Below are 55,594 nucleotides of genomic sequence, written 5' to 3'. Positions count from 1 at the left end.
AGGTATCTTTAAAGAGCTATTAGCGCATGAAGTCGTTGTATATGCACTAGGTGGTTTATTTATCGCAATGGGTATTTTTACTCCGCTACCGTTTTTACCATTCGCACTCGTTGGTGGAACGATTATCTTCTTAGGCATTCGTAATAAAAATCGAATAAAGAAAGAAAAAGAAGACGAGCTTCAAAAAGAATTAGAAATGATTCAAGGCGAAGATGAGCAACTGCAACAAGTGGAAGATTCATTCGGAGTATTTACGGATAAATATCCGATTATTGTAGAACTCGGTTTAGATTTAGCAGCACTTGTAAAGCAGAAAATTAACGGGGAAACAGCTCGTGATAAAGTTGTTCTTATGCGGAAGTCGATTATTACTGACCTTGGTATTAACGTTCCTGGAATTAACTTTAAAGATAATACGAGCTTTAGACCACGTGGTCGTTACATTATTCGTATTAAAGGTGCGAAGGCGGCTGAAGGTGTTTTAAAATCAGGTTATTTATTAGCACTAAAAACACCGAACGTAATGGCTGATTTAGATGCAGAACCAGCGAAAGATCCAATTTTCGGCGAAGATGGATATTGGATTTTAGAGCATATGGTGCAAGATGCACAAATGAAAGGCTATCAAGTGTTAGAGCCACTTAGCATATTAATTACACATTTAGATGTTGTCGTAAGGCGTAATCTGCATGAATTAATTCAGCGCCAACATGTAAAAGACTTAATTAACTCGCTTGAAAATGACAATGGCGTTCTATTAGAAGAGATTAAGAAGAAAGAAATTGATTTATCACTCGTTCAAAATGTTATTAAACAACTTCTAAAAGAAGGTATTTCTATTCGTGATTTACCAACAATTATTGAAGGTATTATTGACGGAAAAGAAGTGTATCAAAATCACGTTGATGGTGTGACATCATTTGTTCGTGAATGTATTTCAAAAGTTATTTGTGAAAATGCGAAAAATCCGGACGGAAAAATTTATGCAGCGCTCTTCTCTGATTCAATTGAGTTAGATGCGGATGTTGTGAATAATTCATATCAAGGTTACTTGTTAAACTGGGATTTAGATTTAGAAACACGTGTCGTTGAGCAAGTGCAGCGCGTCTTTAAGCAAGCACGTTTAATGGGAAGAGAACCAGTGTTATTAACACGTAGAAAAGATTTTAGATTTGCAATTGTAAGACTGCTAGAACGTTATCAAGTAGAAGCACAAGTACTTTGTATTAGCGAATTAGCACCAGAAATTGTTGTGGATCAAATTGCCTATATTGAATAGTAGGGGGTGAAGTAATGGAAAGTACAGAAAAGAAAGAAGCGTTAATGCGAATAAAAGCAGCTTCGAAAAATGAATTGTATCGAAAGTTATTTGACCAATATGGTACAGATTATTATTACGTTGTCGATGAAAGTGTAAAACGAAATATACCGTTTTTCTGGAAAAAGGATTATGAAATGTTAGTTGCTTTTCCAGAAGAAAAACAGGAAGAAGTGAATGAAGGTACAGCTCAATTTCATGAACAGTTAATGGATGTTGTGAATGATCCTTCAGAACAAATTGTGAAGGCGAATGGAATTCAATCAGTACTGCACAATTTAGAAAACGTAACGACTTCTATGTCATACGCGGCAATGCAAACAGGAAATAGTGAAGAATGGGCAAGAAAAAAAGAAAAACTATTAAAGCTGTTTGAAAAAGGAATTGTCGTGGTGAAACAGACGAAAGAAACGGAAGTACCGAAAAAGAAAAAAGTTGTGAAACAAGTCGTTCCGGTAAAGAAAGAAGAAGTAGTTCCAAAGAAAGAAAGTCAAGAATCTGTACCGTTTATTATTCAAAAGGTAATTCGGATGCTAGAACAAAACGATGTGGAACAATATTTCATTTATGCATATGCTGAAAAGTTAAAAATAAAGTTTGAAAATGCAACGATGATTACGGAAGAAGAAGTTATTAGGTACATATTGGAAGATATGAAATCTCATTTCAATACGGAAAACGTCTTTGAAAAAGAAGTACAAACAATTGCATTAATCGGTCCAACTGGTGTTGGTAAAACGACGACGCTTGCGAAAATGGCATGGCAATTTCACGGTAAGAACAAAACAGTTGGTTTTATAACGACAGATCATTCGCGCATAGGGACAGTGCAGCAATTGCAAGATAACGTAAAGACAATTGGATCGGAAGTAATTGCTGTGCGTGATGAAGCTGCAATGACAAGAGCGCTTACGTATTTTAAAGAAGAAGCGCGCGTCGATTATATTTTAATTGATACAGCCGGAAAAAATTATCGTACGACAGAAACAGTAGAAGAAATGATTGAAACGATGGGACAAGTAGAGCCAGATTATATTTGTTTAACGTTATCAGCTTCGATGAAAAGTAAAGATATGATTGAAATCATTACAAACTTTAAAGATATTCATATAGATGGTATTGTGTTTACAAAATTTGATGAAACAGCAAGTAGTGGTGAATTGTTGAAAATTCCAGCAGTATCATCAGCTCCTATTGTATTAATGACAGATGGCCAAGACATAAGGAAAAATATACATATCGCTACAGCTGAACATTTAGCGAAACAAATGTTACAAACATCGTAGAAAAGAGGTGAAGAATAAGGCGCTTGCCTTATTCAAACGAATATGAACGGTCTTTATATAGGTTCTATGGGTATGATGAACTACATGCAGCGAATTAATGTTCATTCGAATAACGTTGCAAATGCTCAAACGACAGGATTTAAAGCAGAAAATATGACGTCTAAAGTATTTGATGTACAAGACACATATCGCCGCGGAGATGGGGCGGTAACAAATATCGGTTCGGTCGATTATGCTGTAGTACCAGCTGCAACACATGTGAATTTAGTACAAGGAAATATACAAATGACAAATAGCGCTACAGATTTCTTTTTAGATGACGGCGCAGCCGGCACAACATCATTTTTCGTTACTTCTAAAAATGATGAAACGTTTTTAACGAGAGATGGTAGTTTCACATTAAATAGTGATCGTTATTTACAAACATCTTCAGGTGCTTTCGTAATGGGAGAGAATAATGAGCGTATTCGTATTCCGGAAGGAGCAAAGGTTGCTGTACAAGCAGACGGTACATTATATGATGAAGTAACACAAAATAATATTGCTCGTTTGCAAACAAAAACAGTAGATGCAGAAACGAATGCTCGTCTCGTACAACGTGAAAATAAAAGCTTTACACTAGCAGAAGGAAACATTGCTAATTTACCGAATGGAACAGGAATAGTAAAAAATCATATGCTAGAAAATTCAAATGTAGATATGACGAAAGAGATGGCCGATCTTATGACAGATCAAAAGATGATTCAAGCATCACAGCGCGTTATGACGTCATTTGATAAAATTTATGAAAAAGAAGCGAATGAAATATTGAGATAAAGGACTTCCAAAAGTGGGAGTCTTTTTTGTTATTGCTTTTATTACAGTTACATCATAAAATGATAATGATTATCAATATCATTTTATCTATTTTCATAAGAATAGAATTTCATAATGACAGCAACATTTGTTTAACTAAGTGAATTAAAAACAAGGGGATGGTGTATATATGTCTACAAATAATCAACTTTGCATTGGATTATGTTTAATTTCTAGAAAGAAAGAACAAGAGAATGAGTTTAATTCCGGAATTGATGAACAAGTAGAGTTGGCACTACAGGCAGAAAAGGCTAAGTTAGATTTTGTTTTTAAAGCCGATTATTTAGTGGCGCACCCAGATTTAATTGCTCGTAATAAAGGGAGTGTCATTTTAGACCCGACGTTACTGTTTACTGCTATTGCTTATGCGACAGAAAAAATTGGAGTCGTTACAACTGCTTCAACTTCGTTTTATCCACCATATATATTAGCAAGGCAATTACAATCGTTACACTGGATTAGTAACGGCCGAGTAGGGTGGAATATTGTTACATCCATTGACGGTGCTGAAAACTTTGGTGAGGAAGGGATGCCATCATCTGAGGAACGATACGCGAAAGCGGCAGAATGTACAGAGTTAGTAAGAAAACTTTGGAGGAGTCACCCTAATGAAGTATTGAAAGTAGATAATCCTGATGTTATTAGAGAGATGGTAAAGCCTATTGAGCATAATGGTGAGTACTTTAAGGTAAAAGGTCCACTTAATATTCCGCAGCATATACCAGGAGAAATGCCATTATTTCAAGCCGGTGCTTCAGAGTCTGGTCGGAATTTTGCTGCTTCTGTTGCTGATGCAATTTTTGCCGCAACGCCAGATGTAGAGTCAGGAATTGAACTTCGTCAAGATTTAAGAAGAAGAGCAGAACAGCATGACCGTAGCCAAGATGCTATACGTGTATTACCTGGATTATATTTCTTTATAGGTGATACATATGAAGAAGCGTTAGAAATGCATAGGCAAGCTCATCAACATCTTACAAAAGAGAAGAGATATGCGTTACTTGAAATGGTTCTCGGATTAGATGCGAGAGGGATTCCGCTAGAAAGTAAAATTACGGAAGAGATGCTGCCAAGTCGGGATCAAACTGTACGTAGTAAAACTCATGCCGAGTTATTACGGAACTTCATTATTAAAAATGAACCAACAGTTGAACAAATACTAGAACGACCAGAAGTTGTTGGATCGGCTCATTGGGTTGCGGTTGGTACACCACAAGACGTTGCGAAGCAAATTATGGATAGGTTTGAGGCAGGGGCGTTAGATGGATTTATTGCTATTCCAGGAGGACCTCCAAAGTCACTAGATCTATTCTTTAGTGAAGTCATCCCTTTATTTGTGAAGGCGGGTGTATTTAGGGAAGAGTATACAGGTTCTACTTTACGGGAGCATTTGGCGGGGAACATATTAAATACTTTACAGTTAAAATAATAGCATGTAGAAAAAAGCCTTATTGTAAAAGGCTTTTTTTATTTAAAATTAAAAATTCTGAAATATAAGTTGACTGTATGAATGTTATTTTTTATATTAGTAGGTATAACTATAACTACTAAAGAGGTGAGAGTATGACAACGGCATTATATTTAGAAGATGCATACAAAACGAGTTGCGAAACAGAAGTGATAAAAGTAGAAGGGAATAAAGTATTTCTAAAAGAAACAGTTTTTTATCCAACTGGTGGAGGGCAGGAATGTGATACGGGTGTCATTGTACAAGATGGGTCTGTATTTGAAGTTGAAAAAGTAAAGAGGGAGCAGGGAGAAATAGTTCACTATATAAAAGATGAAGCTCAAGTAAAATTAGGTCCAGTTAAATTAGAGATTAATTGGGAAAGACGTCATAATTTAATGCGTCATCACTCGTTACTGCATCTTATCGGAGCTGTTGTTTATGAAAAGTATGGAGCACTATGCACCGGAAACCAAATTTATCCTGATAAAGCACGTATCGATTTTAATGAGTTACAAGAGTTATCGAGCGTGGAAGTAGAAGAAATTGTTGAGGAAGTGAATAAACTTATTGAGCAAAATAAAGAAATTTCCACTCGCTATATGAGCCGCGAAGAAGCAGAAAATGCTGTAGGAATGATTAAAACAGCAATAAATCTCCTGCCAACTACTATCCAAGAAATCCGCATTGTTACAATTGAAAATTTAGACGAACAAGCTTGTGGAGGCACACATGTGAAAAATACGAGTGAAATAGGAACACTTGTTATTGATAAAGTAAAAAGTAAAGGGAAGCAAAATCGTCGTTTTGAAGTAAGGGCGATTTAGATTGTGAGGGGTTACCGATGGATGAAATTATAAAGGAATTACAAAAGTTAGGATTTTCCCAGTATGAATGTAAAGCGTATATTGGATTATTAAAACACTCCCCAGTAACAGGCTATGAAGTGAGTAAACAAACAGGAGTACCTCGTTCTATGATTTACGAGGTACTCGGTAAGTTAATGGATAAAGGAGCGGTGCATATTGTACCTTCTGAACCAGTTAAATATGTACCAGTACCAGCTACCGAATTAATGAATCGAATGCGAAAAGACTTTGAAAAGTCCTTTGAATTTTTAGATGAGAAATTAAATTGTTTAGAACAAGAGCGACAAATAGATGTAATTTCGCATATTCGCTCAAATGATCGTGTTTTAAAAGAAATATGCAATATAATTAATAGGGCAAAGGAAGAATTATGGATTTCTGTATGGGAAGAACAAGTGCATGAAATTGAGCCATACATTCATCAAAAGGAAGAGGAAGGCGTACATATATTTTCAATCTTATTTGGAGCTCCAGAAACAAAAATAGGAGCCACGTTTCATCATAATTATATGACGCCCCATGTTGTTGAAAAGAGAATGGGTGGTCATTTAACTGTTATTGCTCGTGATGGAGAGGAAGTATTAATTGCGAACTTCTCAAATGATAGCACTTCATGGGCCGTTACAACGTATGACCCAGCGCTAGTTCTCGTTGCGACAGAGTATGTGCGGCACGATATTATGGTTGAAGAAATCACAAAGGAATTTGGAGCTGATAAGTTAGATACGTTATGGCGTGAAAATATAGATTTAGTTCATGTCGTAACAGGAAAACGAACTTTAGAAGGAATGGAGGATGATAGAGATGAGTAAAGCTGAGGCACATGTAGCTTTGCAGAGCGATGATACATTTCAGCAAGGAGTAAAAGATTGTTTACCAACTGTATTTGGTTATTTGAGCATCGGTATAGCAGCTGGTGTAATTGCAAAAACAGCAGGTTTTTCTATCATTGAAATTGCATTTATGTCCACTTTAATATATGCAGGTTCTGCCCAATTTATATTAGCTGGTATGTATGCAGCCGGTGCTCCTGCTTCCGCAATTATTTTCACTGTATTTTTTGTTAATTTACGCCATTTATTAATGAGCGCAGCGCTTGCACCGTACTTTACGAAAATTCCTCTATTTAAAAACTTAATCATCGGTTCTCAAATTACAGATGAAACTTTCGGCGTTGCAGTGCAGCATGCTGCGCAAAAAGGATATTTAGGTGAAAGATGGATGATAGGGCTTAATGTAACAGCGTATTTAAATTGGATTCTTGCTACTATCATTGGCGGGCTATTTGGTGAGTGGATACCAGATCCACATACATACGGCATGGATTATGCATTACCAGCGATGTTTATCGGATTATTTGTTCTTCAGCTCATAAGTAGTAAACCGAAACTAGCAATTCATTTAAGTGTTGCAATTGTAGCGATTATTATCGCATACGTTTCACACCTATTTATGCCAGATAGTATAGCGGTTATTATCGCAACCTTACTAGCTGCGACGATTGGAGTGTTGATTGAAAAATGGAAATGAGATTAGATGTATTATTACTTTTACTAGCAGCAGGAGCTGTTACACTCGTGCCACGTATTTTACCTCTACTTGTATTTAGCAAACTACAAATTCCTGACTGGGGTTTAAAATGGTTAAATTACATACCAATTGCGATATTAGCAGCGCTTTTAGCACAAGTTTTATTTATGCATGAAACGATGCAGTGGGATTATCTTATTGCAGCAATTCCAACATTTCTTGTAGCGATATATACTCGTAGTTTATTAGGTACAGTATTAACGGGAGTGATTGTGATTATTTTGTTACGTTTCCTTTTCTAAAAAGGATTACGCTCATATCATAGCGAAAAGTGTAATAACATGAAAAATATAGGGGTGGTGTTATGATACTTTTAACGATAGGAGCAATTTTGTTAACGTTATTTATTTTCTTTATTATCGGCTTTATTACGTTTATGATGTTTGTTGATAAGGCGACACCTCAAATATATTATACACCTTGTGAATCAGTGACAGTGAAAACTAAAGGTAAACATAGAAGGAAGAAAAGTTGAAAGTTGGCTTTTCTTCCTTCTTCTATTACATCCCCGAAAGAACTAACAACAATAACCCAAATAAAAAACTAGTCAAGGAAAGAAAACAGATACATATTGAGAATACACGATTATTCCCCATTCGCGCCAGAAAGTTATAAAACCTAAAATACAAAGGAAAAACCAAATGGGTAGGAATAGGAACTCACTAACTTTCGCGGGGAGTAGCGAATAAAAAGTTGTTACATATAAGATCCAATTAGTAAAAAATAAAATGCAAACGATAATAGATTGTAAGTAGAGGCGGTTGAAAAATCTCCTTTATAAGATTGTTTTTATCACGCATTAACAGCCCGATTGGTGAGGGGGAATAATCAGTGGAGTATTAACCCACCCCACTGATTGAAGTTTCACTTTACAAGAAATGAATCTATTAAATTGTATGCTTGTTTTGTAGAGTGCTCGTTATATTTTTCAGTGTACGGATTTAGAAATCCATGTTCACCGTGTAGTTGTTTTATTTCTAATAAAGGATTCTTTTGTTGCTGCAATGTGTGAATTAAAGAGGATACTGAAAAACTAGATTCTTTTTCAGGGAAAATAAGTAAGGTAGCACATGTTGGTTTTATATGAATATAGTCACGTATACGAGAACCGTAACATCCGATAATAAAATCAATTTTCGGATTGTTACTACATAGCCAGGAGATGGTAGCTCCAACACTAAAGCCGATAAGTCCAATATGTGTATAACTACTAGAAAGATGAGAAATGAATTCTTCAATTTGCTTTTTTCCATAATCAAATCCAATATGATTTACAAAATGTTCATATGCTTTTTCTTCATCACTATAATGAAATGCATGTTGTAATTGTAGAAGATTAGGACAGAATACGTCTATATGAGATGAAGTAAAGTGCTGGGTAACGTGATGCATATGGTCGTTCACACCATATATTTCATGAACAATAACGAGAGCTACTTTTTTCTTCATAGTTATAAATCGCCTCTATGAAACTTAAATTCTTTCTCAACAAGGCAAATACGCAGGTGGAAGTTTTCATACCAGTGCTCACGACCTCTTTTTTTCGCTTCTTTATGTAAGGTGTTCTTTTTCCAATTTTCAATTGCATCAAGTGATTCCCAATAAGAAATTGTTATTCCGAGCCCAGAATTACCTCGTGCACTTTCTACACCTAAAAATCCAGGTTGTTGCTTTGCGAGTTTTTCCATTTCTTCGGCAACGGTATTATAGTCAGTTGTATCATTTGATAAATTAGAAGTGAATATAACTGCATAATAAGGCTTGTTTTTTTCTAAATTAGATGCCATTATTTTTCCCCCTTAATGTATAGTACGAATAATTAATCCATAGTTTGTATTTTAGCAGGTCATAAAAAGAAAAGAAGTAGAAAATTCTTATTTTTTCAGCTCATGTAAAATAAAAGATTGAAGAAATTTATAATAAGTAATCTGAAATAAGAAAAATGCCACTTCAAAAGAGAAGTGGCATTTCTTATATTTCCTCTAAGCTATTAACTGGAACAGTTAATTCGCGTCCTGGGTTTTTTACTTCATATATGCGGGCGGTTTCATTGCTTTCATCGACGTGTTGAATCATAACAGGCATGCCTTGAAAACTGACATTGGCTTGTTCCGCTGACACAGAAAGCTCTATTGCACGTTGTATATTCATTTATATTCCTCCCATCATTATTATCTTTGCTAAAAAAGAGGAATAATATACCATTTAGAGACATTCTTAAAGTTTTTGTATTATTTGTAATGTTTCTTTAATAAATGAAGAAAAGATGGAATCAGGATAACCATCTATCGTTTGAACTGCTTCTTTTGCTTCTTTCAGAGCAGCTGGTTTATCTTGAAGTTCTATATGACACAGGGCACGATATGAGCCAGCTGTTAATAACCATGACTGATCAAGTGGATGACTCATATAATCTGGAATATTAGCACGTTTTAATGTTTCCAAAGCTTCCTCGTAACGTTTTAAACCATACAGAGATTTTCCTTTTTCAAGATAATACAATCCATCTTCTTGAAAAATCGGTACATCTTTTAGTTTTTCTCGGAATTGTTCTAAATGTTCTAATGCAATTGTATATTCATTTGTAACGGTATTGTAGTAATAAGCTTTTAATATATCTATATTTGCAGCGGATAAAGTATCTTCTGTAAAAATGGCAAATTGCTCCGATTTTTTTATGTAATATAAATATCGTTCTTTATCGGTTGTAATGATTTTTTGATAAGATAAAATACGGTAAAATTCATCTGTTTTATAATACACTTGATGTTTTTTTGAAAATGCAAGTGCATCTAAAATGATTTTTTCACATTTTTCATAATTACCATATGCGAGTAAAATAATTGCTTCTTTTAAATATAATTGTATATGTGTAATAAGATCCATTTCTAAATTCTTCGTTTTATATTCATCGCGAATTTTGGTAATCAACTGTAAACATTCTTTATATTTTTTCCGTTTGTAGAGCATATAGTAAAACAGTAATTTCGTTTCGGTACTTTCACGATACAAAGTATATTTTTCAAATATAGAAACAGCTGTTTCAACGTAATATTCAATATTATAATCGTTCATAATGGCCGCTCCAGTTATGAATTGTTTATATAAACGTGCTGTGTTTAAAGTAAGGGATAGTTCTTTTTGAACGATAGGTAGTAAAGTCTTGTATACTTCATCGCATTTATTTGATTTTATTAATGGCTCCATTTTTTGAATGAGTTCCACAATTTCTTCTTCATCTTCTTCTAATAAAAAGCTAGTTTCACATTCAAGTTTTTCCGCAATATATTGTAATGTTTTCATAGAAGGGGTAGCTTTTCCATTTTCAATTTGACTAAGCATACTTTTTGTCAGTTCCGAACCTGCCAGTGCTGTTTGCGTAAGCTTTTTATCTTTTCGTAATGCTTTAATTTTTTCACCGAGAGTTGCCATATTATTGCTCCTTTATATTTAAAAAGTTTAATTGTATTTAACTTTTTGTTGTGAAAATTGGAAAGTTGATTATATAATAAGTTTAACACAATTTAACTTTTAAGGGGAGAGAGTCAAAAATGGGAGATATAAGTATAGGACAACATGATTCAAGAATGAAGATTGCAACTAGAAATATCATTTTAATGATGATTGGAAAAATGACGTCTTTATTAGGCGCAGGTATTTATACGTTCGCAATGGGGTTATATGTATTAAAGACTACTGGTTCAGGGATGGGGTTTGCAATTACGCTCGTTTGCGGATCACTTCCAAGGATGATCTGTGGCCCAATTGCTGGTGCTGTAGCAGACCGTGTGAATCGAAAATGGCTTGTCATTGGTACTGATTTATTAAGTAGTTTAACGATGCTTAGTATGTTTATTCTTGCTACTATATTTGGGCCATCACTTCTTTTTATTTATATTTCAGCAGCATTATTATCAATTTGTGCAAGTTTTTATTCTGTTGCATTAACTTCGTCTATTCCGAGTTTAGTAGATGAAGGACGTATTCAAAAAGCGAGTGCTTTAAATCAAACGGCAGCTTCTTTATCAAATATTTTAGGACCGATTATTGGCGGAGTTGTATATGGTTTCTTTTCAATTAAATCGTTTTTCCTATTAAATAGCATTACGTTCTTTTTAGCGGTTATTTTGCAATTATTTATCGTATTTGATTTATATAAAAAAGAAGTGGCTGAAAGTACAGAGCATTTCTTGACGAGTATAAAAGAAGGTTTTTTATATGTAAAAAGACAACGTGAAATATATGGTTTAATGAAAATAGCATTGTGGGTAAACTTTTTTGCGTGTGGTCTAACAGTTGCACTTCCGTACATTATCGTCCATACATTGCATTTATCTTCAAAGCAACTCGGTACTGTAGAGGGAATGTTAGCAGTCGGGATGCTAATGGGAGCGATTGCTTTATCAGTGCGTAAAGAAGTGAATAATCCATTTCGTTCTATTTATACTGGATTGTTTTTGTTTGCAGGTTTAAGTTTATGTACAGTCTTTCCGTTGTTAGTTGTCATTCCAAAAGTAGCAAGTTTTATTTACTATATTGCTTTTATGATGTTAACTGGTATAGCAATTATGATTGTAAACATTCCAATGCAAGTACATATGCAAAAAACGACAGATCCGAGCTACCTAGGGCGTGTGTTTGGCCTACTTGAAACAATTGCGACTGCAATCGCGCCGCTTGGTATGATTGTATATGGACTACTATTAGATATGTTGCCAACTAGCATTGTTATGATGACAATAGGTGGAGGGTTATTGTTAGTTGTATTAGTTGGAGTAAAGCAACATATGGCGAAAAAACAAGTAGATGTGTCCGCTTAAAAATAAGAAAATAATAAAAATTTGACTTATCATTATAAAAATGACTAAATTAGTATTTTAGTTTTTGAAACTCTTTTTCATGTATGTTAAAGTAAAGTGAGCTTGCAAAGAAAAGGAGACAACAGCATGAAAAAATTAAGTTTTGTTATGCTTTTTCTATTAGTCGTAATGGCTGGATGTAGCAATTATGACACATATATTGAAACAGGTATGCAATCATTGAAAGATGAAAAGTATAGTGATGCAACAATGTGGTTCGAAAAAGCAGAAAAAGAGAAAGCAGGAAATGAAGCGAAATCATATAAAGAAGTTGCTGAGAGAATGGATCACGGAGCAACAGCATTAAAAGACGGTAAGTATTTAGAAGCGAAAGACATTGCAAATGAAGTGTTACAAAAGAAAAAAGATGATGAACTTGAAAAAGCTGTAACATCAAATGCAGAGAATATGCTTCAAAAAGCAAAAGATGTGGAAGAGAAAGTAAATGAAAGAGTGGCAAAGCGTAGAAAGGTAGAAGAAGAAGGAATCGATAAAATTATTAAAGCTGTCGATAGTATAGATGAAGTGAAAGAAAAAGAGAAGAAAGTATCAGAAGCATTAGATAAGGCTGAAGAGGCGCAAGCAAAAATTGAGGCAAAGAAAAATAAATAGATTTATAGTTTGAAAGGCTGTCGTGCATAATGACAGCCTTTTAATTTTTTGTTGCAAATGAAGTGATGCTCTGTAGTAAAAAAGAAATGATTTTAGAATTCCATCTGTCCTCATGATGAATCGTATAAATGTTACGCTGAAATTCAAATTCAGGGATTGGTATATAGCATAGCTCATTTCGTTGTATTTCTTGCTCGATAGCAAGTTTAGAAATAAAGGCAATTCCATTACCATATTTTAAAATTTGTTTCATCGTTTCTAATGAGTCTAATTCAATTTCAGATTGGAATGTAATGTTGTGCGCCAATGTCCATTGTGTAAGTAAATCTCTCGTTGTAGATGGATTACGATGCAATAGTATGCGTTCCTTTTCGATATTTTGTAACGATACATTGTCTTTCTTTGAAAAATAATGTTCTTTGGAAAAGGCAAGAACAAGTGTATCGGGCATTATATTCGTTTGTTTTAAAAGTGGTTCATCAAATGGAGCAGCGGAAATTATCCCAAGATCGATTTCGTGATTTTGTAGCATCATTCGAATTTCAGGGGCTGTTTTCACTAGTAGCGTTATTTTTATATTGGGAAATTCACATTGAAATTGATGAACGACTTCTGGCAAAAGATAAGTCGCTGGTACATAACTAGCGCCGATTGTTATAGCACCTTTATGAAAATCTTTAAACTCTTGCGTGACACGTCTAGCTTCTTTCATAAGTGCATCTATTTTACAAGCATAATGGTGCAAAGCCTCACCAGCCTCTGTTAAGAAATACCTTCCAGAACGTAATTCGAATAGAGATACACCGAGTTCTTCTTCTAAGCTTTTTATATGAAATGTAATAGTTGGTTGTTTAACGCCAAGTTTTTCTGCAACGATTGTAAGCTTTTTGTATTTCTTAATAAGTACTATAATTTCTAATTTTAAGAGATTCATTATGAATTGCCGCCTTTTTTATTTTAACTATAGAAAAAATCTATAGAAATAAATAGTTTATTAGAAGTTTTTTAATTTAATCTTTACAGTACATTAACATTCAGTATAAATCTTCCATATAGAATGAAAGCAGGTTAAGAATGAGGGGAGAGAGGTGAAGCAATGGATATTACAATTAGTGGATTAGAAAAGACATTTGGAAAAATACAGGCGTTAAAGCCGTTGCAGATTGTAATGAAACAAGGGGAATTCACTACACTTTTAGGACCTTCGGGATGTGGGAAAACGACTTTACTTAGAATGATAGCAGGGCTTGAAGAACCGGATAAGGGAGAAATATATTTTGGAGACCAGTGCATGTATTCTGCTGCAAAAAAGATAAAGACATCTCCTCATGAACGGAATATCGGTATGGTATTTCAAGATTTTGCTTTATGGCCGCACATGACTGTTTTTGAAAATGTTGCATTTGGTTTAAGAGCTACAAAGCAAACGAATCAATTGCGAGAAAAAGTAGAAGATGCGATAAAGCGAGTTCGCCTGCAAGGTATGGAGAAAAGGTATCCACACGAACTTTCTGGTGGACAGCAACAACGTGTCGCATTCGCTAGAGCAATTGTAACAAAACCTCATTTTATTTTGTTTGATGAACCGCTAAGTGCACTCGATGCAATTTTGCGAGAAGAAATGAGAATAGAGCTTATGGATATCGTTCATTCCATTGATTTAACTGCACTGTATGTCACTCACGACCAAACAGAAGCAATGTCAATGTCAGACCAAATTATTGTCATGAAACAAGGAGAAGTATTACAAAAAGGAACACCGGAAGATATTTATGTGAAACCGTCTCATGAATTTGTCGCCAAATTTGTTGGTAAGGCGAATTGGCTTGTAGAGGGTAAAAAAATGGTTCGTCCAGAGCATGTGAGCTGGACGAAAAATGAAGTGTGCGAAATGTATACAGGTGAAATTAAGCACGTTACATATGTAGGAGAACGGTATGAAATAAAAGTAAACATGGGGGCACTCGGAATATGGACAGCTTATCACAATAGTAAATTAAGCATCGGTAAACCAGTATCGTTATATGTACCAAAAAAATGTATTCATCATATAGGGGGAGAATCGTATGAAGAAATTCAGTTTGCTTAAGTCTTTATTTGTATGTACTTTATTATTTTCGGCTGTAGTAACAGGGTGTAGTTCAAAGACAGGCAATGCAGATGCAAAAAGTAAAAATACGACTGAAAAGAAAATTGTTGTATATAGTGCAGGGCCAAAGGGGTTAGGAGAAAAAATTCAAAAAGACTTTGAAAAGAAAACTGGTATAAAGGTGGAAATGTTTCAAGGGACAACTGGTAAAATTTTAGCGAGAATGGAAGCTGAAAAGAAAAATCCAGTCGTTGATGTAGTCGTACTTGCATCATTACCAGCGATGGAAGGATTAAAGAAAGAGGGTCAAACGTTAGCTTATAAAGAGGCGAAACAAGCTGATAAGCTGCGTTCTGAATGGTCAGATGATAAAGGGCATTATTTCGGGTATAGTGCTTCAGCATTAGGGATTGTGTACAATACAAAAAATGTGAAGACAGCGCCTGAAGATTGGAGCGATATAACGAAAGGAGAATGGAAAGGGAAAGTGAATCTTCCAGATCCAGCACTTTCAGGTTCAGCTTTAGACTTTGTAACAGGATACGTGAAAAAGAATGGACAAGATGGATGGAATTTATTTGAGCAGCTTAAGAAAAATGAAGTTACAGTAGCAGGAGCAAATCAGGAAGCGTTAGATCCAGTTGTAACAGGTGCGAAAGATATGGTAATTGCGGGTGTTGATTATATGACGTATAGCGCAAAAGCAAAGGGGGAACCTGTTGATATTGTATATCCAAAAAGCGGAACAGTTATTAGCCCACGTGCAGCGGGGATTATGAAGGATAGTAAAAATGTTGAAGGTGCAAAAGAGTTTATTGATTATTTATTATCCGATGATGTACAAAAACAAGTTGCTAAAGCGTATTTATTGCCTGGTAGAACAGATATAAAAGCTGAAAATAGACCAAATGTAGAAGAGATTCCAGTATTAAATATTGATTGGAAAACAGTTGAGAAAGAGCAAGATGAAATAGGAAAACAATTTAAGAAAGTATTTCAATAAGATGGTGATTCCATGGTAAATCGATTCGTATCAGTAAGACAAGTTGGAATGACGGTAGCGTTATTGCTTGTGGCGATGTTAATCGTCATTCCCCTTTTTCTTATTTTATTTTCTAGTATATATGAAAATAGCAGTTGGAACTTTTTAAAGCCTTTTGAAGTGATGCAGAGTGGTGGATTAGCTGGGATTTTTCTGAATTCGCTGCTTCTAGGTGTACTCGTTGTAATAGGAGCTACAATATTTGCATTTCCATTGGCGTTTATTATGAGCAAAACAGATGTAGGAAAGTATAGTAAGTTAGATATTGTTTTTATGATTCCATTTATGACACCGCCGTATATTGGATCAATGGGCTGGATTTTGTTCATGCAACCTAACGGCTATTTTGAACAATTTTTTCCGATGCTAAAGACAGTTTCATCATCGTTTTTTAGTTTAGGAGGTATGGTCTTAATTATGAGTCTGCATTTATTCCCATTCCTTTATTTCATGCTGAAAAACACGTTACTTCAGATTGGGAGTAGTAAAGAAGAAGCTGCAGCAGTTCATGGCGGAAGTTTTTTCTATCGTTTAAGAAAAATAATATTGCCGTTATTAGTATCAAGTTATGTAATGGGTGCTTTACTCATTTTCGTAAAGACGATTGCTGAATTTGGAACACCGGCTACATTCGGACGTAGAATAGGATTCCACGTGTTAACATCAGAAATCCATAAATTTATTTCGAGTTGGCCAATTGATTTTAGTAGTGCAACAGCATTATCTTCTTTATTACTTAGTGCTTGTATGCTTATTTGGTATATGCAAAATGTATTGAATCGAAAGTATTCATATGCAATGGTTAGTGGAAAAGGTGTGAAATCTAAAAGATATACTTTGTCTATATTTACGCGCGTTGTAGCATGGATGTATGTAATTGGTTTATTAATAGTATCAATTGGAATTCCATACTTTTCTATACTTATTGCTTCTTTGTCAAAATTAAGAGGCGGCGGTTTACATGTAAATAACTTTACAACAAGCCATTATGAGGCATTGTTTACAATAGGATCTCCGGGATTAGAGGCTTTATGGAATAGTTTTCTTTTTTCACTCGTAACAGCGATTATCGCGGTAATGATTGGAGTCTTTTTGGCACTTATGATTCGAAAGGGGAAAAAAACCTCTGAAAAATGGCTTGATATGTGCGGTATGTTACCGAATATGGTACCAGGAATCGTTATGGTTGTAGGTCTTATTCTATTTTGGAATTCACCATATATGCCTATGTCAATTTACAATACACCAATCATGGTTATCGTAACGTATGTTGTTCTGTTTTTACCTTACACGGTGCAATATGTAAAATCATCACTCGGACAAATTGATGATTCTCTCATGCAGGCAGGAAGTGTTTTTTCTGGAAATTATATTTATATTTTTAGAAAAATAAGAATGCCTCTTATTATCCCAGGCATTCTTGCTGGATGGGCGATGACATTTACAATTTCGATAAGAGAGTTAGTAGCATCGCTTCTCGTATTACCTCCATCAGTAGAAACGTCAGCAACGTTTATTTTTGCTCAATTTGAACAGGGTGAAGTATCTATAGGCATGGCGATGGCCGTTGTTTCTGTTGGACTTACAACAATGTGCTTATTACTGCTGCAACATATGGAGCAAAAACGAAAAGGGGTAGCATGATGAGAGTAGAAGTATGGGGAGGAGCTGGAGAGTACGGTCGCTCCTGCTATTTTGTAAAAAATAAAGAGACGAAAATAGTATTTGATTGTGGTATTAATCGATCTTATGAGGATAGTTATCCAAAAATAGAGAGAGAAGCTGTTCCATTTCTAGATGCGGTATTTTTATCACATATTCATGAAGATCATACGATGGGTTTACCTTTATTAGCGAAGTATGGCTATAAGAAAAAAATTTGGACGACTCGTTATACGAAGGAGCAACTGCCGTTATATTATGAAAAATGGAGAAACTATAATGTGATGCAAGGGTGGGATTTACCTTATAGCGACCAACACATAAAAGATTTAAATTATGTATGTATTGATGAGATTAGCAATCCAAATGAATGGGTACAAATTACTCCTACATTGCGGTTTCAATGGGGATATAGTGGGCATGTATTGGGAGCTGTTTGGTTTTTAGTTGATATGTATAATACATACGTATTTTATTCAGGCGACTATTCAGCAGAGTCTAATATACTACGAGCTAATTTACCTGAGAAATTGGGCCACAATATAAAAGTCGCAATTGTGGATGCCGCTTATCACACAGATGATGTTTCGCAAAATGAACGTGTAAACGAACTATGTGCAGAAATTGAACGAGTTATGCAAAATAAAGGAATAGCATTATTACCGCTGCCACAACTTGGTAGGGCGCAAGATATAGTATTGTATTTATATGAACGATATAAAGAATTTCCTCTTATAGTAGATAAAGAAATCTTGGCTGGATTTGAAGAGATGTTCGCATATAAAGATTGGATAAAAAATAATAAAGAACTTAAATGGGTTATGAAGAGTCTAAAAAGAAACATAATAGTGATGGATAATGACATTAGTCTGCAAAATAGTTACGGAATAGTTGTAATGAGTGATGCGAATATGCAAACGAGACGAGCACAGTTATACTATGAACAGCTTCGGAATGAAAAGCGGAATGCCGTTATTTTTACTGGGCACATTGCGAAAGGGAGTTTTGCAGAAAGAGTTATGAAAGAACCTGTAAGGAGTACATGTAGGGTGAAGCGAGTTCCGTATAAAGTTCACCAAAGTATAAGAGACGTTAAAGAGATGTTAAATACATTATTACCAGAACATACGGTGCTAGTACACGCTTTGAAAGAGGATACAGATCGATTACAACAAAAGCTAAGTACAGCAGGATATGAAAATGTATATTCACTTGCAATGGAACGTATAGAAGTCAGTTAAAATGTAAAGGGGATAGGTATATGAAAAAAGTATTTGTATTCGTAAGCATTTTCTTTTGTTGTTTCCTTTATAACGTTAAGGAAGGGGTTACTGCTAGTCCAATGAAACCTAGTTTTGAAGTAAAGTTATTATTAAAGCCAGAACAAGTATTAGGTGATAACAAAGAGATGAAGCAAGAGGTGCTAGAAAATTTCCAGGCTGGTACAAAATATGAAAGAATACAAGTGCAATTTTTAGATACTGCGAATAAAAGTTTAAGTGATGAAGGTTGGTTTGCTAGAATTCGAAAGAAAGAATTTAGTAAAGATTTTGAACTAACATATAAAAAAAGATATCCTATTCAAAATGGTGTAATTCAAGATGCACTAGAAGTAGCTAAAAAAGAAGGATTCGATAGTAATACGGATAGTTATGAGGCGGAAATAGATTGGGGATTTGAGAAGAAAACATTAAGCATTTCAAATAAGAAAAGTTACAGTGCTAAAGGATATGGGATACTTGATTTACCAAATGAACAAGCTGCTCAAAACATGTTAATAGAAAAATTACCAGGGAAAATGAACAAATGGTTGTATACAAATTGGGGAGAAGAGATGTTAAAGAATTCCCGTATTTACGGTCCTGTATTAATGAAGCGATATACAGGAGAGTTTGAAAACATAAAAGCAAATATTGAAATTTGGCCATTAAGTAATACTGGGAAATTAGAAGATGACTTCGTAATAGAAGTGTCATTTAAAACAAATGAAGAAAGTATTGCGACAAAACAAAGGGAATTATTAATGGCGAGTTTAGAGAAAAAAGGCTGGTTGTTACCGAAAGATAGTTTGAAGACAGAGCTTATTTTTCAGTAAATAGTAAAAAGGAATCCATATGCCATGGATTCCTTTTTATATATGAGTATTAAGCTAAGTCAGCTGACACGCACATATCACTATTTTGAAGATTTTTAGAGCGTAAACTATAAGCAACTACCTTCTTTTTATATTGTTTTACAACATCAACATGCTCTTCATGACTGTAAATATAAAATGTGAAATCTTTTTTACCACGTTTTGCATGGATAATTAAAGGAGTGCCTTCATTATGGGGTGGTGCATAATAGCGATCTAAAAATAAACCTTCGTTAAAATCATGAATAATTTTTGATTTCTGTTCGCCTTCTACGTTATTTCCATGAATTGTAATAGTCACATTCTCTTCTTCAAGTTTTGGATGTGTTTCGTACTTGCTAATAATGGATTCAATAACAGTGTTAGGAAGGCTAGAAACGATAATTTTAAATGCTCCAAATACAACTAACATTACAATAAACCAAGTCGTCATAGTAATCATCCCCTTTATTCTATTTAATAATATAACTCATATGGTAATAGTACATATGGTGAAGTTTTGTATAATTTGTGAAAAATATGCCATTTTTACGAACGAAATATTAGAAAAATCAATTTTGTTACAAAAAGTTGAAATTGAAGTATTTTAAAAGAAAAAGGTTTATAATAAAAATATAACTAATAACCACATTACTAATTATAAGGAAGTGTAACTATGAGTACTGTAGCAATCGTATATGGTATTATTCTTTCCACAATTATTGTTTTGTTTTTCGTTGGGGTTTCACGTTATATTCATAAATGGAAAGAAGGCGTTGCGAAATTAAATCACATTGAAGAAGAACTTAGTGATTTAATGTTACATCATGGTAAATAAAAAGATAATTTTTTAACGAAACAATGTGAAGAATATCACAAAACATGCTCTCATCATGAAAGCATGTTTTTTTGTTGTTTAAGAAAAGAAGTGTTTTGTATAAATAATCTAATTATTACTTAAAAAGGGAAATTTATTTAGTATAATATATAATATGTTTATTTTAGGGGGAGTATCATGAGGGGATTAAAAGTTGTTGGAATTATAGCTGGAATTACTATAGTAGGCTGTATAGCTTTCTTTTCAGTGAAGGAATATGTCAATTCCAAAGAAGACTCTAATTATGTGCTAAATTACATAAAAGAACATAAGGATGATAAAACAACTTCTTTAATTGTTAAAAGAAATGGTGAAACATTGACATCAATAAATGAAAAAGAAAAACTACCGCTAGCAAGTATGTCGAAAATCGTTATAGCAATTGAATATGCTAAGCAAGTAGCTGAAGGGAAAATAAGAAAAGACGAGCAAATTTCATTGAAAGAATTAGAAAAATACTATGTGAAAAATACTGATGGTGGTGCACACCCTGCATGGCTAGATGATGTAAAAGTTAAAGAGTTAGTGAAGGGTGGTCAAACTTCTTTAGAAGAAGTAGTGAAAGGAATGATCCATTATAGTTCGAATGCGAATACATCATATTTATTGGACAAGCTTGGAGCAGCGCGGATAAATGAAAGTTTGAAAGAGTTAGGCTTAAATAGTCACGATGAATTTTATCCAACGTATACAGGGGCATTATATATGAGGGGCTATGTTGAAAAAGAACTGCATATTCCTCAAAATAAAGCATTGGACAAGCTACGTAATATGTCTAATGATGAATATGTTAAGCATGTATGGCAAATACATGAATGGATGAAAGACGAGAAAGAATGGACAAAACGCGAGATATCGTTAAAAGCCGATATGGACTTTCAGCGTATTTGGTCAGATCGGTTTATAGGTGCAAATGCGAAGGATTACATGAGTTTACTGGAAAAGATAAATAGCAGAAATTATTTTACACCACAAATGCAAGGTGAGATTGAGAATATATTTAAAGGAACCGTAGGAGAGGGTATGTTCGAATTTGCTGGACAGAAAGGTGGTTCTACGGCATTTGTATTAACAAATAGTTTCTATGGTACTGATAAAAAAGGGAATAAGATTGAGATTGTCTTTATGATGAACAATTTGAGTGAAAAAGCATTTGAAAAACTTCTAAGTAATATGGATTACTTTATTCGAGATATTGCCATAAGTGAGGAATTCAGAAATAAATTATAATGAAATAATTTTATTATGTAAACAAAAGAGCGCTTATGCAAAGTGCTCTTTTTTAATACAGGATTTTCCAATATTGTTATTGAATATAAATTGAAAATAAGAAAGGAGGTTGAAAAATGACAACAATCTATTTCGTTCGCCATGCCCATTCTACATATACAAAAGAAGAACGGGAGCGACCTTTATCTGAAAAAGGGTACTTAGATGCAGAGAATGTAACACGCTTATTAAAAGATAAACATATTGAGGTTGTGATTTCTAGCCCGGATAAAAGAGCAATCCAAACTGTACAAGGAATTGCGCATACATATAAATTATCAATACAAACAGAAGAAGATTTGCGTGAAAGATTATTGAGCACAGAGCCGGTATCAAATTTTAATGATGCTATGCAGAATGTGTGGGAAGATTGGAGTTTTGCATACGAAGGCGGAGAATCGAATGATGTCGCACAAAGGCGCGCTGTAATATGTATGCAAAATATATTAAAACAATATGAAGGTAAGAATATTGTAATAGGTACGCATGGAAATATTATGGTATTACTCATGAATTATTTTAATTCGAAATATGATTTTGAGTTTTGGAAAACACTTCATATGCCTGATGTGTATAAATTAAATTTTGATAAAAATCGTTTCATTTCTGCTGAAAGAATAGAGAAAACAGGTCATCAGTTAAATATTTTGTAAAAGTTTATCAAAAAAAGAGGAAAGAGAGAAGTTATTGTAGAAGTATGACTTTGTAACATAAAAAATATATGTTAAAGGAGGCTGTTTACATGTTTGAGAAAGAGAAAGAAGGGCTTATTGAAGTTCAAAATGTATATGAAATTGCACCAGAAGATGGAACAATTATTGGTATGGCAACGGAAGAAGAAATGGAAATTGCTGCTGAACTAGAGTTACAGTACTATGCCCATTCTCGTTTGTTAGAAGCAAATATTCAGTTAGACGGTTCCTCCTACAAAGAGTTACTTCAGGAGTTCCAGGAGTACGAAAGAAAATCAATGAGCTTTTGGCGAGCGATACATAAACGTTTAGCTGTGCCATGGGCGTGGGTACTACGTATTGATGTTGCGAATGGCCCTATATATGTAAGTAATGGAAGTTCATATTACGAAGAAATCGATGATGAAGAAGATTATGAATAGATAAGTAAGGAAGCAGCTTTAGTTGCTTCCTTTTTTTATTTGTAAGAAATGAATCGCCTCAATAATAATATCTGGTCGATCATTTTCTATACCGTGACTAGCATGTTCGGCAAGAATATATTGGTTGTTAGTTGAGAGGTGTAATTGTTCGTGAATTAGTTCTTGCCACATTGCTTCAAGTTGTGTTGCTTCCTCTTTTGGCATGCCGCCATTAGTCAATTGAGTAATAGAATATTGAGGATTTCTACCGATAACGATTAATGGTATTTCTAATGTTTTACATAGCTCTTTTAGTGAGAGAGCACAGTTTTTCCACTCCGATAGTTCAGAAGCTGTCGCTTTATATAATGAAGACGAGGTAGAGAATTCAATTTGCTGTTTTGATTGATCGGTGAGCATAGGTTTTAGTTCATTATAAAGTGTGTCTACATCCATTTTGGAATATATATTATATTTTTGAAACCAAACATCATCAGAATCAGTTTGATCAGAAATTGGTAAATGAAGTTCATCTAAACGGTGTAAGTTCATCGAAGTAGAATCAACTAAAATAAGTGCTTGCAGCTTATCTTCATGTAACATTGCAAAATGTTGTGCACATAATCCTCCATAGGAATGACCGATTAGAATAAATGGCTCTTGAATAGCTAGTTTGTTTAGTAACATATGTAGCTCTTTTGTAACTTGCCTTATTGTACGTGGCTGATTGCCTAAATCACTTTTCCCGTAACCTGGGCGATGGTATGAAACGACTGTAAAGTGCTCTGAAAGCTTTTCTATAATAGGAAACCAATCATAAAATGAGCAACTCATTCCGGTTTGAATGACTACAGTTTGTTTACCAATTCCTTTTATATGTACTTCTATATTTTGCCCCATTATTTCTACAAATTTATGAATGTTAATTCCTCCTAAGCTTGAAATAATTTTTGACAAGCAAAAACGATACACCACACACCTATACCGAGTAGGACAGATGTACTAAGTGTAAATGAATTTTTTAAACCAATATAGACGATAAATAATAGTAGTGCTGATGCGGGGAATCCATATAATACCCCTAAAGCAAATTGACTCAATTCTTGCTTATTCCCGCCTTCGAATGAAAGCCAAAAGAGACTAAGTAAACTCACGAGAGGAAGGGCAGCAATAAAGCCACCTATCGTACTGTAATGTTTAGCGACTTCAGTGATAATGCCGATAATAAGTGCCGAAACGATTACTTTAACGAGGAAATGCATATTTTGCCTCCTTCGCTAATAACGAAAATGCTTTTTCAATTAATTGTTGTTCTTCTTTTGATAACTGTGATTCTAATATTTTTATCTTTTCTTTATCTAGTAAAGTATGTTTTTCTAATCCTTCAATTCCTTCAATTGTTAAAGTAAGGTTTACCACTCTTTCATCTTTTTTATTTCTCTCTTTAACGATGAAACCCTTTTGAATAAGGCGCTTTATGTGTTCAGACGCTGTGTTATGAGAAAGACTAAGCTCAGTAGCGACTTTTCCAATTGTTATATCTTTCTCACGAGAAACGATTTGTAAAATACGAATTGCTTGGTGGGAAAGGTTGTCCTCGTATTCGTATCGTAAGTGATAATAAATGCTCTCCCAATGTTGATTAATGTTGTTCATAATAATAAATCCCCTTTTTTATATCGTATAGTAAGATATATTCGTTGTTTTAGAAATAAAATCCTTTTATTTGGATAAAAAATGTTGAAAAAGTTTATTTTTATTGAAATATAAGGTAATCTATGTGTAAAGGTATACATTTAGCAAGAGAGAGGATGATAGCTGTGAATACATTCAAATGGATTAGTCATGAACAGATGTATGTAGATGAAATACATGTTGAAAAATGTGGTCCTCTTTCAGTCGGCGTATATGGGGGAAATCAAGAGAGTGATGCATATGAACGAGGAGATGCGGTGCTTGCTTGGTGGGATCCTGAATTACAATTTGAATTTGTTATGATTTTTGATACACATCACAAAACAAAAAATATAGATTATATAATAGAAGCGATTTCGGAAAGAAAAGAAAAACTAAAAGATTTATTCTCATATCCAATACATTTAGCTTTTCATCATACACATATGTACTTATTAGCGTTATTTACAGATGAGTTATTTATTAAAAAGTGTGATCAAGATGATGAGGAACTCGCTTGCTTAATTTGTTTACGAAAAGGCGAATTTTTATATTGGTTATCAGTTGGTGATTGTTTTGCATATTTATTCCATTCTGAGAAAACGAAAAATGGAAAAGGACGATTAAATAAACGGAAAAATTACGAATATATTGGCAGGAAAAATATTTTTGCAGCAAATACACCTTGCTTTACGTCAGGTGTAAGAGGATTAGAAAAAGGAATGAATCACATTGTAATGGCAACGGACGGTATTTTAGAGTGTGATAAACGAAGGTTTGATGATGATCAATCTTTAGTAGAAATATTACATGACGGAAATAGCTTGCAGATTGAGCCAGTATTAACAAATGTACTGCAGTGGAAAGGTAGAGACTGTGCCACGATTATTGGATGGTCTATTGATACTGATAATAAACAATGTGCTAATTAATATAAAAGGAGTTCAAGGTTTTTATCCTTGAACTCCTTTTTGTTAAGCAATATGGATGTGATATGTTTTCAACCATTCATTTACTTGTAGCATATACTCCATGGCACTTCTTGCCTCAAAATTGTTAATCTCTTTATTACTTTGATCAGCAATTGAAAGTAAGATGGAATGGTTAATAAGTGAGAAAATAGGATTGTTTTTATTGTTACACATATCAAGTGTTAAATTACGGATTGTTTGTAAGTAGAGTGGATCTTGTGAAGTTGGATAAGCGCTTTTTCTTCTATTGCGTACATCGTCAGGTAAAGCTGGTTGTAGTGCTCTACGTAAAATGCCTTTTTCAATATTATCAATACTTTTTATGTTGAAAGGAACATTCCATAAATATTCAACTAATCTATAATCGCAAAACGGTACACGAACTTCAAATCCAACAGCCATACTCATGCGATCTTTACGGTCAAGTAAGAAAGGAAGGAATCTTGTTAAAAATAAATAAAACATTTGACGTTGTTTCGCGGATTTTTTACTTTCGCCTTCAAGAGTAGGTACTTCAAGTATCGCTTCTTGGAATCGTGTATCAATATAGTCTTCTAGATTACATTGGTTATTTACTTCATTTAGTAGAAGAGGAGATGTATTTTTCCAATTTGTTAGCCAAGGAAACTTATCTACATATAGTAGTTCTTCTTGATGAAACCAAGGATATCCACCGAATACTTCATCAGCCGATTCGCCGGATAAAGCTACGGTCGCATCTTTTTTCATTTCGCAAAATAGTAAATATAGTGAAGTTTCCATTTCACCAGCACTCGGTAAATCTTTTGCATGAAGGGGAACGAATAATTGATTTGCTAATTCTTCAGCATTCACAATAATATCATGATGCGCTGTCCCGACATGTTCAGAAACGCGTTTTACCCAAGGTGCATCTAAACCAGTGCGAGCAAATGTCAGTTCGAAATCTTTTGCGCTATTTACAAAGTCAACAGAATACGTATGAAGTGTTTTATTTTCAGCAGCAAATTCTTTACCCGCAAGTGCAGTAATACCGCTAGAGTCTAATCCGCCTGATAACATACAAACGAGAGGAACATCGGCAATTAATTGTCTTTTTACTGTATCTTGTAAAATAGATAAAATATGCGAAGATGTATCTTCTATAGAGTCTGTATGGAACTTACTTTCTAAATTCCAATACTTAGTAACTACTTTTTTATGACGTGTAAATGTTATAGAATGTCCAGCACGTACTTCTTGAATATGTTTAAAGACGCCACATCCTGGAGTGCGAAATAAGCCTAATCCAAATATTTCATTTATTCCATCCGCATCAATTTCAGCAGGGACAGATGGATGGGCTAATAATGCTTTAATTTCAGAGCCGAAAATAATACTGCCATTTCTTTCTGTAAAAAAGAGTGGTTTTACACCTAAATGATCTCGTGCTAAAAACAATTGTTGCTTCTGATCATCCCATAAGGCAAAAGCGAAAATTCCGTTTAAATGTCGTACGCAGTCTTCTTTCCACTCTAAATAAGCATGCAGTAATACTTCTGTATCTGAATGGGTTTCAAATGCATGCCCACATTTTTGAAGCTGCTCTTTAAGTTCCCGGAAATTATAAATTTCTCCATTATAAGTAAGAGCATACGTATAATCACCAGCACGGAATGTCTTCGGCTGTGTCCCGCCTTCTGGATCAATTACAATTAAACGCCGGTGTGCAAAGGCCGCATGAGGTGAAAACCAAAATCCTTCAGCATCTGGACCACGATGCTGAATACTATTTGCCATCTTTTTTAAAATAACATGTTGATTTGAAAGGTCTTCCTTCCAATCTACCCAACCTGTAATTCCACACATACACATCTCATCTCCTAAATTAAAATAGTAGATTAACGAAATAAAATGTACATCAAGTTAAAAAATGACTATATAAATAGTATACTACATGAATTAAATTACAGACTTGAGAAAATTTTCTTTGAACGCATAGTTATGTGAGACAATGGCTAAGGGAAAGTATTCCATTACATACAAAAAATAAAAAAGATGAGAGAAAAAATTTTCTCAGACGTTATATAGGGTGTAAAAGCTTTTACAAAACAATAAGGGGAATCGCTACATGAAATCAAATGAGAAAAATTTTATAAAAAGATTACAGCGGCAAAAAGAAGACGCGTTAGAATTTGTTGTCGATACATACTTACCACTCATAAAGGGGATCACGCATAAAGTTCTACTTCCAATTCAAAATGATGGACTCATAGAGGAATGTATAAACGATATATTTCTTTCCATTTGGAATAACGCAAATAAATTTCATGGAGAGCCGAGTGATTTTAAAAAGTGGATTGCAGCGATTGCAAAGTTTAAAGCAATTGATTATTACCGGAAATCGACTAAAACAGTAGAAATCATTTCAGATGAGTTTCATATCAGTACAGAAAAATCAGCAGAAGACGAATTAATCGTTATGGAAGATAGGGAAGAATTATTGAAGCTCATTAATCAATTAGAACCGCTAGATCAAAAGGTGTTCATTATGAAATATTTACTTGGTATGAAGACAGAGGAAATAGGTGACAAGTTAGGATTAACTCGGGCAGCAATTGATAATCGAGTGTACCGTGGGAAAAAGAAACTACAACAAAATGCTACGAATATTAGTTTTGGAGGTAGTGCAATATGAAAGACATTTATGAACTATTAAATGATATTGATATAGACGAAAAAGAACTAGAAGAAATTGAGGCTTCTGAAATTGAAAAGGAAAAAGTAAAACGAAATGTAAAACAATCGATACGTACGAAGAAAAAGATGAAAAGTTGGAAAAAAGGTGTGGTTGCTGCATCTATTTTAGTAGGATTATCAGTTGCAACACTCGGTATCGGATTTCCTACATATGCGGGGGGATTGCCAATTGTAGGTGACATATTCCGATTTTTAGATAATGGTAGAACAGGGTTATATGAAAATTATAAAGAATTTTCGACTGAGTTGAATATGACGAGAGAGAGTAATGGAGTTAAGGTTACAATTAATGATGTAATTTCTGATGGCAGAACATTATCTATAACGTATTCACTGGAAAGTGAGCAGGACTTAGGGGAGGATCCTATCATATTAGGTGGATTGGATATAATGGACGCTCATGGTAGTTCAGGCAGTGGTAAAATGACTAAAGTTAATGAAAAAAAGTATGTAGGTATGGTAACAACGACGCATCATGATAGCAATAAAAAGGACAAAGTAAACTTTAGATGGAATATAGAGAGAATAGAGATGCCAGATAGGAAAAAATCAATACAAGGTAATTGGAATTTCGCCTTAACTGTAAAATCAGTGGATAGTAAAGAGAGAACAATTGGTGGGAGTTCGGAAAAAGAAGATATAAAAGCAAATATGGAAAAGGTCGCAATATCGCCAGTTTCATTTATTCTTTATTACAATCAAGAGGTTTCTAAGGGCGCGAGGAAAGAATGGGATAGTGTAGATGTTGAATTGACGGTTAAGGATGATTTAGGGAATAATTATTCGGGTGAAGGAAATGGGGGAAGTGGCAACGATCCTTACAATATCCATTGGAGTGCCACCTTCCAAAAACTAAACGAAAATGCAACAAAGCTTATCGTTACACCTCGCGTGCACTTGCGAGTACATACACCTGAAAATCATGGTGGGGTAGAGTATGTGAATGGGAAAGAGAAGAAAATAGAAGTGCCGAAAAAAGAAGCGAAGAGTAAAGATATTGTGTTAGATGATATTGTCATTGATTTAAAGAAATAAAAGAGAGACTGCCTAAAACCATTTAGGCAGTCTTTTTTTCGTTAAGAACTAGTAACGAGCAATGCATGCGGATGCTGCGTTTTATATTCATCTTTCCACGGAATATTTAGTTGTTCCCACGATTCGCCGCTATCATTGGATTGAAAGACGCCATTGTTATTTAACGTGTAAAACGTATGTGGTTCAGCCTTGTTTGTCGCAAACATCGAAATGACTGTACCGATTGCAGATGGTAGTCCTTGTTGTACTTGCTGGAACGGAGTATCTTTCGTTTTTCGATAAATATAAGATTCATAAGGGATACGGTGATGAGCCAGATCAGCACTCGGTGCAGCTGAAACGAGAATCGTATTGCAATCAGCTGGATCAATTGCCATGCTGTATAAATAATGATGTTCAAGTCCTTCACTACATGAGATCCAGCTGTTTCCATTGTTATAACTTTCAAGATAAGCACGATCAGGTCCGCCCATAAATCCGTCACCACATGATGCATAAAGACGATTTGGTGCTTCAGGGTGCATAAGTAATTGATGAGCATCGATAGGAGCACCGAATTTTTTATCAATCCATGTATGCCCTTTATCATTACTTTGAATAACAGCACCAGCTTCGATTGAAACGTGTATTGTATTAGGGTTGTTTGGATCAACTGTAATCCAGCGTACGTGATGGGTAAAAGGTCTAGGCGGGAAAGCCCACGTATAAGAAGATAATAATGATTTCATATTTTTAAGTTCAGTCCACGTTTCACCACCATTTTCAGAGCGAAATAAAGCGCTCGGTTCTGTGCCGACATAAACGACCCCATATCCGTTCACTTGTTCATTTGAGCTTATTGTTATGGAAGTGATAGAGGAGTGTAAAATACCATCTTCTTTAGGGAAATCAAAGTAACGATAAGAATCTCCAATTGGTCTCCATGAATCCCCGCTATCGTCACTTAACCATAGACCTCGTCCAAATGTTCCGCAATATACACGGTTTGGGTGGAACGGATCAACAGCGATACAGGTAGGTTGCATATTTTGTAAGTGGTAAGTCGTTTCATAGTTATCATATTGTTCTTTCACTACAACAAGTTCACGTTCCATACAGAGAAATAAACGTTTCATTTAAGTAACCTCCTTAAAATTCTTTCATTAGTAAACAATATGAAAATAAAAAAGAAGTAGTCTTGTTTTATTTGAGAAAAAGGGATTGTCTAAAAAATAGCGAAGTGTGTATACAGAGGAAGCGGGCGTTTACAATCAGTCGATTCGGGATAAAGATGGGGAGTTTGTTTCATACTAACATACAGATATTGTACTTAAAGGAGTATAAGTATGGGACATTCGCATGATCATGGTCATTCAAAAAATAAAAAGGCGTTACTAATTGCCTTCCTACTAACAACAAGTTTTATGATTGCAGAAGTTATTGGTGGATTTGTAACAAATAGCTTAGCACTACTATCTGACGCGGGGCATATGCTAAGTGATGCAGTATCTTTAGCTTTAAGTTTACTTGCGTTTAAGCTCGGAGAAAAAACAGCAACAACTGTGAAAACATATGGATATAAGCGAGTCGAAATGTTAGCAGCATTATGTAACGGTGTCGTTCTTATTGTCATTTCGGTATACATTTTTATTGAAGCAATCCGTCGTTTTAAAGAACCAGTTGAGATTGCTAGTAATGGGATGCTCATTATTGCAGTCCTTGGTCTGCTTATTAATATTTTATCAGCTTGGATATTAATGAGAGGCGGAGATGTGAAAGGTAATTTGAATTTAAGAAGTGCTTTCTTACACGTACTAGGCGATCTATTGGGTTCCGTCGGAGCGATTATTGCTGCGTTACTTATTAAATTTTTCGGATGGACTGCTGCAGATGCGATTGCTAGTATTCTTGTGTCTATTTTAGTCATTATTAGTGGATGGCGTGTAACACGTGATACGGTTCATATATTAATGGAAGGTGCACCACAGCACATAAATGTTGAAGAGGTAAAAAGTACGTTATTAAATATTCCGATTGTCAAAGAAGTTCATGATTTGCACATATGGTCTGTCACATCAGATTTTCAAGTATTAACATGTCATCTTATTATTAAAGGGAATGAAACGCAAAGTGTATTAAAAGAGGCTACGTATGTATTAAAGGAGAAATTTCATGTAGAACATGTCACCATTCAAGTAGAAATAGATGGTGAATTTAATCATGATGAGACAACTTGCAAAGTATGAAAGAAAAAGGATAAGAAAAAGTGTCATAACATTTTTCGCACGGCATACATATATATAATGTGGCCACAAATACTTTGCAAGGTAAATATTTCATGAAATTACTTTACTTATAAAGAGTCATCTTTTATAATCAAAAGTGGTAATTGATAAAGATTATCATTTTCAATGATCGTAGAAAGGAGTTTTTTAAAAGATGAGTAGTCAACTCCGTTTTGCTGTTGAAAATCGTAAGAGGCATTTAATTGATGAGTTAATTGGAGCAGGTGTGTTTAAGATTCGCGACCGACAATTATACGAGCTGTCTTTAGAGGAATTGGAAAAAGAGTACGAAGATATGGAAGATTATGCAAATATTCAGGCGTAGCTATATAGATTAGTAAAAGGAGAGCTGGTTACGATTTTGTGTAACCAGCTCTCTTTTTATTTCGTAGAAATTATTTTTTGTATTTCTTTCATGGGACGGAGCCAGTTTTGAGTCATTATTTGTTCCATTTGTTTTTCGTCCTGCTTCTGCAATGCTTGAATGATAGAGTGATGTTCTTCAATAGATTGACTTGCTGGAACAAAGTTTTGGAAAAACAAATATTCAAGACGTAAAACGTGAAGTTGCATATTTTCTAGAAAGGGTTCAATATATTGATTTTTAGCAATAGAAGAAATTATATTGTGGAATTGTATATCTAATTCTAAAGCTTGTTTTGCGTTTTTTTTCTCTATAGAGTGCTGAAAATGATCATTTATTTCAGAAAGTAGTTGAATATCAGCGTCTGTAATGTTTTGAAGAGCTTGCTTTCCTATAATAGAGTGAAGACCAGCCATCGTTTCATAAATGATAGATACGTCGTCTAACTTAATAGGAGCAATTTTTGTTTTTTGCCCTGGTACCATTTCCACTAATCCAGAAAGCTCTAATATTTGAAGTGCTTCCCTTACAGGTGTTCTGCTTACTCCTAGTGCCTCAGCCAATTCCCCATCATTAATTTTTTCATTGGGTTTCAGTACACCTTCAATAATCCAATTCTGTAGTTGATTTAAAACGAGTGATTTTGCTGAAATTCTTCCTGGTTTTTTATAATTTTGAGGGACAGGCATAGTGAATTCAATCCTTTCATTGTATATTTTCCTTTTTTGCATGAACAAGCTTTAATTTTTGTTTCCCTTCATCCGGCTTTTGGCTTAAGATGAGCACCATTACAATGACACAAAAAGCGCCTAATAACTGAAAAGATTGAAATGGCACGTGCAATATAAGTACAGAAGAAATAATAGCTGCGAGTGGTTCTGTGCAACCAAATAATGTTGTTTCTTTCGGAGTCAGGTATCGTATGCTGTCTAAGTATAAATAAAAGGCAATAAGTGTCCCGAAAATGACGACAAATGTGATGAGCGGTAGGGTACTTAGTTTTACATATTTCATAGTTGATAATAAAATGAATTCGTTTGTAGAAATAAAGTGTACAATCGTTACACCAATACCCCCAATAATCATGCCCCATCCAACGATAACGGAGGAAGACCATTTTTCTAACAATTCCTTTGAATATAAACTATAAAAAGCGAGAGATAATCCAGATAAAACACCCCAAATAATAGCTGGTGTAGAAACAGCCAAGTTATGAACAGACGCGTTTGTTAGTAAGAGAAAAGTGCCTACTAATGAAAGGGTAATTGAAATGAAATCAATTTTTGATGGACGAACGTTCCATTTGAAAAGTAAGTATACAGTGATGAATATAGGAGCTAAATATTGTAATAATGTTGCCACGGCAGCATTTCCTTCTTTAATTGAAGCGAAATACGTATACTGTACAGCAAGCATACCGAATAGACCAAACAAAATCATTTTAATAGCATCAGATTTTTGTTTCCAAATGCCAAATATCTCTTTTTTTCTCGTTCCGAATGAGGAAATAATGAGCAAAATAATTCCAGATATAAGTAAACGGATCGTAACTAACCATTCGGTTGAAACATTGTCATATTGAAAAAGTTGTTGTGCAGCTGTACCAGACAAGCCCCATAAACAAGCACCGATTATGACCATTATAATTCCTTTTAATCGATTTGAATCCATATGATCTAAAATTCTCCTTTCTAAAAATACAAATTGAATACAATATGCAATATATCACAGAATGACTCATTAATAAACTGAAATTTCTGATTTGTTTTTTGTGTATAGTAAAATATTGTAGAGGAGGGGGAGTATATGTTAGCTGGATTTTTAGTTTGTTTATTTGTAGGGTTACTTATCATTTTTTTAGGGTATCAAATACATGTGAAAAAGAGGTTGTTTTTGTTAGCAGGATATCAAGAAGAAACGTTTGTTGGAGATAAAAATAAATTAGCGAAGCTTTCAGGAGCATTTTCTTATATAGTCGGAGTTGCTACTATAATATTACCGCTTAGCTTAGAAAAAATAGGTGATGTAGTTGGTATCATATATGCTATATTAATTGTTTTAGGTACAGTTGTATTTATAATTAAAGCAAACCTATTAAATAAGAGTGCTATAAAATAAAAAGGCTTCATTCTACTGAAGCCTTTTATTAATTATTATGAAGTATAAGTAAAAGCCGGAATAGGATCAATAAATGTATTCCACTTTTGTCCCATTTCCTTTTCTGTTAATAGACAATCATCTAATGATTGTTCAATCACAGAACGATTCATATCAATACCGATAAATACGAGCTCAGTTATTCGATCTCCATATTGCTCGTCCCAGTTTTTTAATACTTCTGGTTCTTCTGCAATCATTTGATTTCTTTCAGTTTCAGGTAATGCGGCTATCCATTCACCGGCTCCTTGAATTGTAATAGAGGAACCTGCTTGAGATAGAAGCCCTATCATATTATTACGAGATGCGAGCCAGAAGAATCCTTTCGCTCTTACAACATCTAAAGGCCATTTTTCTAGCCAATTCATAAGGCGCTCGGGATGGAAAGGATATTTGCGACGGTAAACAAAGGAATTGATACTGTATTCTTCCGTTTCCGGTGTATGATGTTCACTATTTAATTCTTGTATCCAGCCGGCCGATTGACTAGCTTCTTCATAATTAAATAGATTTGTGTTTAAAATTTCTTGTAATGGTACTTTGCTAAACGAAGCTTCAAGAATTTTTGCATTAGGATTTAATTTTTTTAGTAAATGATGAAGCTCTATCACATCTTCTTTTTCTAGCAAATCTATTTTATTAAGAATAATTACGTTTGCAAACTCAATTTGATCTATTAATAAATCAATAACTTCCCGGGTATCATTCTCATCGATTGCTTGTTTTCGGTCTAATAAACTTTCTCCGTCTGCAAAATCATCCCAAAACCTATTTGCATCTACAACTGTAACCATCGTATCGAGGCGACAATTTTTCGTTAAATCAATGTTAAGAACTTCGTCTGTATAAGTAAATGTTTGAGCAACTGGAATAGGCTCACTTATACCAGAAGATTCAATAATAATATAGTCAATATCACCATTTTCAACAAGACGATTCACTTCTATCATTAAATCTTCTCGTAGTGTACAACAAATACAGCCATTTTGAATTTCTACTAGTTTTTCCTCCGTACGTGAAAAACCACCCTTTTTTATAAGAGATGCATCAATGTTTACTTCGCTCATGTCATTAACGATGACAGCTACTTTTAAGTTATTCTTATTAGTCAAAATGTGATGTAGTAAGGTAGTTTTTCCAGATCCTAAAAAACCACTTAATACAGTGATAGGTACTTTTTTCATGAAATGATCTCTCCTTTAAATCGTAATGATTACGTTTTATGTTAAACGATGGGAAAAGAAAAAGCAAGAATAAATCATAATGATTACGATTTAAGAATAGAAATAGACTATAAAATTTGTGCTGTAGTATGGAGCATTTGGACAAGCACATGTTTACATATAAATAAAATGGAGGCGAGAAGCTTGGTCTTTAATAGAGTTTCAAAAGAATTAGTAGGCATAGCTCTTATCGCTATGTTTCTCTTTTTATTATTTTTTGTAGATTTTACAAGTCTAGCAAATTTGCACAAAAATATGCCACAGGAATGGTTGAATGTGAATACATTATTTTTAAGTATCATTTTTGAAGCAATACCCTTTATTTTATTAGGGGTAATTGTTTCTTCATGTATTCAAGTGTTTGTGACGGAAGATATGATTCAAAAAGTCATGCCGAAATCTCCAATTGTTGCAATGATTCCAGCAGTATTTGTGGGAGTTCTTTTTCCAATGTGTGAATGTGTCATTATACCAATTGTAAGAAGGTTCATTCAAAAAGGGCTACCACTTCATGTAGGCATTGTTATTTTATTGAGTGCACCCATTATGAATCCAGTTGTTCTTTTATCTACTGTATATGCGTTTCCCAAAAATGATTACGTTGTATATGCACGCTTTGGGATAACAATTTTAGTTGCTCTATTTATAGGGCTAATTGTGTATTACTGCTATCGCGAAAGAAATGTTTTAAAAGACGTAGAGGTTTCAGTTCAAATAAGCAAAAAAAAGAGTTGGAAAGATGTTATGAATCACATTGTAGATGAGTTTTTTGATACTGGTAAATATTTATTGATAGGTGCTTTTTTAGCAAGTGTATTTCAAACGTTTTTTGATCGGAATGTACTGGATGCAGTAGCACATAACGAAGTAATTGCCCCCTTTATTATGATGGGATTTGGTTATGTTTTATCAATTTGCTCTGCAGCCGATGCTTTTATAGCGGCATCTTTTGGACATGTTTTCTCGGTAAAGGCACTTCTCGCATTTCTTGTGTTTGGGCCTATGCTTGATATGAAAAATACGTTAATGCTATTTGCGTATTTTCAAAAGAAATTTGTATTCTTTTTGATGGGAATTGTCATTGTATCTGTGTATACCATCCTGCAAATCATAATGTTATAGGAGGTGAGAAAGAATGGAGAAAGAGGAGCAGAAGGCGTATCATCGCTATATACGTGGCATTATTTTAATTGGTTTAGCAATGCTCTTATTTAAACTACTTGTAACAGGAAATATTTATAATTTTATCGCTCCAAAAATGATCAAATTTACGTATATAGCTTTTGTAGTAATTTTAATTTTTGGTATTGTACAAGTTTGGGGAGATGGAAGAGAAAAACAGCATGATTGTAATTGTTGTAAACATCATACAACATCAAAATCAGGGATAAAAAGTTTCTTTGTATATGTTTTATTTGTTGTTCCGATAGTTAGTGCTTTTCTCTTTGGAAGTGTAACAATTGATGGAAGTTTAGCAGGAAAAAGGGGTATGAATCAAAGTGTACAGGCGAGAAGTCTGGAAAGAAACGAAAAAGAGGGGAAACAGGTTAAGTTTGATGAGCGAGAAGTATTAGTTGATTCAGAAGAAACATCAAATTTAGCAACGACTTATAAAACGGAAGAGCAAGTAGTAAAAAGTATGTTAGGACAGCGTAAACTACAAGTAAAGGATAAGGATTATGTTCAAACAATGAATGTAATTGGTCAAAATGTTAATTGGTTTAAAGGGAAAGAAATTACATTTTTAGGGTTTATATATAAGGATAAAGATGTGACGGGTAATAAAGCAGTAGTGGCTCGATATGGCATAACTTGTTGTATTGCGGATGCATCAGTCTGGGGGATGATTGTTACCGGGAAAAATATTGAAAAAATTCCAGAAGAAACATGGTTGAAAATAACAGGATTATTAGATGAAACGACATATAAAGGAACAGTCTTTCCACTTGTAAAAGTAAACAAAATCGAGAAAATTAATAAGCCAACTGACCCATATGTATATGATGCTTTACCTCAATAGAAAAGAATAAATTCTTCATATTTTCATGAAATAGAATCATAATCAAGGCGATAAAAAAATAAAGATAAGAGTAATTTGGTTTGTTAAAAATATGTGCAGAAGGAGTTATGCGATGAACTGGGTTACTCATAAACCATCATTTGAATTTGAAACATTTAGTCCTATTATTCGGTCACAATCTGCGTGGAGTGGACATTTAGATTTTGCATATGACTTAGTACGATTTGAAAAACCAGAAACTTTAGTTGAGTTAGGTACACATTTAGGAGCTTCCTTTTTTAGTTTTTGTCAGGGAGTAAAAGATGGAGGGTTATCGACTAAATGCTTTGCAGTAGATACTTGGGCTGGAGATGGGCATACAGGTCCATATGGAGAAGGGGTTTTTCAAATAGTAGAAAAAGTAGTGAGCGATAACTACCTTAATATAGGAAATTTAATTCGATCTACTTTTGATGATGCTGTAGACCGGTTTCAAGATGAAACGGTAAATCTTTTGCATATTGATGGCTATCATACGTATGAAGCTGTTTCTCACGATTATAATACATGGCTACCGAAAGTCGCGAAAAACGGTATTGTATTATTTCATGATATTGAAGTTAGAAGTAGTGATTTCGGCGTATATAAGTTTTGGGATGAGGTAAAAGCGAAGTACCCTCATTTTCAATTTGCGCATTCATATGGACTGGGAGTGTTATTTCCGAAGGGTTGTAGTGATAAGTTTGAGGAAATACTTAAAAATAAAGAAGAAATACAAAATATGTATAAATAAAGGTAGGGCATGCATCATTTTAATGATGTGTGCCCTATTTTTGTGTGGGAAATTATGGTGTGAATTAAAAATTGAAGATAGTTGTAAAAAGTTTTGTTGCAGCAAATATTAAAAAAGTTAGTATGGGATTTTTCTTTGTAAATAAAGTGAAGCTTTAATACGTTCATATCAATTCGGAATTTTACAGTAGTTAATTTCTTACCTAAGTGCTTTGCACTTACTGAATTTTAAGGCGGAGGTCTTATTGGCTGAAAATATCGGGATAAATAAAAATACAACATTTTTTATATTTTTCATTGCGAAAAACGTAATCTACTTTTACAATAGAAAGGGTTGTGAATATATTATACTGGAAAAATAAATCGAAATAATATGAAAATTTTGTTTTGTCTTCGCTAATTGTATATTACATACATGTAAGACGACATACGTCATGTTATCGACTTGTAAGGAGAGAAAAAAATGAAAAGTGTAAGATTACCATCGATGCTAGAAATCATAGTTCTTTTATTACTATTTCTTGCTGTTGTCTTTTCCTTCCAAACGATTTTTGATCTCCCAATTCAATTAGCGCTATTTATTTCATGGTTTTTAGTAATTGCGCTTGGATTAAGATTAGGATTTCGTTATCAAGAATTGCAAGATGCAATTACGAAAGGGATTTCTAACGGATTAGAAGCAATACTGATTTTAGTTGCAGTAGGTGCTTTAATTGGAACATGGATTGCTGGTGGGGTAGTACCAACATTAATCTATTATGGATTAGAATTTATTCACCCTAGCATATTCCTATTAGCAACATTAATTATTTGTTCTATAACTTCTATCGCAACAGGAACGTCTTGGGGAACAGTGGGAACAGCAGGTATTGCTATGATGGCGATTGGTGAAGGACTTGGTTTACCACTTCCGCTTGTTGCTGGTGCAGTTCTTTCAGGAGCTTATTTCGGCGACAAATTATCACCACTTTCTGATAGCACAGTTCTTGCAGCTTCTATGGCGAAAGTAGATGTTATTGCTCACGTTCGAGCTATGCTCGTATTAGATGTTCCGGCTTATATTATTACTAGTATTATGTTTACTGTAGCTGGTTGGATGTATGGCGGCGATAATGTAGATTTGAATCGAGTAGAATTTTTAAAAGAAGCTTTATTAAAGCAATTTGATATTAAAATATGGATGCTTGTTCCGGCGGTCATTGTTATCGTTCTATTAGCGATGAAGAAACCGTCTATGCCAACAATTGCAATGGGAGCTTTAATTGGTGCAATTTGGGCAACTCTTTTCCAAGGGATGAACTTTGGAGAGGCGATTGGAACAGCTTATAACGGATTCTCAATTCAATCTGGTGTTGAGTTTGTTGACAAGTTATTAAACCGTGGTGGAATTAACGGCATGCTTGGCTCAGTAGCCGTTATTATTTTCGGTTTAGGATTTGGTGGATTACTTGAAAAATTAGGTGTTTTAAAAGTAATCGTATCAAAATTTGAGAAGAAATTAAATTCTGCAGGTAATGTAACATTGTCTACATTAATCGTGGCATTCTTAGCTAATATATTTGGTTGTGCGATGTATGTATCACTAATTTTAACACCAAAAATTATGGAAGATAGCTATGATAAATTAAAAATAGACCGTCGTGTATTAGCGCGTAACTCAGAAGTAGGTGGAACGTTAACTTCAGGTATGGTTCCATGGTCTGATAATGGTATTTTTATGGCTGGTATTTTGGGTGTAGCAACGTTCTCATACGTTCCGTTTATGTGGTTAAGCTTCGTATCGTTAATTTTAGCAGTTATTTACGGATATACAGGCAAATTCATCTGGTATGTAGATGATGCAGATAAAGGAAAGCAAGCATCATAAAATAAAAATCACCTTCTACAATATGTAGAAGGTGATTTTTTTATTTTTTTATAGCATTTTCTGAAGTTATTTCATTCTCATATTTAGCAATTTTTTGTTGTATCTTTTTTAAGTTTTTTTCAGTGTCTTGAATGAGCTGTAAGACATTGGTCTCCTGTTGTTTCATTAATTCTAACCTTTGAAGGATGGTAGATTCTCCTTCCATAGACCAGTCGATAAATTGTTTTATTTTTTGAATTGGCATACCAGTGTTTTTTAAACACAAAATCATCTCTAAATATTTCAGTGCTTCTTCATCAAAAACTCGATCTCCTTTTTCGTTTCTTTGCAGAAAAGGAAACAGTCCTTGTTTATCGTAATAACGTATTTGAGAAATAGTTAAATGTTGCATTTTGGCGACTTGCCCAATTGTATAATACATATCATTCATCCTTTTATTACCAAGGTATAATGCCATCTTTGTTAAATATTTTACCATTATAGTTTGTTTCACTTAATGCATATTTAATAATAATTTTAGCACTTTCAGTGGTTGTATGGCCACCGGGGGAATTTCCATTAAGATCCGTAGTTGTAAAACCAGGAGTTACTCCAAATACTTCTGGACCGTTAGTGGCAAATTCTTTACTAAAAGCTAATGTTAAAGCATTAATAGCTGTTTTGGAAGAATTATATCCTAGTGTATTAATTGGATGTGTTTCACCATTAGCAAACATTGTTAGTGAGGCCATGTCAGTTGTTACATTTATGATTTTACTGTTGCTTGATTTCTTTAATAATGGTAAAAAGGCTTGCATCATTTGGAAAGTTCCAAAAAAGTTAACTTCAAATCCTTGGCGTAAAGTTTCAATATTTAATTCACTAGGTAGCGTATTGAAGTCTAGCGCTATGCCTGCGTTATTAATTAATAAATGTAAGTGGTCAGTCGTTTCGTAAATTTTCTTTGTTGCTTCTTGAATGGATTGTGAATTTGAAATATCTACTTGAATATAGGAAACGTTTGAAACATTTAAAGATTCTACGGCTTGTTGTCCAAGTTGTTCATTACGAGCACCTAAAAATACGTGATAATCTTTTTCTGCTAATTGACGAACAAGTTCATATCCAATTCCTTTATTCGCACCTGTTATAAAAGCATATTTTTTCATATTGAATTCCTCCAGTAGTGTTATAGTAGGTTACAATGGAAAGGATACAGCCTAAACTTAAGTTTAGGTCAAGAGGAATTTTTAAAAATAAATATAGAATATCTATATATAAGAGTGAGAATTCTTATCATTTAAGAGGAAGTCTGTTATTATAAGAGATGTAGGTATTATATTTTCAAGGGGATGAAAACATGGAGTACAGAATTGAAAGAGATACATTAGGAGAAATAAAAGTTCCAGCTGATAAATTATGGGCAGCACAAACACAACGTAGTAAAGAAAACTTTCCGATTGGAACAGAGCAAATGCCGCTTGAAATTGTAAAAGCATTTGCAATTTTAAAGAAGAGTGCAGCGCTTAGCAATCAAAAATTAGGAAAGCTATCAGAAGAAAAAGCAGAAGCAATTGTAGAAGCTGCGGATGAAGTGATTGCAGGGAAATGGAATGAACATTTTCCGCTTGTCGTATGGCAAACAGGTAGTGGTACACAGTCAAACATGAATGTGAATGAAGTAATTGCAAATCGTGGGAATCAAATTTTGAAAGAGAAGGGATCTGACGTACATATTCATCCGAATGATGATGTGAACATGTCACAAAGTTCAAATGATACATTTCCAACGGCTCTTCATGTAGCTTGTGTAATCGCAGTAGAAAATCACGTATTACCAGCAATTACGAAATTAAAAGAAACTTTAGCAGAAAAAGTAACTGCATTTGAACATATTATAAAAATTGGTCGTACACATTTACAAGATGCAACGCCGTTAACTTTAGGGCAAGAAATTAGCGGATGGCACCGTATGCTTGAAAAAACAGAGCGTATGATTGCAGAGAGCAATACATATATGAAAGAGTTAGCAATTGGTGGAACTGCGGTTGGAACAGGTATTAATGCTCATCCTAAATTTGGTGAGATGGTATCAGAGGAAATTAGTCAATTTACAGGTAAACAATTTGTTTCTGCACCAAATAAGTTCCATGCATTAACGAGCCATGATGAAGTTGTATATACTCACGGTGCATTAAAAGCATTAGCTGCGGATCTAATGAAGATTGCTAACGATGTACGTTGGCTTGCAAGTGGTCCACGTAGTGGTCTTGGAGAAATTATTATTCCAGCAAATGAACCAGGGAGCTCTATTATGCCTGGTAAAGTAAATCCAACGCAAAGTGAAGCATTAACGATGGTTGTAGCGCAAGTGATGGGGAATGATGCAACAATCGGATTTGCTGCGAGCCAAGGTAACTTTGAGTTAAATGTATTTAAACCTGTTATTGCTTATAACTTCTTACAATCAGCTCACTTATTAGCGGATGCAATTGTTTCGTTTAATGACAATTGTGCAGTTGGTATTGAAGCAGATGAAGAAGTAATTAATGAAAATGTGAATCGTTCACTAATGCTTGTAACAGCGCTAAACCCACATATCGGATATGAAAATGCAGCGAAAATTGCGAAGCATGCTCATAAAGAAGGATTAACTTTAAAAGAAGCAGCGTTGCAATCTGGACTACTAACAGAAGAGCAATTTGATGAAATTGTAGATCCAAAGAAAATGATTGCTCCAAAAGAGTAATAGAAAAAGCCAAGATTCTTAGTATAGAATCTTGGCTTTTTTGATGTCCATTTTTAAGTTTCATCTACTTGCAATAATGCAAGCTTCAAAATATATTATTTGTTAGCAGGCGTATTCATTACTTTCATCTGTGGGCAGTTCTCTTTTAAGAGTGAAATGAATTTTTCTTCTTCTTGTGGTACGAAAGTGGTCACTGAGTCAAATAAATTATAATTAATTTCTAATTGTTGCCTAGTCCATTTTTTTGAACGAAGTTTTTTGCCAGAGTACTTAATATGGCGAATGTCTTTAAATGGGATTTCAGTACGAAGTATGAAACCGTGTTTTACAACAAGAGATGATTCCGTTACGTTGTAGTGAGAGAAATAGAATGAAGAAAGATTCACGATATTTAATAGCATCATGAGAGTGAAAAAAATAGAATTTTCATTTTGGAAGAATAACGAAACGAAAAAAATAATTATAAATAATGTAATGAAAATGACGTGGAATGGATTTTTTTTCGCTTTAAACTTCAAGTTAGTCACCTCGGTATACTTGTTCTTTAACTAAATTAAATCATAACATTGTGATAAAACGTGTGAATATGCAGAATTGCATATTCGCACGTTTTATTATTCATGTAAAATTTCTTGATGGGATAAATTCAAAAGAAGTTTTGTAATAGTGGAGTGGCATGAAGTGACTTACAAGAATAGAAAGATAGCGTTAGTCATAATTAGTTGTATGATGATTATGAGTAGTTGTGCTAATAAATTTGTTGAAGATAGAAATCGAAAGCATACATTTGTAAAAGCAAGTAAGGTTTTAGTAGAGACTGTAAATAGAATATATAAAAAGTAAAGGATGTTTTCTTATACGAAAACATCTTTTTTGTAGTTAAAATTGAATACTGAAGTTTTGGAATGAGTGAATACCAGTCCCATATTCACTAATCGCATATGTATTCTGTGCAATTTGTTTAACGGTAAACTAAGGGTCTTGAAGAATATTTAAGTTCTATTTCACATCCTATAAAATGAATTTGTATAAACTTATTCGCTTTTCGTTGTATTAAACCCTTTTGTTAGATGTTTTTATAAAAGTTTATAAAATGGGTAAACGAAACATTGAAATGTTTGTTTGCGTTGTGATAAGATGGTGAAGTGATAATAAACGTTATGCTGATTTGTTTGGTTTTAAATAAACATTTTAAAGGAGTGTTTAGTATGAGTGATATTTCAGAGAAGTTTTGGGATGCGTCAATAGAGGAATTAAAGAAAGGGTATGTGTTTGATGAAGAAAAAGAGGAGTACATTTGCTTAGCTTGTGGTGAAACATTTATTAAAGGTGTTATTTATCAAGATAACCAAATTTTGTATGAAGCAGAGAAGTTCGTCCAATTGCATATTCAAAATGAGCATACGTCTATGTTTGATTATTTGTTAAATATGGATAAGAAATTTACTGGTTTAACGGATTTACAAAAGAAAATGGTTCAGTTTTTCCATATGGGACTGAATGATAAAGAAATTGTAAAAGAAATGGATGGCGGAAGTACATCAACAATTCGTAATCATCGATTTACACTGCGAGAGAAAATGAAGCAAGCAAAAGTATTTTTAGCGCTAATGGAATTATCAGAAGAAAAATCAAAAGTACAAACGAAATTTGTGCCAATTCATAGAACAGCAACGATGGTGGATGATCGATACAATATTACGGAAGAAGAAAATGATGAAGTATTAAAAGCTCATTTTACAGAAGGATTAGATGGACCTCTCTCTAAATTTCCGAAGAAACAAAAGCGTAAATTAATTATATTGCGCCATTTAGTGAAGAAGTTTGATAGTAATAAAAAGTATACTGAAAAAGAAGTAAATACAGTGATAGAAAATGTATACCCTGATTTTGTAACATTAAGAAGATATTTAATCGAATATGGATTTTTAGATCGAACAGCCGATGGAAGTCAATATTGGGTGAAGTTATAATTATACGAAAAGAAAATGAATAGAGGCACAGTATTATAACAACTATACAAAGAGATAGAGATTGAAAATAGATGTTTAATAAAAGGAGAAATGAAATTTGAAACCACCTGCAGATAACAATAAAGAAGGTGCGGAGTCACATAAGTTGGAAAGTGAGAGTAAACCGATTTGGAAATCGATGTCGATGTTTTTAGTACCGTTATTATTAAGTAATGTACTACAATCAGTTGGACAATTATTTGGTATGGTAGTAGTAGGAAGATGGCTTGGAGTTAATGATTTAGCGGCTATATCAGCATTCTTCCCATTATTTTTCTTGCTCGTTTCATTTGTAATTGGTATCGGTTCAGGAAGCTCTATTTTAATTGGTCAGGCGTTTGGTGCTAAAAACGAAGATCGTTTAAAAGCTATCGTTGGTACGACGTTGACGTTTACCTTTATTATTGGAGTTGTGTTGGCGATAATAGGCAGTATTTTTGCGATGGATATTATGCGTCTAATGGGAACGCCAGAAAATATTATTGAAATAAGTGTACATTATGCACGGATTTTATTTATATCGATGCCAGTATTATTTTTATATTTCGCATATACAACATTTATGAGAGGTACAGGAGATTCTAAAACGCCATTTTACTTTTTAATTGTAAGTACAGCGCTAAATATGATTTTATTACCAGTTCTTATTTTTGGATGGTTAGGAGCGCCGAAATTAGATGTGTATGGAGCGGCCTATGCATCTGTTATATCTACAGTTATTACGTTTATTGTCATGCTTGTGTATTTAAAGAAGAAAAATCACCCATTACAACTAGATGGCACGGTTAGAAAATACCTTCGAATGGATGGGGAGTTATTAAAGCTATTGCTAAGGCTCGGTATACCAGCAAGTATAAATATGATATTAGTATCATTATCTGAGATTGCCGTAATCGCATTTGTAAATCGTTACGGTTCGGATGCAACAGCTGCTTACGGCGTTGTGAATCAAGTTGCAAGTTATGTACAAATGCCAGCAGTTAGCCTTGGTATTACAGTTTCCATTTTTGCGGCACAATCGATTGGTGCGAATCAATTTGATCGATTGCAGAAAGTTGTGAAGGCTGGAATTATTATGAACTACGTCATCGGTGGTGTGTTAATATCTCTTATTTACTTATTCTCAAGAGACATCTTATCACTATTTTTAACGAGTCAAACTACAATTGAAATTGCTCATAGCTTAGTTATGATTACGTTATGGAGTTATTTAATTTTCGGTCATGCACAAATTATTAGTGCGACAATGCGAGCGAGCGGTACAGTACTTTGGCCAACTGTTATTGGAGTTGTTTCAATTTGGCTTGTAGAAGTACCCGTAGCATATTATCTTTCTTACCATACAAGTCTTGGAATAGAAGGCATTTGGATCGGGTATCCAGCAGCATTTATTGTCAGCTTAATATTACAGTATGCATATTATAAGCTTTCATGGCAAAAGAAACGAATTACACGATTAGTTAGTTAAATAGAAAAATGTCCCTAAGTTATTAGACTTAGGGACATTTTTTCGTAAGTGCAGGTTTACAAATAGCTTTTTAAAGTTATATCAAAATGTTGTCTAATGAGTGTTTTATCACTCATATAAAACTCCCACGCTTTTTCCGGTTCACCGATAATCTCAAAGGATGCCTCTGTAATATATAAAGCGCAATTATCCTCCAGTGCAATTCCTTCTATATTCCCTTGATGATTTTGTAAAAAGGAATGGAAGGCGTTCATTCTGTTTAATTGATTATAATGTGGACAAAATCTTTTATTAACAATACCCCATCCGTTACTCTCTATATAACCAGAACCTTCATAATCTGATCGGATACTAGACGTGAACCAACACATAGCACCAGCGCTATAACCAGCAATAAGTGTTCCTTGCTGCAGAGCCAATAATAATTTTTCATCGAGTCTATGTTCTTTCCATTGCGTAAGCATGTGAATATAGTTCCCGCCACCTAAATAAATTAAATCGGCTGAATGAATCATCTCGTCTATTTCATACTTTGAAGGTGAATCTGTTGTAGTACGTAAAATTTGTACTTCACAATGTAATTGTTTTTCAAACGTGTCTAAAAATAATTTTATATAGCTTTCATCATCATGACTAGCCGTTGGAATAAACAATATTTTTGGGTACTGTTTATTTGTTAATTCTATAAGGCGTTCATTAATAGGCAAGTGATTTAAATCTTGTAAATCACCGCCACCAATGACAGCTAATTTCATAGTAAAGCACCACCTAATCATTTTTGTTATATAAAAATTCGATAGAAGAGAGTTACATTCCTTCCGTAATGTAATCAATAATTAGAAAGTATAGCTTAAGTATATCGGAATAGTAAAGAAACTACTGACTATATATACCAATGCATTAGAAACCATTCATTGATATATAATATTTCATACTAATGTTTCAAAATATGGAAAAAATATGTTTAAATAGATATAATGACGCATTCATTCATATTGAATTTATACTTATATTTTAAAAGGGTATCGGAAATAATAGCGATTTTCTAAAACACTTTTTACTTTTAATAGGAAGTTTTATTACAATATGGTAAAATTATTTCAATATATTTATTTAATATGAAATACAAAGAAGGAGCGTGAAAAAAGTGGATTTTCGATTTGAATTTACAACGAAGCTGAAAGAATACTTAGACGATGAGAAGGATGAAAAAATAATAAAAGATGGACATAGAGATGTAATTTTTCACTATTTATATGCGTTAGAGACTGAAATTGGCGTTGTTAAAAATCCTAATTTTACTTTTTTTGCATCAGGAAGACGTTCACATATAGTGTTAGAAAACGTTGAATTTAAAACAGAAGTGAATGTGAAAAGTAATATAATCGAAATTGTAAAAATAGTGGATAATGTAGTTATTCCGTTAGATACTATCGTAGCGAAAGATCGGGAATTATTTGCCCTTGGGCGTAATGAGAAGTTTAGTGTACAAATATTAGAGCAGTACCTTTTTGATACATTTGGAGAAAAATTAGGTTTAAAATGAATGGAATAGCCTATGTATTTATAGGTAGTTAATTTTCGTATATATCATTTACGTTTGACCTTTCATTTAATTTATACTACAATTCGTAGTGTGAAAGGAGTTGTACAATGTTTACTCAAAACTATAAGTTAAATGAGCACGGGTTAAATCATTTCTTTGGACCGCTTGAAGCAAAAATTATGGAGATTGTTTGGTCTAGCGATGGTATTACGATTAAAGAAGTGCAGCAGAAATTAAGTGAAGAATCACCTGTGAATTTTAACACTGTTATGACAGTTATGAACAGGTTAGTAGAGAAATTACACTTAGAAAAACAGACTGTGAAAAGAAGTGGCATATATCGTGCTGTACAAACGAAAGAAGAATTCTTATCCAATCAAACGAAGAAAATGACACAGGAATTGATGGGGGAATTTGGAGATTTAGTTGTAAATCATATGTTAGATGAGTTAGAGCAGGCTGATCCGACTTTAATAAAAAAGTTAGAAGACAAATTGAGTCAGTTAAAAAAAGAGGATTAATGAAATGAAATGGCAAATGCGTAAAATCTTATTGTTAGCAGTAATTGTTAGTACCCTCTTTTTCAGCTTGTTACTGTATTACGTTACATATCCATTTCTGTTTCAAAATAAGATGTTCTTTCTTTCAAGTTTTTGTTTGTTCCAGTTAGAAAAACATATGAAAGAATTATCGCTGATTCGTATTATAATCGCTGGATTATTATTACTTACTGTATTAATCGTGTGCAAAAGAATTTGGCGACAATTTTTTTATAGTAAAAAATTACAAAAAGTACTTATCCCTTTCATCCGAAAAGGAAAACAAATATATATATTACCGACTACGGAAGTTGCGGCATTTACAGTTGGGCTATTTCGTCCGAAAGTTGTCATGTCAGAAGGGATGCTTCAGACATTTTCAGATGAAGAAATGGATGCAATTATTTTCCATGAAGAATATCATCAAAATAATCGTGATCCGTTAAAATTATTTTGTTTTACGCTATTAGCAGAAGGGATGATGTACATCCCGATATTAAAAGGATTGTTACAACGATATCATACGTATCAAGAGTTAGCAGCAGATAAATATGCGATGCGAAAAATGGAATCTTCATTTGAGTTAGGTAGCGCGTTATTAAAATTAATTAAAATAAAGACAATGGAAAATCGATGTGTTACAGCTTCATTTGCAAGAACAGCAATAAATTTACGAATCGAGCAAGTGTTAAATGAAAAGGTTGTTAAGCTTACTATTCCGTTACATACGAATTCGGTATATGTAACAGTAGGTTTATTCTGTGTGTCGGTTGTCCTTATTGTCGGAGAGTGCATATAGCCTCTTATTTTTAGAATAAACACTACTCGTTGTAGTGTTTAAGGGGGAATAAAATGAATGCAGCAGATTTAACAATTTGGCTTGTGGCTGGGGCGGGAGTATTGTCATTTATATCACCGTGCTCTTTACCGCTATATCCATCTTATTTATCTTATATTACAGGTGTGTCTATTCAAGATTTAAAAGAAAATCGTGGGATTATGCAAAAATCAGCGATTATACATACAGTATTTTTTATGATCGGATTTTCGGTTATATTTTACGCGTTAGGTTTATCGGTAAGTTGGATTGGAATAACATTTTCATCTAACCAAAAATTGATTCAACAAATTGGTGGGATTTTTATTGTTTTAATGGGGCTATTTATGACGGGCTTGTTTCAGCCTAAGTGGCTTATGGCAGAGAAAAAGTTGCAGTATAGAAGTAAATCGACTGGATTTATTCGCTCGATTTTAGTCGGTATGACATATGCAGCGGGTTGGACGCCATGTGTTGGACCAATATTTTCAGCTGTACTCATGCTTGGCGCGACGAATCCTGAAGGGGCACTTCTTTATATTACAGCGTATACTCTTGGGTTTGCGGTTCCATTTTTCGTGATGGCGTTCTTTATTGGGAAGGTAAAATGGATTGTTACATATGCCAATGTCATGATGAAAATTGGCGGTGGAATGATGATTGTAACGGGTATTTTATTGTATACAAATCAAATGACGAAAATTACAGCATTCTTTATTCGTCTATTCGGTGGATTTACAGGTTTTTAAAAATGAGGAGGAAGAAAAGTGAAGAAAATAATTGCTATTATACTAGTAGGTGCTCTCGTTTGGGCGGGGGTTAACTTTTATAATTCAAAGAAAGAAGAAAAGGAAAGAAAAGCAAAGCAAGCAGAGTTACAGGAGAAAGAAGTATTACCACAAGTCGGTTTTAAAGCACCTAGCATCACATTAAAAGGATTAGACGGAAAGTTGCAGTCGTTAAATGATGCTAAGGGAAAACCATATATTATTAATTTTTGGGCATCATGGTGTGGACCGTGTGAAATGGAGGCACCTGATTTAGTTCATATGTATGATAAATATAAAAAGGATGTTGAAATTTTTGCGGTGAATGCAACTGTTAGTGACCCAGTACAAGAAGCAAGCGCATTTGCTAATCGCTATGGGTTTGAGTTTCCTGTTCTATTAGATATGGACGGAGTAGCTGGACTAGATTATAAAGTATTCTCTTTACCGACGACATTTTTTGTTAATAAAGATGGAATTATAGTAGATCATGTACGAGGTGTATTACCACCAGATCAATTAGAAAAGAAATTTAAGAAATTAATTGAGAATTAAAAGGAGATTTCGTGACGATGGAGTGGATAGTGAGGTTACAACCCATATCTCTTATAATTGGAAGTCTATTTGGATTTGTGTTGATGAAACGAAAGATGAGGCATCAAAATGTATCATATGAAAAAATGATGGATGCCGTAACAAATGCTTTTCTTATCATCGTATTTGTATGGAAGTTTGCACCATCAATTTTAAATCCTGTATGGGCCTTTGGGGCGCCAGTGCAAGCAATATTAGCTGTTGGAAGTATGCAACATATTGTAGTAGGATGCGTGATTGCGAGTGTATACATTGTTTGGAAAAGTAAAAAGGAGCAATTTTCGCTTCGTATTTTACTTGATGCATTGCCTTTTGGTCTGTGTGTGAGTATTATCTTTTATTTTCTATTACATCATGAAGTAGGTGCACAAACGACACTACCATGGGGAATGAAAATATATGAATCTAAACTTTTATATCATCCTATTTTCGTATATGAGATCAGCCTTGCTCTTTGTATAATGGGCTTGTTATGGATGAAAAATGAAAGGCTCGGAAATGGAAAGAATATAAGTGTTTTTCTAATTATTGAGGGGTTTGCTCATATTATTATTTCGCTTGTTAGTGAACAAAATTCGGTTCTGTTTGGTCTATCAGCAGAGCAAATAATGAGCCTTTTTATTATTAGTTTAGGGATTTTGTTGGTGCCGAAAAAATAAAAGATAGCCATGTACAGAGAGTATATGGCTATCTTTTATAAGCATATTTCTTCATCATATGCTAAATCATTATATTATAGAAACCTAAAAACCCCTTTATTAGGGGTTTTTAGGTTTCTATAGGTCTGCATGTGTTTCTTGTTTATCTGTATCCCATTTTGGAAGTTGTTTTGCTTGTTGACTTTCAGTAAAATTATTAAATCCAAAAGCAAGTATGCATGTAAAGGTTAAAATAGCTAAACTAATCTTTTTCATTATCTTAGTGCCTCCTTAGTTAATAATTTTTGTTTTGCTTCGTAAGTATTGAAAAAATATTTTTGAGATTTCTCTATTTTATTCACTTTATGAAATTCTACTGCTAATAATTCGTAATATTCTTGTACATAATCGTATAATTCTTTACTGTTAAAATATGTAGTGCCTGCAATGATTGCGTTTTCTAAGTCGTCTAGAATACCAGTGTGTTGTGTTTTTAAGATAGTGAAATGGTGTTTATATTCTTGATTATTTAATTCATTACAAATTTCTAAGCCTTTTTGAACCCAATCGTTTGCAATTTCTTTTTCATTTAAACTAAAATGTTCTTTGGCTTGTAGAAAATTGGCTTTTAGGTGTTTAGGTAATTTGTTTGTAACTATTGTAAGATGTCTAATAGCAAGGGTTGATAGATTTTGAGAAGAGTAGAGCCAACCTAAGTTATTTCGAACTTTTAAGATTAGTGTATCGTCTTTCAGCTTTTGTAAAATATTGATTGCTGAATTATAGTTCTCTTCGGCTTGTTCGAATTGTTTTAAATAAACAGAACATGAGCCTAAAATGTTTTCGCATAGAGCTATTTTAATTTCATAACGTGGATATTTTGAGAAAATCTCTTTAGCTTGATTTGCATAATTGATTGCTGTAAGTGGTTTGTTTGTATGGTGATTAAATATAGCGAATTTATATTTATATTCAGCTTCTTCTAGTTCGCCTGGTACATGTTTTAAAAGGGATTCAGCTTTTTCGTATTCTTTTTTTGCTTCATCATAATTTCCAATAATGGTAGCATGTTCAGCTTTAAAAAAGTGATAATAATAAGTAATAAAGTCTTCAGTTATTGGATTGTCTAAACGAACAATTTGACTAAAAGTATCATATTTAATGTTTGTCCAATCGGTTAGGACCTTATATTTAAAGTTTAGTAGGGAGTAGTAAAGCGATAGATTTTGATCAGCTTCAATTTTATTAATCTGTTTCTCTATTTTTTCTTTTAATTGTTTCGCTTCAATTAATTGCTCCGCTACCATTACTTGATATAAAATGTTTAATTCGTTGACAATCTGTTCATGCCCTTTTAATAACACACTCATTATATATTCCCCCATCCGATAAAAGTATCCTAATTTAATTATTTCTATAATAGCAAAATAGAAGAAGTATAAGAGTGATTTTACCATATTTTTCAACAAAATTCTGAAAAAACAATTAATTTTTACGTGTTTCTTATTTTTATGTGAATATTACAAGTGCCTCTGGTAGTGGTGGGATGAATCTGACTCATGATACGTTAGCATCAATGGGAGGGATAGTTTCACTTGTAAATATGTTATTAGGAGGATTGTTCGAATTGGGTCCAACTGTTAAGTTTTTAACAAAAATTTCACTTTCTTATTTAACAAAACAGGATAATCCTCATTTTATAAGAATCATCCTGTTTTTATTGATATATTAAAAAATCGGCGGAGTAACAGAAAATAAGACAATCGCGTTTTTTTCAAAATGATTCACCCATTTATGCTTTAAATAAGCAGGTATTTTTACACTGTCGCCAGTTTCTAATACGTATTCTTCCTCATTTAAATATAATGTGATTTTCCCATCTAAGACAAATGCTAATTCTTCTCCTTTATGTTCTAGCACATTTTCTGATGAAGCTGTATTAGGCGGGACGGTCATAATTGCTGTTGCTAAATTTCCAGTGAAATCAGGTGAAAGCATTTCATATGATAAATTATCAATAATCATTTTCTTTCGTTTATGGGAACGTACAATTAAATCGTCTGTATTTGTATCTTCAAGTAAAAAGCTAAATGTTGGCACATCAAGAGCTTTAGCAAGCACTTTTAATGTTTGGATAGAAGGGTTAGCGGACCCGCGCTCAATTTGACTTAACATTGATGGTGTAATATCGGCCATCTTTGCTAGTTCTTTACTAGTTAAACCTTTTTCTTTTCTTTGTTTTTCAATTTTTTTACCAATATCTATATTTTCCATAATGAAAATCTCCTTAATAATTATTAAATTATATTTAAATAAATTAAATTAAAATTAACTTAATTGGATTGTTTGTGTTAAACTATATTAAAATTAATTTAATTATAATTTATTGTATGGTGAGCTACAAGGATATAAGGAGGAAACAAAATGAAAGAAATAGGGGCATTACAAGCAGAATACCCGTTAGTGAATAAACTTATTGCAACAGAAGAAGTATTTTGGATAAATCCAAACATAGAAAAGTATGAAACAGCAATAAAAGATTCACCACTTAATGAAGAGAATGTAAAAGATGCAGAAGAGAGATTAAAGCGTTTTGCACCATATATTGCGAAAGTTTTTCCTGAAACGAAAGGGACGAACGGCATAATCGAATCACCTTTAGTGAAAATACCTTCTATGAAAGAAGCTTTAGAGACAAATTACAAGCAACCTATTTTAGGAGAATTATTATTAAAATGTGATAGTCATCTTCCGATATCAGGATCAATTAAAGCTAGGGGCGGCATTTATGAAGTGTTGAAACATGCTGAACAACTAGCTTTGCAGCACGGTATGTTAATAGAAGAAGATGATTATTCCATTTTAGATAGTGATACATGTAGAGAGTTTTTCTCGAAATATTCAATTGCAGTAGGTTCTACAGGGAATTTAGGACTTAGTATAGGGATTATGAGTGCGAATCTAGGTTTTAATGTAACTGTTCATATGTCAGCAGACGCAAAAGAATGGAAAAAAGATTTATTAAGAAGTAAAGGTGTAAACGTTATTGAGTATGAAGCTGATTATAGTAAAGCAGTAGAAGAGGGGCGTCAGCAAGCAGATGCCGATCCTAGCTGTTATTTTGTAGATGATGAAAACTCCCATGATTTATTTTTAGGATACGCAGTAGCAGCATCACGATTACAAAAGCAATTAGAAGAGTTAGAGATTGTAGTAGATGAAGAGCATCCTTTATTCGTTTACCTTCCGTGCGGGGTAGGAGGCGGACCTGGCGGCGTCGCATTTGGTTTAAAGTTATTGTATAAAGACAACGTGCACTGCTTCTTTGCGGAGCCTACGCACTCTCCATGCATGTTACTCGGTTTAATGACAGGACTTCATGATAAAATTGCTGTTCAAGATATCGGGATTGATAATGTAACAGACGCGGACGGACTAGCGGTAGGAAGGCCATCTGGATTTGTCGGTAAAACGATGGAACCATTTTTGAGTGGGAATTACACAGTAAGCGATGAAGAGTTATATAGATTGTTAAAAGAAATAGCTGATACGGAGAATATTTATTTAGAGCCTTCTGCACTAGCAGGTATGATAGGGCCAGTGAAAGTATGCAAAGAAGGTGAGTATTTACAAAAGCAACAGGTAACAGAGAAGGTGAAAAAAGGTACTCATATTGTGTGGGGAACGGGTGGAAGTATGGTTCCAAAAGATGTAATGAATGAGTATTATAGGAAAGGTTTGGAATTAACGGTATAAGAAAAATGAGGCTAGTTGTAGCCTCATTTTTTCATGTACATAAAAATCTTTGTTATTTTCACAATAGTTCTTTATAGTATATATAAAGGATAACAAATATTGAATAAATACAACAAAAAAGCTTTATTTTACATAATAAGAGGATGTGTATACGATGTCATTACAGACTAAATATATAGCGGGTATTTCGCTTGGGGTTATGGGTGTCGGCTTTGCGGCTTCTATCCCTTTTCAAGGAACGGTAGCTGGAGAGATTATACAAGGTGGATTTGAAGCTGGATTGGTTGGTGGACTTGCGGATTGGTTCGCGGTTACAGCTTTATTCCGTCATCCGATGGGAATACCAATTCCGCATACAGCTTTGTTACCTAAAAACCGTAAACGGGTAACGAAAGGACTCATTCATACGTTAGAAAATGAATGGCTGACGAAAGAAAGTATTACGAATAAAGTAAAAGAGATGCAGTTAGCACAAATGGTACTGCAAATTGCTGAGAGAGAAATGCAGTCTGATGCTGTGAAAAAGGGGATTGTAACGATTGCAGAGAAAGCAATTGTTACAATAGATACAGAAAAGTTAGCTGTTATTATTGAAAAAGAATTAAAAACATATTTGCATACAATTAATACAAGTAACATTTTACAAGTGCTTGTTGATCAATTAGTTGTGCAAGAATATGATGA

The 55,594-nt window shown here is 33.8% G+C and carries 64 protein-coding genes and 1 pseudogene (2 of these 65 running past the window's edge); 43 read left to right on the top strand and 22 right to left on the bottom strand.

The window, feature by feature from the left end:
• From flhA to AC1Q8L_RS03830, 9 genes are all read left to right on the top strand, one after another.
• Window positions 1–1,279: the 3' portion of a flagellar biosynthesis protein FlhA gene (gene flhA / locus AC1Q8L_RS03870; RefSeq protein WP_000475626.1), read on the top strand. 788 nt of this gene lie to the left of the window's left edge; 1,279 of the gene's 2,067 nt are visible here — the last part of the coding sequence; the start codon falls outside the window, past its left edge; its stop codon occupies window positions 1,277–1,279.
• Window positions 1,280–1,293: 14 nt separating this feature from the next.
• Window positions 1,294–2,604, top strand: a complete 1,311-nt coding sequence (flhF, locus tag AC1Q8L_RS03865; RefSeq protein WP_000446182.1) for a flagellar biosynthesis GTPase FlhF — start codon at window positions 1,294–1,296, stop codon at window positions 2,602–2,604.
• 42 nt (window positions 2,605–2,646) lie between these two features.
• Window positions 2,647–3,420, top strand: coding sequence for a flagellar basal-body rod protein FlgG (locus AC1Q8L_RS03860; protein WP_001013934.1), 774 nt, complete (start codon window positions 2,647–2,649; stop codon window positions 3,418–3,420).
• Window positions 3,421–3,589: 169 nt separating this feature from the next.
• Window positions 3,590–4,888 carry an NtaA/DmoA family FMN-dependent monooxygenase gene (locus tag AC1Q8L_RS03855; RefSeq protein ID WP_000106230.1) on the top strand — a complete coding sequence of 433 codons (1,299 nt, stop codon included), beginning with the start codon at window positions 3,590–3,592 and terminating at the stop codon, window positions 4,886–4,888.
• Window positions 4,889–5,022: 134 nt separating this feature from the next.
• The gene (locus AC1Q8L_RS03850; RefSeq protein ID WP_000205375.1) at window positions 5,023–5,733 is read left to right on the top strand and encodes an alanyl-tRNA editing protein; all 711 of its coding nucleotides are present in this window, start codon (window positions 5,023–5,025) and stop codon (window positions 5,731–5,733) included.
• Between the two features lie 17 nt (window positions 5,734–5,750).
• Window positions 5,751–6,587, top strand: a complete 837-nt coding sequence (locus AC1Q8L_RS03845; RefSeq protein ID WP_000343357.1) for a TrmB family transcriptional regulator — start codon at window positions 5,751–5,753, stop codon at window positions 6,585–6,587.
• Window positions 6,580–7,305 (top strand): AzlC family ABC transporter permease, encoded by a 726-nt coding sequence (locus AC1Q8L_RS03840; RefSeq protein ID WP_000029963.1) that lies wholly within the window; start codon window positions 6,580–6,582, stop codon window positions 7,303–7,305. Before AC1Q8L_RS03845 ends, AC1Q8L_RS03840 begins: the two co-directional genes overlap by 8 nt.
• Window positions 7,296–7,607 (top strand): AzlD domain-containing protein, encoded by a 312-nt coding sequence (locus tag AC1Q8L_RS03835; protein WP_000425943.1) that lies wholly within the window; start codon window positions 7,296–7,298, stop codon window positions 7,605–7,607. Before AC1Q8L_RS03840 ends, AC1Q8L_RS03835 begins: the two co-directional genes overlap by 10 nt.
• 62 nt (window positions 7,608–7,669) lie before the next feature.
• Window positions 7,670–7,840, top strand: a complete 171-nt coding sequence (locus AC1Q8L_RS03830; protein ID WP_000602236.1) for a DUF3951 domain-containing protein — start codon at window positions 7,670–7,672, stop codon at window positions 7,838–7,840.
• Window positions 7,841–7,865: 25 nt separating this feature from the next.
• Here AC1Q8L_RS03830 and AC1Q8L_RS03825 read toward each other — a convergent pair.
• The 5 genes and pseudogenes from AC1Q8L_RS03825 to AC1Q8L_RS03805 form a co-directional block, all read right to left on the bottom strand.
• Window positions 7,866–8,134, bottom strand: a pseudogene (locus AC1Q8L_RS03825) (hypothetical protein); the annotation flags it as partial.
• A gap of 95 nt (window positions 8,135–8,229) precedes the next feature.
• Entirely contained in the window at window positions 8,230–8,814 is a 585-nt protein-coding gene (locus AC1Q8L_RS03820; protein ID WP_000730923.1) for a dienelactone hydrolase family protein, read from the bottom strand.
• A gap of 2 nt (window positions 8,815–8,816) precedes the next feature.
• Window positions 8,817–9,152, bottom strand: coding sequence for an antibiotic biosynthesis monooxygenase family protein (locus tag AC1Q8L_RS03815; protein WP_000157878.1), 336 nt, complete (start codon window positions 9,150–9,152; stop codon window positions 8,817–8,819).
• A 184-nt stretch (window positions 9,153–9,336) separates the two neighbouring features.
• Window positions 9,337–9,516, bottom strand: a complete 180-nt coding sequence (locus AC1Q8L_RS03810) for an H-type small acid-soluble spore protein (protein ID WP_001025734.1) — start codon at window positions 9,514–9,516, stop codon at window positions 9,337–9,339.
• 66 nt (window positions 9,517–9,582) lie between these two features.
• On the bottom strand, window positions 9,583–10,797 hold the full coding sequence (locus AC1Q8L_RS03805; protein ID WP_000212337.1) for a helix-turn-helix domain-containing protein: 1,215 nt from the start codon (window positions 10,795–10,797) through the stop codon (window positions 9,583–9,585).
• Between the two features lie 119 nt (window positions 10,798–10,916).
• Between AC1Q8L_RS03805 and AC1Q8L_RS03800 the strand changes: the two genes are divergently transcribed.
• Both AC1Q8L_RS03800 and AC1Q8L_RS03795 read left to right on the top strand, forming a co-directional pair.
• Complete coding sequence (locus AC1Q8L_RS03800; protein ID WP_000502473.1) at window positions 10,917–12,185, top strand: MFS transporter; 1,269 nt, start codon at window positions 10,917–10,919, stop codon at window positions 12,183–12,185.
• A 126-nt stretch (window positions 12,186–12,311) separates the two neighbouring features.
• The gene (locus AC1Q8L_RS03795; protein ID WP_000736425.1) at window positions 12,312–12,836 is read left to right on the top strand and encodes a COG3014 family protein; all 525 of its coding nucleotides are present in this window, start codon (window positions 12,312–12,314) and stop codon (window positions 12,834–12,836) included.
• 40 nt (window positions 12,837–12,876) lie between these two features.
• Here AC1Q8L_RS03795 and AC1Q8L_RS03790 read toward each other — a convergent pair whose 3' ends face one another.
• Entirely contained in the window at window positions 12,877–13,770 is an 894-nt protein-coding gene (locus tag AC1Q8L_RS03790; RefSeq protein ID WP_001050585.1) for a LysR family transcriptional regulator, read from the bottom strand.
• A 162-nt stretch (window positions 13,771–13,932) separates the two neighbouring features.
• Between AC1Q8L_RS03790 and AC1Q8L_RS03785 the strand changes: the two genes are divergently transcribed.
• The 5 genes from AC1Q8L_RS03785 to AC1Q8L_RS03765 are packed head-to-tail and all read left to right on the top strand — an operon-like array spanning window position 13,933 to window position 19,724.
• Window positions 13,933–14,925: an ABC transporter ATP-binding protein gene (locus AC1Q8L_RS03785; protein ID WP_000355536.1), complete on the top strand. Its 993-nt coding sequence runs from the start codon at window positions 13,933–13,935 to the stop codon at window positions 14,923–14,925.
• Window positions 14,903–15,928, top strand: coding sequence for an ABC transporter substrate-binding protein (locus AC1Q8L_RS03780; RefSeq protein WP_025118028.1), 1,026 nt, complete (start codon window positions 14,903–14,905; stop codon window positions 15,926–15,928). Before AC1Q8L_RS03785 ends, AC1Q8L_RS03780 begins: the two co-directional genes overlap by 23 nt.
• 12 nt (window positions 15,929–15,940) lie before the next feature.
• Window positions 15,941–17,611, top strand: coding sequence for an ABC transporter permease (locus AC1Q8L_RS03775; RefSeq protein ID WP_492339405.1), 1,671 nt, complete (start codon window positions 15,941–15,943; stop codon window positions 17,609–17,611).
• Window positions 17,608–18,870 carry an MBL fold metallo-hydrolase gene (locus AC1Q8L_RS03770; protein ID WP_033657460.1) on the top strand — a complete coding sequence of 421 codons (1,263 nt, stop codon included), beginning with the start codon at window positions 17,608–17,610 and terminating at the stop codon, window positions 18,868–18,870. Before AC1Q8L_RS03775 ends, AC1Q8L_RS03770 begins: the two co-directional genes overlap by 4 nt.
• A gap of 20 nt (window positions 18,871–18,890) precedes the next feature.
• Window positions 18,891–19,724 (top strand): hypothetical protein, encoded by an 834-nt coding sequence (locus tag AC1Q8L_RS03765; protein ID WP_000755329.1) that lies wholly within the window; start codon window positions 18,891–18,893, stop codon window positions 19,722–19,724.
• Window positions 19,725–19,773: 49 nt separating this feature from the next.
• Here AC1Q8L_RS03765 and AC1Q8L_RS03760 read toward each other — a convergent pair whose 3' ends face one another.
• Window positions 19,774–20,196, bottom strand: a complete 423-nt coding sequence (locus AC1Q8L_RS03760; protein ID WP_000214585.1) for a YfmQ family protein — start codon at window positions 20,194–20,196, stop codon at window positions 19,774–19,776.
• Window positions 20,197–20,236: 40 nt separating this feature from the next.
• Here AC1Q8L_RS03760 and AC1Q8L_RS03755 point away from each other — a divergent pair, with 40 nt between their 5' ends.
• The 5 genes from AC1Q8L_RS03755 to AC1Q8L_RS03735 all read left to right on the top strand — a co-directional run bounded on the left by AC1Q8L_RS03755 (window position 20,237) and on the right by AC1Q8L_RS03735 (window position 23,002).
• On the top strand, window positions 20,237–20,353 hold the full coding sequence (locus AC1Q8L_RS03755) for a hypothetical protein (protein WP_002011946.1): 117 nt from the start codon (window positions 20,237–20,239) through the stop codon (window positions 20,351–20,353).
• Window positions 20,354–20,418: 65 nt separating this feature from the next.
• Window positions 20,419–20,580: a hypothetical protein gene (locus AC1Q8L_RS03750; RefSeq protein ID WP_000108701.1), complete on the top strand. Its 162-nt coding sequence runs from the start codon at window positions 20,419–20,421 to the stop codon at window positions 20,578–20,580.
• Window positions 20,581–20,757: 177 nt separating this feature from the next.
• Window positions 20,758–21,849, top strand: coding sequence for a serine hydrolase (locus AC1Q8L_RS03745; protein WP_001214676.1), 1,092 nt, complete (start codon window positions 20,758–20,760; stop codon window positions 21,847–21,849).
• A 116-nt stretch (window positions 21,850–21,965) separates the two neighbouring features.
• On the top strand, window positions 21,966–22,541 hold the full coding sequence (locus tag AC1Q8L_RS03740) for a histidine phosphatase family protein (protein ID WP_000208298.1): 576 nt from the start codon (window positions 21,966–21,968) through the stop codon (window positions 22,539–22,541).
• Window positions 22,542–22,630: 89 nt separating this feature from the next.
• A complete protein-coding gene (locus tag AC1Q8L_RS03735) occupies window positions 22,631–23,002 on the top strand; it encodes a hypothetical protein (RefSeq protein ID WP_000461779.1) in 372 nt (123 codons plus the stop codon).
• An 18-nt stretch (window positions 23,003–23,020) separates the two neighbouring features.
• On the opposite strand, the gene AC1Q8L_RS03730 is transcribed toward AC1Q8L_RS03735, so the two are convergent.
• The 3 genes from AC1Q8L_RS03730 to AC1Q8L_RS03720 are packed head-to-tail and all read right to left on the bottom strand — an operon-like array spanning window position 23,021 to window position 24,637.
• Window positions 23,021–23,953 carry an alpha/beta fold hydrolase gene (locus tag AC1Q8L_RS03730; protein ID WP_492339404.1) on the bottom strand — a complete coding sequence of 311 codons (933 nt, stop codon included), beginning with the start codon at window positions 23,951–23,953 and terminating at the stop codon, window positions 23,021–23,023.
• Window positions 23,914–24,243, bottom strand: a complete 330-nt coding sequence (locus AC1Q8L_RS03725; RefSeq protein ID WP_000545619.1) for a DUF3147 family protein — start codon at window positions 24,241–24,243, stop codon at window positions 23,914–23,916. Before AC1Q8L_RS03725 ends, AC1Q8L_RS03730 begins: the two co-directional genes overlap by 40 nt.
• On the bottom strand, window positions 24,227–24,637 hold the full coding sequence (locus AC1Q8L_RS03720; protein ID WP_001059782.1) for a MarR family winged helix-turn-helix transcriptional regulator: 411 nt from the start codon (window positions 24,635–24,637) through the stop codon (window positions 24,227–24,229). The genes AC1Q8L_RS03725 and AC1Q8L_RS03720 overlap by 17 nt, the downstream gene beginning before the upstream one ends.
• A gap of 122 nt (window positions 24,638–24,759) precedes the next feature.
• Here AC1Q8L_RS03720 and AC1Q8L_RS03715 point away from each other — a divergent pair, with 122 nt between their 5' ends.
• Entirely contained in the window at window positions 24,760–25,587 is an 828-nt protein-coding gene (locus tag AC1Q8L_RS03715; protein WP_002093930.1) for a PP2C family serine/threonine-protein phosphatase, read from the top strand.
• 42 nt (window positions 25,588–25,629) lie between these two features.
• Here the strand turns inward: AC1Q8L_RS03715 and asnB are convergent, their stop codons facing one another.
• Window positions 25,630–27,453 (bottom strand): asparagine synthase (glutamine-hydrolyzing), encoded by a 1,824-nt coding sequence (gene asnB / locus AC1Q8L_RS03710; protein ID WP_000333938.1) that lies wholly within the window; start codon window positions 27,451–27,453, stop codon window positions 25,630–25,632.
• A 262-nt stretch (window positions 27,454–27,715) separates the two neighbouring features.
• Here asnB and AC1Q8L_RS03705 point away from each other — a divergent pair, with 262 nt between their 5' ends.
• Both AC1Q8L_RS03705 and AC1Q8L_RS03700 read left to right on the top strand, forming a co-directional pair.
• Window positions 27,716–28,282: a sigma-70 family RNA polymerase sigma factor gene (locus AC1Q8L_RS03705; RefSeq protein WP_000840007.1), complete on the top strand. Its 567-nt coding sequence runs from the start codon at window positions 27,716–27,718 to the stop codon at window positions 28,280–28,282.
• Window positions 28,279–29,379, top strand: a complete 1,101-nt coding sequence (locus tag AC1Q8L_RS03700; protein ID WP_000653150.1) for a DUF4179 domain-containing protein — start codon at window positions 28,279–28,281, stop codon at window positions 29,377–29,379. Before AC1Q8L_RS03705 ends, AC1Q8L_RS03700 begins: the two co-directional genes overlap by 4 nt.
• Window positions 29,380–29,420: 41 nt before the next feature.
• Here AC1Q8L_RS03700 and AC1Q8L_RS03695 read toward each other — a convergent pair whose 3' ends face one another.
• Window positions 29,421–30,494, bottom strand: coding sequence for a WD40/YVTN/BNR-like repeat-containing protein (locus AC1Q8L_RS03695; RefSeq protein WP_000825318.1), 1,074 nt, complete (start codon window positions 30,492–30,494; stop codon window positions 29,421–29,423).
• Between the two features lie 210 nt (window positions 30,495–30,704).
• Between AC1Q8L_RS03695 and AC1Q8L_RS03690 the strand changes: the two genes are divergently transcribed.
• Window positions 30,705–31,604 carry a cation diffusion facilitator family transporter gene (locus AC1Q8L_RS03690; RefSeq protein ID WP_000510024.1) on the top strand — a complete coding sequence of 300 codons (900 nt, stop codon included), beginning with the start codon at window positions 30,705–30,707 and terminating at the stop codon, window positions 31,602–31,604.
• A gap of 193 nt (window positions 31,605–31,797) precedes the next feature.
• Window positions 31,798–31,968: a Fur-regulated basic protein FbpA gene (gene fbpA, locus AC1Q8L_RS03685; protein WP_000098302.1), complete on the top strand. Its 171-nt coding sequence runs from the start codon at window positions 31,798–31,800 to the stop codon at window positions 31,966–31,968.
• 56 nt (window positions 31,969–32,024) lie between these two features.
• Here the strand turns inward: fbpA and AC1Q8L_RS03680 are convergent, their stop codons facing one another.
• Complete coding sequence (locus AC1Q8L_RS03680) at window positions 32,025–32,696, bottom strand: GntR family transcriptional regulator (RefSeq protein ID WP_002093932.1); 672 nt, start codon at window positions 32,694–32,696, stop codon at window positions 32,025–32,027.
• A 16-nt stretch (window positions 32,697–32,712) separates the two neighbouring features.
• Window positions 32,713–33,678 (bottom strand): DMT family transporter, encoded by a 966-nt coding sequence (locus AC1Q8L_RS03675; RefSeq protein ID WP_000378076.1) that lies wholly within the window; start codon window positions 33,676–33,678, stop codon window positions 32,713–32,715.
• Between the two features lie 135 nt (window positions 33,679–33,813).
• On the opposite strand from AC1Q8L_RS03675, the gene AC1Q8L_RS03670 reads away from it, so the two are divergent.
• The gene (locus AC1Q8L_RS03670; RefSeq protein ID WP_000879377.1) at window positions 33,814–34,125 is read left to right on the top strand and encodes a DUF3784 domain-containing protein; all 312 of its coding nucleotides are present in this window, start codon (window positions 33,814–33,816) and stop codon (window positions 34,123–34,125) included.
• 35 nt (window positions 34,126–34,160) lie between these two features.
• On the opposite strand, the gene AC1Q8L_RS03665 is transcribed toward AC1Q8L_RS03670, so the two are convergent.
• Entirely contained in the window at window positions 34,161–35,348 is a 1,188-nt protein-coding gene (locus AC1Q8L_RS03665; protein WP_000757667.1) for a GTP-binding protein, read from the bottom strand.
• A gap of 168 nt (window positions 35,349–35,516) precedes the next feature.
• On the opposite strand from AC1Q8L_RS03665, the gene AC1Q8L_RS03660 reads away from it, so the two are divergent.
• The 4 genes from AC1Q8L_RS03660 to nhaC all read left to right on the top strand — a co-directional run bounded on the left by AC1Q8L_RS03660 (window position 35,517) and on the right by nhaC (window position 40,045).
• Window positions 35,517–36,509 (top strand): permease, encoded by a 993-nt coding sequence (locus AC1Q8L_RS03660; RefSeq protein WP_170925725.1) that lies wholly within the window; start codon window positions 35,517–35,519, stop codon window positions 36,507–36,509.
• Between the two features lie 13 nt (window positions 36,510–36,522).
• Window positions 36,523–37,407, top strand: coding sequence for a TIGR03943 family putative permease subunit (locus tag AC1Q8L_RS03655; protein ID WP_000409933.1), 885 nt, complete (start codon window positions 36,523–36,525; stop codon window positions 37,405–37,407).
• Window positions 37,408–37,519: 112 nt separating this feature from the next.
• Window positions 37,520–38,179, top strand: a complete 660-nt coding sequence (locus AC1Q8L_RS03650) for a class I SAM-dependent methyltransferase (protein WP_001104675.1) — start codon at window positions 37,520–37,522, stop codon at window positions 38,177–38,179.
• A gap of 462 nt (window positions 38,180–38,641) precedes the next feature.
• Window positions 38,642–40,045 (top strand): Na+/H+ antiporter NhaC, encoded by a 1,404-nt coding sequence (nhaC, locus tag AC1Q8L_RS03645; protein ID WP_000843992.1) that lies wholly within the window; start codon window positions 38,642–38,644, stop codon window positions 40,043–40,045.
• 40 nt (window positions 40,046–40,085) lie between these two features.
• On the opposite strand, the gene AC1Q8L_RS03640 is transcribed toward nhaC, so the two are convergent.
• The gene (locus AC1Q8L_RS03640; protein ID WP_002153132.1) at window positions 40,086–40,466 is read right to left on the bottom strand and encodes a MerR family transcriptional regulator; all 381 of its coding nucleotides are present in this window, start codon (window positions 40,464–40,466) and stop codon (window positions 40,086–40,088) included.
• A 16-nt stretch (window positions 40,467–40,482) separates the two neighbouring features.
• Complete coding sequence (locus tag AC1Q8L_RS03635; RefSeq protein WP_000759552.1) at window positions 40,483–41,193, bottom strand: SDR family NAD(P)-dependent oxidoreductase; 711 nt, start codon at window positions 41,191–41,193, stop codon at window positions 40,483–40,485.
• Window positions 41,194–41,384: 191 nt separating this feature from the next.
• Here AC1Q8L_RS03635 and fumC point away from each other — a divergent pair, with 191 nt between their 5' ends.
• Window positions 41,385–42,773, top strand: coding sequence for a class II fumarate hydratase (gene fumC / locus AC1Q8L_RS03630; RefSeq protein WP_000456608.1), 1,389 nt, complete (start codon window positions 41,385–41,387; stop codon window positions 42,771–42,773).
• A gap of 95 nt (window positions 42,774–42,868) precedes the next feature.
• Here fumC and AC1Q8L_RS03625 read toward each other — a convergent pair whose 3' ends face one another.
• Window positions 42,869–43,291 carry a PH domain-containing protein gene (locus AC1Q8L_RS03625; RefSeq protein ID WP_000669072.1) on the bottom strand — a complete coding sequence of 141 codons (423 nt, stop codon included), beginning with the start codon at window positions 43,289–43,291 and terminating at the stop codon, window positions 42,869–42,871.
• 163 nt (window positions 43,292–43,454) lie between these two features.
• Here AC1Q8L_RS03625 and AC1Q8L_RS03620 point away from each other — a divergent pair, with 163 nt between their 5' ends.
• The 3 genes from AC1Q8L_RS03620 (at window position 43,455) to AC1Q8L_RS03610 (ending at window position 46,253) form a co-directional block, all read left to right on the top strand.
• Complete coding sequence (locus AC1Q8L_RS03620; RefSeq protein ID WP_000221431.1) at window positions 43,455–43,616, top strand: hypothetical protein; 162 nt, start codon at window positions 43,455–43,457, stop codon at window positions 43,614–43,616.
• Window positions 43,617–43,981: 365 nt separating this feature from the next.
• Complete coding sequence (locus AC1Q8L_RS03615; protein ID WP_001280271.1) at window positions 43,982–44,746, top strand: DUF2087 domain-containing protein; 765 nt, start codon at window positions 43,982–43,984, stop codon at window positions 44,744–44,746.
• A gap of 97 nt (window positions 44,747–44,843) precedes the next feature.
• A complete protein-coding gene (locus tag AC1Q8L_RS03610; protein WP_000804127.1) occupies window positions 44,844–46,253 on the top strand; it encodes an MATE family efflux transporter in 1,410 nt (469 codons plus the stop codon).
• Window positions 46,254–46,309: 56 nt separating this feature from the next.
• On the opposite strand, the gene AC1Q8L_RS03605 is transcribed toward AC1Q8L_RS03610, so the two are convergent.
• Window positions 46,310–47,008 (bottom strand): peptidase E, encoded by a 699-nt coding sequence (locus AC1Q8L_RS03605; RefSeq protein WP_098311809.1) that lies wholly within the window; start codon window positions 47,006–47,008, stop codon window positions 46,310–46,312.
• A 392-nt stretch (window positions 47,009–47,400) separates the two neighbouring features.
• On the opposite strand from AC1Q8L_RS03605, the gene AC1Q8L_RS03600 reads away from it, so the two are divergent.
• From AC1Q8L_RS03600 to AC1Q8L_RS03575, 6 genes are all read left to right on the top strand, one after another.
• Entirely contained in the window at window positions 47,401–47,799 is a 399-nt protein-coding gene (locus tag AC1Q8L_RS03600; RefSeq protein WP_000347529.1) for a DUF3942 family protein, read from the top strand.
• A 107-nt stretch (window positions 47,800–47,906) separates the two neighbouring features.
• The gene (locus AC1Q8L_RS03595) at window positions 47,907–48,320 is read left to right on the top strand and encodes a BlaI/MecI/CopY family transcriptional regulator (protein WP_000495052.1); all 414 of its coding nucleotides are present in this window, start codon (window positions 47,907–47,909) and stop codon (window positions 48,318–48,320) included.
• A 4-nt stretch (window positions 48,321–48,324) separates the two neighbouring features.
• Window positions 48,325–49,137 carry a M56 family metallopeptidase gene (locus AC1Q8L_RS03590; protein WP_098311808.1) on the top strand — a complete coding sequence of 271 codons (813 nt, stop codon included), beginning with the start codon at window positions 48,325–48,327 and terminating at the stop codon, window positions 49,135–49,137.
• Between the two features lie 53 nt (window positions 49,138–49,190).
• Complete coding sequence (gene ccdA / locus AC1Q8L_RS03585; protein ID WP_000990437.1) at window positions 49,191–49,904, top strand: cytochrome c-type biogenesis protein CcdA; 714 nt, start codon at window positions 49,191–49,193, stop codon at window positions 49,902–49,904.
• 18 nt (window positions 49,905–49,922) lie between these two features.
• Window positions 49,923–50,477, top strand: coding sequence for a TlpA family protein disulfide reductase (locus AC1Q8L_RS03580; RefSeq protein ID WP_000719879.1), 555 nt, complete (start codon window positions 49,923–49,925; stop codon window positions 50,475–50,477).
• Window positions 50,478–50,494: 17 nt separating this feature from the next.
• Entirely contained in the window at window positions 50,495–51,175 is a 681-nt protein-coding gene (locus tag AC1Q8L_RS03575) for a prolipoprotein diacylglyceryl transferase family protein (RefSeq protein ID WP_000454852.1), read from the top strand.
• Between the two features lie 117 nt (window positions 51,176–51,292).
• Here the strand turns inward: AC1Q8L_RS03575 and AC1Q8L_RS03570 are convergent, their stop codons facing one another.
• The 3 genes from AC1Q8L_RS03570 to AC1Q8L_RS03560 all read right to left on the bottom strand — a co-directional run bounded on the left by AC1Q8L_RS03570 (window position 51,293) and on the right by AC1Q8L_RS03560 (window position 53,428).
• On the bottom strand, window positions 51,293–51,430 hold the full coding sequence (locus AC1Q8L_RS03570; protein ID WP_000724012.1) for a hypothetical protein: 138 nt from the start codon (window positions 51,428–51,430) through the stop codon (window positions 51,293–51,295).
• The gene (locus tag AC1Q8L_RS03565; RefSeq protein ID WP_000114845.1) at window positions 51,430–52,524 is read right to left on the bottom strand and encodes a response regulator aspartate phosphatase; all 1,095 of its coding nucleotides are present in this window, start codon (window positions 52,522–52,524) and stop codon (window positions 51,430–51,432) included. The genes AC1Q8L_RS03570 and AC1Q8L_RS03565 overlap by 1 nt, the downstream gene beginning before the upstream one ends.
• 358 nt (window positions 52,525–52,882) lie before the next feature.
• Window positions 52,883–53,428, bottom strand: a complete 546-nt coding sequence (locus AC1Q8L_RS03560) for a helix-turn-helix domain-containing protein (RefSeq protein WP_000427637.1) — start codon at window positions 53,426–53,428, stop codon at window positions 52,883–52,885.
• Between the two features lie 150 nt (window positions 53,429–53,578).
• On the opposite strand from AC1Q8L_RS03560, the gene dsdA reads away from it, so the two are divergent.
• Window positions 53,579–54,910, top strand: a complete 1,332-nt coding sequence (dsdA, locus tag AC1Q8L_RS03555; RefSeq protein WP_000658542.1) for a D-serine ammonia-lyase — start codon at window positions 53,579–53,581, stop codon at window positions 54,908–54,910.
• Between the two features lie 154 nt (window positions 54,911–55,064).
• On the top strand, window positions 55,065–55,594 hold the beginning of the coding sequence (locus AC1Q8L_RS03550) for a DUF445 domain-containing protein (protein ID WP_000058308.1). 718 nt of this gene lie beyond the right edge of the window; only the first 530 of its 1,248 coding nucleotides appear in the window; its start codon is at window positions 55,065–55,067; its stop codon lies off the right edge, out of view.

The sequence above is a fragment of the Bacillus sp. GW823-FHT06A11 genome (genome assembly GCF_058795355.1).
This window is presented reverse-complemented; position numbering and strand designations above follow the sequence as displayed.

What these genes read in the sequence shown, in the direction of transcription:
- AC1Q8L_RS03720 (WP_001059782.1), bottom strand. Translation starts at nt 24,637, where the DNA reads ATGAACAACATTAATCAACATTGGGAGAGCATTTATTATCACTTACGA.
- AC1Q8L_RS03805 (WP_000212337.1), bottom strand. Translation starts at nt 10,797, where the DNA reads ATGGCAACTCTCGGTGAAAAAATTAAAGCATTACGAAAAGATAAAAAG.
- asnB (WP_000333938.1), bottom strand. Translation starts at nt 27,453, where the DNA reads ATGTGTGGAATTACAGGTTGGGTAGATTGGAAGGAAGACCTTTCAAAT.
- AC1Q8L_RS03770 (WP_033657460.1), top strand. Translation starts at nt 17,608, where the DNA reads ATGATGAGAGTAGAAGTATGGGGAGGAGCTGGAGAGTACGGTCGCTCC.
- AC1Q8L_RS03835 (WP_000425943.1), top strand. Translation starts at nt 7,296, where the DNA reads ATGGAAATGAGATTAGATGTATTATTACTTTTACTAGCAGCAGGAGCT.
- AC1Q8L_RS03695 (WP_000825318.1), bottom strand. Translation starts at nt 30,494, where the DNA reads ATGAAACGTTTATTTCTCTGTATGGAACGTGAACTTGTTGTAGTGAAA.
- AC1Q8L_RS03845 (WP_000343357.1), top strand. Translation starts at nt 5,751, where the DNA reads ATGGATGAAATTATAAAGGAATTACAAAAGTTAGGATTTTCCCAGTAT.
- AC1Q8L_RS03615 (WP_001280271.1), top strand. Translation starts at nt 43,982, where the DNA reads ATGAGTGATATTTCAGAGAAGTTTTGGGATGCGTCAATAGAGGAATTA.
- AC1Q8L_RS03595 (WP_000495052.1), top strand. Translation starts at nt 47,907, where the DNA reads ATGTTTACTCAAAACTATAAGTTAAATGAGCACGGGTTAAATCATTTC.
- AC1Q8L_RS03605 (WP_098311809.1), bottom strand. Translation starts at nt 47,008, where the DNA reads ATGAAATTAGCTGTCATTGGTGGCGGTGATTTACAAGATTTAAATCAC.
- flhF (WP_000446182.1), top strand. Translation starts at nt 1,294, where the DNA reads ATGGAAAGTACAGAAAAGAAAGAAGCGTTAATGCGAATAAAAGCAGCT.
- AC1Q8L_RS03675 (WP_000378076.1), bottom strand. Translation starts at nt 33,678, where the DNA reads ATGGATTCAAATCGATTAAAAGGAATTATAATGGTCATAATCGGTGCT.
- AC1Q8L_RS03740 (WP_000208298.1), top strand. Translation starts at nt 21,966, where the DNA reads ATGACAACAATCTATTTCGTTCGCCATGCCCATTCTACATATACAAAA.
- AC1Q8L_RS03590 (WP_098311808.1), top strand. Translation starts at nt 48,325, where the DNA reads ATGAAATGGCAAATGCGTAAAATCTTATTGTTAGCAGTAATTGTTAGT.
- AC1Q8L_RS03750 (WP_000108701.1), top strand. Translation starts at nt 20,419, where the DNA reads ATGAGTACTGTAGCAATCGTATATGGTATTATTCTTTCCACAATTATT.
- AC1Q8L_RS03715 (WP_002093930.1), top strand. Translation starts at nt 24,760, where the DNA reads ATGTGTAAAGGTATACATTTAGCAAGAGAGAGGATGATAGCTGTGAAT.
- AC1Q8L_RS03655 (WP_000409933.1), top strand. Translation starts at nt 36,523, where the DNA reads ATGGAGAAAGAGGAGCAGAAGGCGTATCATCGCTATATACGTGGCATT.
- AC1Q8L_RS03690 (WP_000510024.1), top strand. Translation starts at nt 30,705, where the DNA reads ATGGGACATTCGCATGATCATGGTCATTCAAAAAATAAAAAGGCGTTA.
- AC1Q8L_RS03735 (WP_000461779.1), top strand. Translation starts at nt 22,631, where the DNA reads ATGTTTGAGAAAGAGAAAGAAGGGCTTATTGAAGTTCAAAATGTATAT.
- AC1Q8L_RS03725 (WP_000545619.1), bottom strand. Translation starts at nt 24,243, where the DNA reads ATGCATTTCCTCGTTAAAGTAATCGTTTCGGCACTTATTATCGGCATT.
- AC1Q8L_RS03705 (WP_000840007.1), top strand. Translation starts at nt 27,716, where the DNA reads ATGAAATCAAATGAGAAAAATTTTATAAAAAGATTACAGCGGCAAAAA.
- AC1Q8L_RS03570 (WP_000724012.1), bottom strand. Translation starts at nt 51,430, where the DNA reads ATGAAAAAGATTAGTTTAGCTATTTTAACCTTTACATGCATACTTGCT.
- fbpA (WP_000098302.1), top strand. Translation starts at nt 31,798, where the DNA reads ATGAGTAGTCAACTCCGTTTTGCTGTTGAAAATCGTAAGAGGCATTTA.
- AC1Q8L_RS03815 (WP_000157878.1), bottom strand. Translation starts at nt 9,152, where the DNA reads ATGGCATCTAATTTAGAAAAAAACAAGCCTTATTATGCAGTTATATTC.
- fumC (WP_000456608.1), top strand. Translation starts at nt 41,385, where the DNA reads ATGGAGTACAGAATTGAAAGAGATACATTAGGAGAAATAAAAGTTCCA.
- AC1Q8L_RS03860 (WP_001013934.1), top strand. Translation starts at nt 2,647, where the DNA reads ATGAACGGTCTTTATATAGGTTCTATGGGTATGATGAACTACATGCAG.
- dsdA (WP_000658542.1), top strand. Translation starts at nt 53,579, where the DNA reads ATGAAAGAAATAGGGGCATTACAAGCAGAATACCCGTTAGTGAATAAA.
- AC1Q8L_RS03790 (WP_001050585.1), bottom strand. Translation starts at nt 13,770, where the DNA reads ATGAATCTCTTAAAATTAGAAATTATAGTACTTATTAAGAAATACAAA.
- AC1Q8L_RS03775 (WP_492339405.1), top strand. Translation starts at nt 15,941, where the DNA reads ATGGTAAATCGATTCGTATCAGTAAGACAAGTTGGAATGACGGTAGCG.
- AC1Q8L_RS03650 (WP_001104675.1), top strand. Translation starts at nt 37,520, where the DNA reads ATGAACTGGGTTACTCATAAACCATCATTTGAATTTGAAACATTTAGT.
- AC1Q8L_RS03700 (WP_000653150.1), top strand. Translation starts at nt 28,279, where the DNA reads ATGAAAGACATTTATGAACTATTAAATGATATTGATATAGACGAAAAA.
- AC1Q8L_RS03785 (WP_000355536.1), top strand. Translation starts at nt 13,933, where the DNA reads ATGGATATTACAATTAGTGGATTAGAAAAGACATTTGGAAAAATACAG.
- AC1Q8L_RS03680 (WP_002093932.1), bottom strand. Translation starts at nt 32,696, where the DNA reads ATGCCTGTCCCTCAAAATTATAAAAAACCAGGAAGAATTTCAGCAAAA.
- AC1Q8L_RS03810 (WP_001025734.1), bottom strand. Translation starts at nt 9,516, where the DNA reads ATGAATATACAACGTGCAATAGAGCTTTCTGTGTCAGCGGAACAAGCC.
- AC1Q8L_RS03795 (WP_000736425.1), top strand. Translation starts at nt 12,312, where the DNA reads ATGAAAAAATTAAGTTTTGTTATGCTTTTTCTATTAGTCGTAATGGCT.
- AC1Q8L_RS03820 (WP_000730923.1), bottom strand. Translation starts at nt 8,814, where the DNA reads ATGAAGAAAAAAGTAGCTCTCGTTATTGTTCATGAAATATATGGTGTG.
- AC1Q8L_RS03635 (WP_000759552.1), bottom strand. Translation starts at nt 41,193, where the DNA reads ATGAAAAAATATGCTTTTATAACAGGTGCGAATAAAGGAATTGGATAT.
- AC1Q8L_RS03660 (WP_170925725.1), top strand. Translation starts at nt 35,517, where the DNA reads ATGGAGGCGAGAAGCTTGGTCTTTAATAGAGTTTCAAAAGAATTAGTA.
- AC1Q8L_RS03565 (WP_000114845.1), bottom strand. Translation starts at nt 52,524, where the DNA reads ATGAGTGTGTTATTAAAAGGGCATGAACAGATTGTCAACGAATTAAAC.
- AC1Q8L_RS03800 (WP_000502473.1), top strand. Translation starts at nt 10,917, where the DNA reads ATGGGAGATATAAGTATAGGACAACATGATTCAAGAATGAAGATTGCA.
- AC1Q8L_RS03760 (WP_000214585.1), bottom strand. Translation starts at nt 20,196, where the DNA reads ATGACGACTTGGTTTATTGTAATGTTAGTTGTATTTGGAGCATTTAAA.
- AC1Q8L_RS03745 (WP_001214676.1), top strand. Translation starts at nt 20,758, where the DNA reads ATGAGGGGATTAAAAGTTGTTGGAATTATAGCTGGAATTACTATAGTA.
- AC1Q8L_RS03755 (WP_002011946.1), top strand. Translation starts at nt 20,237, where the DNA reads ATGGTAATAGTACATATGGTGAAGTTTTGTATAATTTGTGAAAAATAT.
- AC1Q8L_RS03780 (WP_025118028.1), top strand. Translation starts at nt 14,903, where the DNA reads ATGAAGAAATTCAGTTTGCTTAAGTCTTTATTTGTATGTACTTTATTA.
- AC1Q8L_RS03560 (WP_000427637.1), bottom strand. Translation starts at nt 53,428, where the DNA reads ATGGAAAATATAGATATTGGTAAAAAAATTGAAAAACAAAGAAAAGAA.
- AC1Q8L_RS03670 (WP_000879377.1), top strand. Translation starts at nt 33,814, where the DNA reads ATGTTAGCTGGATTTTTAGTTTGTTTATTTGTAGGGTTACTTATCATT.
- nhaC (WP_000843992.1), top strand. Translation starts at nt 38,642, where the DNA reads ATGAAAAGTGTAAGATTACCATCGATGCTAGAAATCATAGTTCTTTTA.
- AC1Q8L_RS03830 (WP_000602236.1), top strand. Translation starts at nt 7,670, where the DNA reads ATGATACTTTTAACGATAGGAGCAATTTTGTTAACGTTATTTATTTTC.
- AC1Q8L_RS03855 (WP_000106230.1), top strand. Translation starts at nt 3,590, where the DNA reads ATGTCTACAAATAATCAACTTTGCATTGGATTATGTTTAATTTCTAGA.
- AC1Q8L_RS03840 (WP_000029963.1), top strand. Translation starts at nt 6,580, where the DNA reads ATGAGTAAAGCTGAGGCACATGTAGCTTTGCAGAGCGATGATACATTT.
- AC1Q8L_RS03575 (WP_000454852.1), top strand. Translation starts at nt 50,495, where the DNA reads ATGGAGTGGATAGTGAGGTTACAACCCATATCTCTTATAATTGGAAGT.
- AC1Q8L_RS03665 (WP_000757667.1), bottom strand. Translation starts at nt 35,348, where the DNA reads ATGAAAAAAGTACCTATCACTGTATTAAGTGGTTTTTTAGGATCTGGA.
- AC1Q8L_RS03640 (WP_002153132.1), bottom strand. Translation starts at nt 40,466, where the DNA reads ATGTATTATACAATTGGGCAAGTCGCCAAAATGCAACATTTAACTATT.
- ccdA (WP_000990437.1), top strand. Translation starts at nt 49,191, where the DNA reads ATGAATGCAGCAGATTTAACAATTTGGCTTGTGGCTGGGGCGGGAGTA.
- AC1Q8L_RS03765 (WP_000755329.1), top strand. Translation starts at nt 18,891, where the DNA reads ATGAAAAAAGTATTTGTATTCGTAAGCATTTTCTTTTGTTGTTTCCTT.
- AC1Q8L_RS03850 (WP_000205375.1), top strand. Translation starts at nt 5,023, where the DNA reads ATGACAACGGCATTATATTTAGAAGATGCATACAAAACGAGTTGCGAA.